The sequence below is a fragment of the Luteibacter sp. genome (assembly GCF_009912395.1).
In the GTDB taxonomy this organism is placed as follows: domain Bacteria; phylum Pseudomonadota; class Gammaproteobacteria; order Xanthomonadales; family Rhodanobacteraceae; genus Luteibacter.
Window position 1 is genome coordinate 1 of sequence record NZ_WNDO01000019.1, and the last position, 57,067, is coordinate 57,067.

The 57,067-nt window shown below is 65.9% G+C and carries 50 protein-coding genes and 1 riboswitch (1 of these 51 cut by a window edge); of the genes, 23 read left to right on the forward strand and 27 right to left on the reverse strand.

Annotated features, from left to right (window positions below; all coding sequences use genetic code 11):
- On the reverse strand, positions 1–252 hold a 252-nt coding region (locus GAK28_RS16525; RefSeq protein WP_291781585.1), incomplete at its 3' end, for a transposase.
- A 130-nt stretch (positions 253–382) separates the two neighbouring features.
- Between GAK28_RS16525 and GAK28_RS16530 the strand changes: the two genes are divergently transcribed.
- Positions 383–664, forward strand: coding sequence for a hypothetical protein (locus GAK28_RS16530; protein WP_291781588.1), 282 nt, complete (start codon positions 383–385; stop codon positions 662–664).
- Between the two features lie 147 nt (positions 665–811).
- Here the strand turns inward: GAK28_RS16530 and GAK28_RS16535 are convergent, their stop codons facing one another.
- The 6 genes from GAK28_RS16535 to GAK28_RS16560 form a co-directional block, all read right to left on the reverse strand.
- Complete coding sequence (locus GAK28_RS16535; RefSeq protein ID WP_291781590.1) at positions 812–1,120, reverse strand: hypothetical protein; 309 nt, start codon at positions 1,118–1,120, stop codon at positions 812–814.
- 1,339 nt (positions 1,121–2,459) lie between these two features.
- On the reverse strand, positions 2,460–3,899 hold the full coding sequence (locus tag GAK28_RS16540) for a sulfite reductase subunit alpha (RefSeq protein WP_291781594.1): 1,440 nt from the start codon (positions 3,897–3,899) through the stop codon (positions 2,460–2,462).
- Positions 3,896–4,891: an FAD:protein FMN transferase gene (locus GAK28_RS16545; protein WP_343161879.1), complete on the reverse strand. Its 996-nt coding sequence runs from the start codon at positions 4,889–4,891 to the stop codon at positions 3,896–3,898. The genes GAK28_RS16540 and GAK28_RS16545 overlap by 4 nt, the downstream gene beginning before the upstream one ends.
- Before the next feature lie 152 nt (positions 4,892–5,043).
- A complete protein-coding gene (locus GAK28_RS16550) occupies positions 5,044–5,853 on the reverse strand; it encodes a DUF4198 domain-containing protein (RefSeq protein ID WP_291781601.1) in 810 nt (269 codons plus the stop codon).
- Positions 5,854–5,865: 12 nt separating this feature from the next.
- A complete protein-coding gene (locus GAK28_RS16555; protein ID WP_291781604.1) occupies positions 5,866–6,375 on the reverse strand; it encodes a DUF2271 domain-containing protein in 510 nt (169 codons plus the stop codon).
- An 11-nt stretch (positions 6,376–6,386) separates the two neighbouring features.
- Positions 6,387–7,010 (reverse strand): PepSY-associated TM helix domain-containing protein, encoded by a 624-nt coding sequence (locus tag GAK28_RS16560; RefSeq protein ID WP_291781607.1) that lies wholly within the window; start codon positions 7,008–7,010, stop codon positions 6,387–6,389.
- A 158-nt stretch (positions 7,011–7,168) separates the two neighbouring features.
- On the opposite strand from GAK28_RS16560, the gene GAK28_RS16565 reads away from it, so the two are divergent.
- The 6 genes from GAK28_RS16565 to GAK28_RS16590 all read left to right on the forward strand — a co-directional run bounded on the left by GAK28_RS16565 (position 7,169) and on the right by GAK28_RS16590 (position 12,142).
- Positions 7,169–7,843, forward strand: a complete 675-nt coding sequence (locus tag GAK28_RS16565; RefSeq protein WP_291781610.1) for a response regulator transcription factor — start codon at positions 7,169–7,171, stop codon at positions 7,841–7,843.
- The gene (locus tag GAK28_RS16570; RefSeq protein ID WP_291781613.1) at positions 7,836–9,254 is read left to right on the forward strand and encodes a sensor histidine kinase; all 1,419 of its coding nucleotides are present in this window, start codon (positions 7,836–7,838) and stop codon (positions 9,252–9,254) included. The genes GAK28_RS16565 and GAK28_RS16570 overlap by 8 nt, the downstream gene beginning before the upstream one ends.
- Before the next feature lie 91 nt (positions 9,255–9,345).
- Complete coding sequence (locus GAK28_RS16575) at positions 9,346–10,188, forward strand: alpha/beta fold hydrolase (protein WP_291781616.1); 843 nt, start codon at positions 9,346–9,348, stop codon at positions 10,186–10,188.
- 4 nt (positions 10,189–10,192) lie between these two features.
- Entirely contained in the window at positions 10,193–10,552 is a 360-nt protein-coding gene (locus GAK28_RS16580; protein WP_291781618.1) for an EamA family transporter, read from the forward strand.
- A complete protein-coding gene (locus GAK28_RS16585; RefSeq protein ID WP_291781622.1) occupies positions 10,549–10,947 on the forward strand; it encodes an EamA family transporter in 399 nt (132 codons plus the stop codon). Before GAK28_RS16580 ends, GAK28_RS16585 begins: the two co-directional genes overlap by 4 nt.
- Positions 10,931–12,142, forward strand: a complete 1,212-nt coding sequence (locus GAK28_RS16590) for a DegT/DnrJ/EryC1/StrS family aminotransferase (RefSeq protein WP_291781625.1) — start codon at positions 10,931–10,933, stop codon at positions 12,140–12,142. Before GAK28_RS16585 ends, GAK28_RS16590 begins: the two co-directional genes overlap by 17 nt.
- Positions 12,143–12,618: 476 nt before the next feature.
- On the opposite strand, the gene tsaB is transcribed toward GAK28_RS16590, so the two are convergent.
- Together tsaB and creD are read right to left on the reverse strand one after the other, a co-directional pair.
- Positions 12,619–13,308 (reverse strand): tRNA (adenosine(37)-N6)-threonylcarbamoyltransferase complex dimerization subunit type 1 TsaB, encoded by a 690-nt coding sequence (gene tsaB, locus GAK28_RS16595; protein ID WP_291781628.1) that lies wholly within the window; start codon positions 13,306–13,308, stop codon positions 12,619–12,621.
- Positions 13,305–14,642, reverse strand: a complete 1,338-nt coding sequence (gene creD / locus GAK28_RS16600; protein WP_291781631.1) for a cell envelope integrity protein CreD — start codon at positions 14,640–14,642, stop codon at positions 13,305–13,307. Before creD ends, tsaB begins: the two co-directional genes overlap by 4 nt.
- Before the next feature lie 206 nt (positions 14,643–14,848).
- Here creD and GAK28_RS16605 point away from each other — a divergent pair, with 206 nt between their 5' ends.
- The gene (locus GAK28_RS16605; RefSeq protein ID WP_291781634.1) at positions 14,849–15,220 is read left to right on the forward strand and encodes a hypothetical protein; all 372 of its coding nucleotides are present in this window, start codon (positions 14,849–14,851) and stop codon (positions 15,218–15,220) included.
- 7 nt (positions 15,221–15,227) lie between these two features.
- On the opposite strand, the gene GAK28_RS16610 is transcribed toward GAK28_RS16605, so the two are convergent.
- A complete protein-coding gene (locus GAK28_RS16610) occupies positions 15,228–17,153 on the reverse strand; it encodes an ATP-dependent DNA helicase (RefSeq protein ID WP_291781637.1) in 1,926 nt (641 codons plus the stop codon).
- A gap of 79 nt (positions 17,154–17,232) precedes the next feature.
- On the opposite strand from GAK28_RS16610, the gene GAK28_RS16615 reads away from it, so the two are divergent.
- Positions 17,233–19,989, forward strand: a complete 2,757-nt coding sequence (locus tag GAK28_RS16615) for a valine--tRNA ligase (RefSeq protein ID WP_291781640.1) — start codon at positions 17,233–17,235, stop codon at positions 19,987–19,989.
- Between the two features lie 207 nt (positions 19,990–20,196).
- On the opposite strand, the gene GAK28_RS16620 is transcribed toward GAK28_RS16615, so the two are convergent.
- Together GAK28_RS16620 and GAK28_RS16625 are read right to left on the reverse strand one after the other, a co-directional pair.
- Positions 20,197–20,619 (reverse strand): DNA polymerase III subunit chi, encoded by a 423-nt coding sequence (locus tag GAK28_RS16620; protein WP_291781642.1) that lies wholly within the window; start codon positions 20,617–20,619, stop codon positions 20,197–20,199.
- A gap of 10 nt (positions 20,620–20,629) precedes the next feature.
- On the reverse strand, positions 20,630–22,120 hold the full coding sequence (locus GAK28_RS16625; protein WP_291781645.1) for a leucyl aminopeptidase: 1,491 nt from the start codon (positions 22,118–22,120) through the stop codon (positions 20,630–20,632).
- 97 nt (positions 22,121–22,217) lie between these two features.
- Between GAK28_RS16625 and lptF the strand changes: the two genes are divergently transcribed.
- Together lptF and lptG are read left to right on the forward strand one after the other, a co-directional pair.
- Entirely contained in the window at positions 22,218–23,318 is a 1,101-nt protein-coding gene (gene lptF, locus GAK28_RS16630; protein WP_291781649.1) for an LPS export ABC transporter permease LptF, read from the forward strand.
- Positions 23,318–24,415, forward strand: a complete 1,098-nt coding sequence (gene lptG, locus GAK28_RS16635) for an LPS export ABC transporter permease LptG (RefSeq protein WP_291781651.1) — start codon at positions 23,318–23,320, stop codon at positions 24,413–24,415. The genes lptF and lptG overlap by 1 nt, the downstream gene beginning before the upstream one ends.
- Before the next feature lie 27 nt (positions 24,416–24,442).
- Here the strand turns inward: lptG and GAK28_RS16640 are convergent, their stop codons facing one another.
- Positions 24,443–27,922, reverse strand: coding sequence for an ATP-binding protein (locus GAK28_RS16640; RefSeq protein WP_291781654.1), 3,480 nt, complete (start codon positions 27,920–27,922; stop codon positions 24,443–24,445).
- Between the two features lie 119 nt (positions 27,923–28,041).
- Here GAK28_RS16640 and GAK28_RS16645 point away from each other — a divergent pair, with 119 nt between their 5' ends.
- The 5 genes from GAK28_RS16645 to GAK28_RS16665 are packed head-to-tail and all read left to right on the forward strand — an operon-like array spanning position 28,042 to position 32,703.
- Positions 28,042–29,496, forward strand: a complete 1,455-nt coding sequence (locus GAK28_RS16645; RefSeq protein WP_291781657.1) for a GTPase — start codon at positions 28,042–28,044, stop codon at positions 29,494–29,496.
- A 1-nt stretch (position 29,497) separates the two neighbouring features.
- Positions 29,498–30,229: a YceI family protein gene (locus GAK28_RS16650; protein ID WP_291781660.1), complete on the forward strand. Its 732-nt coding sequence runs from the start codon at positions 29,498–29,500 to the stop codon at positions 30,227–30,229.
- Positions 30,213–30,797, forward strand: coding sequence for a cytochrome b (locus GAK28_RS16655; RefSeq protein WP_291781663.1), 585 nt, complete (start codon positions 30,213–30,215; stop codon positions 30,795–30,797). Before GAK28_RS16650 ends, GAK28_RS16655 begins: the two co-directional genes overlap by 17 nt.
- Positions 30,794–31,354 (forward strand): YceI family protein, encoded by a 561-nt coding sequence (locus tag GAK28_RS16660; RefSeq protein WP_291781666.1) that lies wholly within the window; start codon positions 30,794–30,796, stop codon positions 31,352–31,354. The genes GAK28_RS16655 and GAK28_RS16660 overlap by 4 nt, the downstream gene beginning before the upstream one ends.
- A gap of 8 nt (positions 31,355–31,362) precedes the next feature.
- The gene (locus tag GAK28_RS16665; protein ID WP_291781668.1) at positions 31,363–32,703 is read left to right on the forward strand and encodes a GTP-binding protein; all 1,341 of its coding nucleotides are present in this window, start codon (positions 31,363–31,365) and stop codon (positions 32,701–32,703) included.
- 91 nt (positions 32,704–32,794) lie between these two features.
- Here the strand turns inward: GAK28_RS16665 and GAK28_RS16670 are convergent, their stop codons facing one another.
- A complete protein-coding gene (locus GAK28_RS16670) occupies positions 32,795–33,019 on the reverse strand; it encodes a glutaredoxin family protein (RefSeq protein ID WP_291781788.1) in 225 nt (74 codons plus the stop codon).
- 76 nt (positions 33,020–33,095) lie between these two features.
- Between GAK28_RS16670 and GAK28_RS16675 the strand changes: the two genes are divergently transcribed.
- Positions 33,096–34,478: an L-serine ammonia-lyase gene (locus GAK28_RS16675; RefSeq protein ID WP_291781671.1), complete on the forward strand. Its 1,383-nt coding sequence runs from the start codon at positions 33,096–33,098 to the stop codon at positions 34,476–34,478.
- A 68-nt stretch (positions 34,479–34,546) separates the two neighbouring features.
- Here GAK28_RS16675 and GAK28_RS16680 read toward each other — a convergent pair whose 3' ends face one another.
- Positions 34,547–34,927 (reverse strand): hypothetical protein, encoded by a 381-nt coding sequence (locus tag GAK28_RS16680; protein ID WP_291781674.1) that lies wholly within the window; start codon positions 34,925–34,927, stop codon positions 34,547–34,549.
- A gap of 158 nt (positions 34,928–35,085) precedes the next feature.
- Here GAK28_RS16680 and GAK28_RS16685 point away from each other — a divergent pair, with 158 nt between their 5' ends.
- The gene (locus tag GAK28_RS16685) at positions 35,086–36,753 is read left to right on the forward strand and encodes an APC family permease (RefSeq protein ID WP_291781677.1); all 1,668 of its coding nucleotides are present in this window, start codon (positions 35,086–35,088) and stop codon (positions 36,751–36,753) included.
- Positions 36,754–37,173: 420 nt separating this feature from the next.
- On the opposite strand, the gene GAK28_RS16690 is transcribed toward GAK28_RS16685, so the two are convergent.
- Genes GAK28_RS16690 through GAK28_RS16700 form a run of 3 tightly spaced genes read right to left on the reverse strand, consistent with a single transcriptional unit; the run spans position 37,174 to position 40,472 of the window.
- The gene (locus GAK28_RS16690) at positions 37,174–38,241 is read right to left on the reverse strand and encodes a homoserine dehydrogenase (protein WP_291781680.1); all 1,068 of its coding nucleotides are present in this window, start codon (positions 38,239–38,241) and stop codon (positions 37,174–37,176) included.
- Positions 38,238–39,431 (reverse strand): cystathionine gamma-synthase, encoded by a 1,194-nt coding sequence (gene metB / locus GAK28_RS16695; RefSeq protein ID WP_291781684.1) that lies wholly within the window; start codon positions 39,429–39,431, stop codon positions 38,238–38,240. The genes GAK28_RS16690 and metB overlap by 4 nt, the downstream gene beginning before the upstream one ends.
- A gap of 3 nt (positions 39,432–39,434) precedes the next feature.
- Entirely contained in the window at positions 39,435–40,472 is a 1,038-nt protein-coding gene (locus GAK28_RS16700; protein ID WP_291781687.1) for a homoserine O-succinyltransferase, read from the reverse strand.
- A gap of 95 nt (positions 40,473–40,567) precedes the next feature.
- A riboswitch (SAM riboswitch) is annotated at positions 40,568–40,682 on the reverse strand.
- Between the two features lie 69 nt (positions 40,683–40,751).
- On the opposite strand from GAK28_RS16700, the gene GAK28_RS16705 reads away from it, so the two are divergent.
- Complete coding sequence (locus GAK28_RS16705; RefSeq protein ID WP_291781689.1) at positions 40,752–41,882, forward strand: cysteine synthase A; 1,131 nt, start codon at positions 40,752–40,754, stop codon at positions 41,880–41,882.
- A 65-nt stretch (positions 41,883–41,947) separates the two neighbouring features.
- Here GAK28_RS16705 and GAK28_RS16710 read toward each other — a convergent pair whose 3' ends face one another.
- From GAK28_RS16710 to GAK28_RS16725, 4 genes are read right to left on the reverse strand one after another with little or no spacing between them, the layout of a single operon-like run.
- Positions 41,948–42,538 carry a PqiC family protein gene (locus tag GAK28_RS16710; RefSeq protein WP_291781692.1) on the reverse strand — a complete coding sequence of 197 codons (591 nt, stop codon included), beginning with the start codon at positions 42,536–42,538 and terminating at the stop codon, positions 41,948–41,950.
- Positions 42,535–44,217, reverse strand: a complete 1,683-nt coding sequence (locus GAK28_RS16715) for an MlaD family protein (RefSeq protein WP_291781694.1) — start codon at positions 44,215–44,217, stop codon at positions 42,535–42,537. The genes GAK28_RS16710 and GAK28_RS16715 overlap by 4 nt, the downstream gene beginning before the upstream one ends.
- The gene (locus GAK28_RS16720; protein ID WP_291781696.1) at positions 44,214–44,834 is read right to left on the reverse strand and encodes a paraquat-inducible protein A; all 621 of its coding nucleotides are present in this window, start codon (positions 44,832–44,834) and stop codon (positions 44,214–44,216) included. The genes GAK28_RS16715 and GAK28_RS16720 overlap by 4 nt, the downstream gene beginning before the upstream one ends.
- Entirely contained in the window at positions 44,831–45,442 is a 612-nt protein-coding gene (locus tag GAK28_RS16725; protein ID WP_291781698.1) for a paraquat-inducible protein A, read from the reverse strand. Before GAK28_RS16725 ends, GAK28_RS16720 begins: the two co-directional genes overlap by 4 nt.
- Before the next feature lie 171 nt (positions 45,443–45,613).
- Between GAK28_RS16725 and trxA the strand changes: the two genes are divergently transcribed.
- On the forward strand, positions 45,614–46,486 hold the full coding sequence (gene trxA, locus GAK28_RS16730) for a thioredoxin (protein WP_291781701.1): 873 nt from the start codon (positions 45,614–45,616) through the stop codon (positions 46,484–46,486).
- A gap of 116 nt (positions 46,487–46,602) precedes the next feature.
- Here the strand turns inward: trxA and GAK28_RS16735 are convergent, their stop codons facing one another.
- Positions 46,603–47,046 carry a DUF4442 domain-containing protein gene (locus GAK28_RS16735; protein ID WP_291781791.1) on the reverse strand — a complete coding sequence of 148 codons (444 nt, stop codon included), beginning with the start codon at positions 47,044–47,046 and terminating at the stop codon, positions 46,603–46,605.
- A gap of 161 nt (positions 47,047–47,207) precedes the next feature.
- On the opposite strand from GAK28_RS16735, the gene GAK28_RS16740 reads away from it, so the two are divergent.
- Positions 47,208–49,079, forward strand: coding sequence for a M61 family peptidase (locus tag GAK28_RS16740; protein ID WP_291781704.1), 1,872 nt, complete (start codon positions 47,208–47,210; stop codon positions 49,077–49,079).
- 6 nt (positions 49,080–49,085) lie between these two features.
- Here the strand turns inward: GAK28_RS16740 and GAK28_RS16745 are convergent, their stop codons facing one another.
- Positions 49,086–50,489: an ATP-binding protein gene (locus GAK28_RS16745; RefSeq protein WP_291781707.1), complete on the reverse strand. Its 1,404-nt coding sequence runs from the start codon at positions 50,487–50,489 to the stop codon at positions 49,086–49,088.
- Positions 50,486–51,151: a response regulator gene (locus GAK28_RS16750; RefSeq protein WP_291781709.1), complete on the reverse strand. Its 666-nt coding sequence runs from the start codon at positions 51,149–51,151 to the stop codon at positions 50,486–50,488. The genes GAK28_RS16745 and GAK28_RS16750 overlap by 4 nt, the downstream gene beginning before the upstream one ends.
- Before the next feature lie 390 nt (positions 51,152–51,541).
- Here GAK28_RS16750 and GAK28_RS16755 point away from each other — a divergent pair, with 390 nt between their 5' ends.
- Positions 51,542–53,332 carry a M14 family metallopeptidase gene (locus tag GAK28_RS16755; RefSeq protein ID WP_291781710.1) on the forward strand — a complete coding sequence of 597 codons (1,791 nt, stop codon included), beginning with the start codon at positions 51,542–51,544 and terminating at the stop codon, positions 53,330–53,332.
- A gap of 58 nt (positions 53,333–53,390) precedes the next feature.
- Here GAK28_RS16755 and GAK28_RS16760 read toward each other — a convergent pair whose 3' ends face one another.
- Both GAK28_RS16760 and GAK28_RS16765 read right to left on the reverse strand, forming a co-directional pair.
- On the reverse strand, positions 53,391–55,010 hold the full coding sequence (locus tag GAK28_RS16760) for a multicopper oxidase domain-containing protein (RefSeq protein WP_291781713.1): 1,620 nt from the start codon (positions 55,008–55,010) through the stop codon (positions 53,391–53,393).
- Positions 55,003–56,688, reverse strand: coding sequence for an alkaline phosphatase family protein (locus tag GAK28_RS16765; RefSeq protein ID WP_291781716.1), 1,686 nt, complete (start codon positions 56,686–56,688; stop codon positions 55,003–55,005). The genes GAK28_RS16760 and GAK28_RS16765 overlap by 8 nt, the downstream gene beginning before the upstream one ends.
- A gap of 243 nt (positions 56,689–56,931) precedes the next feature.
- On the opposite strand from GAK28_RS16765, the gene GAK28_RS16770 reads away from it, so the two are divergent.
- Positions 56,932–57,067, forward strand: the start of a protein-coding gene (locus tag GAK28_RS16770) for a M13 family metallopeptidase (RefSeq protein ID WP_291781719.1). The gene runs 2,003 nt beyond the window's last position; only the first 136 of its 2,139 coding nucleotides appear in the window; it begins with the start codon at positions 56,932–56,934; its stop codon lies off the right edge, out of view.

Below are 57,067 nucleotides of genomic sequence, written 5' to 3' on the forward strand. Positions count from 1 at the left end.
GAAAGCGTTCTCCTCCTCCAGCCGCGCCACTTCACGTTTGAGCCGTGCATGTTCGGCCAACTCCAAGCGTTGTGCCTGATCGTCCTGGTCGTGCCGCCGCGCCTGGGCGCGCCAACTGTACAGCTGGGCAGGCTGCAACCCCAGATCACGAGCCACCGTGGTTACCCCTTCTGTGGCCGCTCGCAACAGTGCCTGCTGCCTGAACTCCAGGCTGAACTCCTGCCCCTTTCTGCCTGCCTTGCTCTTGGTCATCGTCCACCTCCTATTGCGATAGTTAATCGCTTATAGGGGTGTCCGTGAAACGGGGGCAAGATCACAATGCCGCCGGACCACCCTCTTGCCTGAATAGGTGAAGACACCCCCGCATTGGAGTTAAGCAGTCATGAAGATCAAATCAATTCATTGGTTAACAGCAGGATCAATTCTCAGCGCGCTTGGTTCCCTCTACTTCTTTCTATCGATATTTGCGGCAGCAAGCCTGGCATCGGGATACTGCAAAGGTAAGTTCTCGCTATTCGCGGAGGCAATGCGTTGTAGGCAAGTCCACTTTGCCATGATTCTTACCATACTATTTGCAGCGCTCTGCGCGTACTTGGGCTGGAAGGCGGCACGTGCCAGCCAGCGCAACTCGGACGCAACAGATCGAAATGCAGGATTGAAATGATCGACGCTGACCGCCCTTGCGTTATGGCTGATACGAACAAATAGAGCGGCCATATTTGGATGCGTGTTTTGTAGGAGCGCGCCCTGCGCACGACCAAATGTAGCGGTCGCGCGCAGGGCGCGCTCCTACAAGGGTGCCGTATTTCTTTTAGTAGACGTCGCGGCGGTAGTGGGTGGTGGTCATGAGGTTTTCTATCGTGGTGTTGCCGAGGATGTCGCGTAGGGCGGTGGCTACGCCGGGGGCCATGCCGTTGAGGCTGCCGCATACGTAGAGAGAGGCTCCTTCGGCGATGAAGCCTCGTATGTCGTCAGCTTGGGCGCGAAGGATGTCTTGTACGTAGCGGGTTTTCGACGACTGGCGCGACCAGGCGAAATCCACGCGCTCGATGTCGCTTACGCGGTGCCAGCGTTCCACGTCATAGCACTGTTCAAGGTGACGACGGTTCTGATCAATCATTTCTAAATAACGCATCTACCTTAGATACATCATTTACCGATGAAAACTATGCTTATATTGGCTATGACAATAGCTTCAATCCTGCTGCGGGGACGGGCAGCGCTGGGGGGGCTAGGGTATACCGGTAAGTTCAAGGTACCTAAGGGCGACACGAAGGCTATTTGCCATTCCCACCCGAAAAGCGATAAATACGGTCCTATCCCAGGTTTTGGTGATGCGGCTTCACTCGCGTCGGGTTACCCCAATTACATTGTGCGTGACGGCGTTGCAGGCGTTCTAGAGATGGTGGATGGGCAATATCAGTATCGACTACTTAAAGGAAGACTTGATACCACCCAAAGATGTTTGTTGCAGCAACAACTGAATAGGTATCAGCATCATTAAGGAGTACTGCGAAAGTGATGAAATTCTCCTTCCTAGTTGCATCGCTCTTAGTAAGCATTGGCGTTTTTAGCCCGGATTCGTCTGAGGCACGGTCAAGACCTACCCAGACGACGAATCCTATATTCGAGGACGCCACGCCGTTCGTAAATACCATCGTTCGGGTGAGGGGGGTGCTTTCTTGGACTTTCGAGAACCGCAACCTCTTTCCGTTGGGGACGAATTCCGAGAACATGTCTTTAAAGCATTGCCTTCCATTATTAATAAGTAATGGAAGTCGGGAACTGCTTGAATCAGTCGAGAAGAAGGATGGTCGTGTCGTGGAGCTGAGCGGGCGAATTGTTCAATTGGCGCCAGAGGGAATGATCTCAGTGACAACCTGTAAACAGGTGGGTCTCGACGTTATTTCGATCAACTAGCATCCTTCCACGCCACTACTTGAGACTATCGAAAATGAGATCTGTGTGGATGCCTCAGAGGCGCTCCTCATGTTGAAATACATAGCATTGATGATCGCCGCGATTCTTTCGTTTTTCTTTTTTTCCTCCTGGTTTATTCAAGAGGTATGGCTGACTAATTTTCGGCCGCAGCGACCGGATCTCACAACCACGCTATCTGTGCTAATTATCGCAGCACTAGCCTCAATCGCTGTAGCAGCGTGGTCTTTAGTTAAGGCGGTTAAGTCATCAAGAGCGTCCACGACACCGAAGGATGATGGCGCCTGAAATAGAATAATTGAGTTACCAATGGAGAGCGAACATGAAATCATCGTCGCGGATCCGAATTTTTTATCTTCGTGATCTAGTCGATGACCGCCACCGGACTGCCCCCTATGGCGTCGCTTTTGTAGGAGCGCGCCTTTGCGCGCGACAGCCGTTGGCGACGCTTTTTTCTTCGAGCGGTATCGCGGTGTCGGTCGCGCGCAAGGCGCGCTCCTACAAGGGCGGGTGTATCGCCGTCAGTAGACGTCGCGGCGGTAGTGGGTGGTGGTCATGAGGTCTTCTACCCTGGCGTCGCCAAGAATGTCGCGTAAGGCGGCGTCTACACCGGGGGCCATGCCGGTGAGGCTGCCGCATACGTAGAGGGATGCGCCTTCGGCGACGAAGCGTCGTATGTCGTCGGCGTGGGCGCGCAGGATGTCCTGTACGTAGCGAATCTTCGACGACTGGCGCGACCAGGCGAAATCCACGCGTTCGATGTCGCCTGCGCGGTGCCAGCGTTCCACGTCGTCCATGTGCAACCGATCCACGTCGACATGACGCTCGCCGTAGACGAGCCAGTTGCGGCGATGACCGCATGCGATGCGTGTTTTCAACAGCGCGCGCAATCCGGCGATGCCGGTACCGTTGCCGATGAGCAGCATTGGGCGGTCGTCGTCGGGGGCGTGGAAGCCGGGGTTGCTTCGGATGCGGAGGTCGATGGTGTCGCCTACGGCGGCGAGCGACGTGAGCCATCCGGAGCCGATGCCCAGGTGGCCGTTCTCCGAGACGGTCTGGCGTACGACGAGGTGGAGCGCGCCGTCTTCGGGGATCGAGGCGATGGAGTATTCGCGGTGAGGGAGAGGTGTCTCGTCGCCGCGGGCCTTGCGTGGGCCGATCTCCACGATGTCGCCCGCTTTCCATGAAAGTGCTGCGGCATTTTCCGGCACGAGCGCGAGATGGAAACAGGGCCGGCCCACGCTGCCGGGATTGAGCAAGGCGCGTTCGCTCAAGGTCCAGCGCCCGTAGGCGGGGCGCGACCAGTCGGGCGTGTCGCTCGCGCCGGCCGAGCGTGCGAGCTGGCCCTGCCAGTGGCGCAAGGCGCCTTCGTCGCCGTTGTCCACCTCGACCAGGTCGAACCATGACGTCGCACCGCTTTCGCGCAACCAGCGATCCAGCTCGTGGCCGAAGGCGCAGAAGTCCTCGTAGTCGCGGTCGCCCAGGGCCAGCACGGCGTAGGTCAGGCCGTCGAGTACCGGGCGGGATGCCATGAGATCTCGACGAAAGCCGGTGGCTACGTCGGGTGCGTCACCCTCGCCTGTCGTGCTGGCGACGAAGAGCGCATGCGTCGTTGCCTTCAGGCGCGCTGCATCCACTCCCCAGATAGGCAACAGGTCGACCATCTTCCCTGCGGCACGAAGGGTATCGGCCGTACGCTCCGCCAGTTCCGTCGCGAAGCCGGTCTGCGACGCATGCACGACGAGGATGGTATCGGCGCCGGGCGACGCCATCGGCGTGTCGGCGGCACGACGCGACGCTCGCCATGCGTGGACGATCCAGGCGGCCAACGCGACGCCCGCCAGCGCGACACGTCCCGTGGTCGCGAGGCGCGTCCCATGGAAATCGTGGAGCGATGCAAACCACAGCACCGCTGCGCCCAGCATCGCACCGATGGCCCACTGCCCCCACGCCGCCTTCATCGTTTCGTTCGCTTCAGTACCTGGGCGAAGGCCGGTGACATCCGCTCCTCGAAGTGACCGTTTTCTCCGTAGAGGATAAAGAGCACGGCCACGCCGTGTGCTTTCGCGTAACGCATGCCCTCTTCCGGGCCGAGCACCGTCATCGTGGTGCCCAGCGAGTCCGCGTGCATGCAATCGTCGGCGACGATGCTCACCGAGGCCACGCGATGGGCCACCGGGTAGCCGGTGCGCGGGTCGATATGGTGCGAGTAGTAGCGGCCGCCGCTTTCGAAAAAGTGCCGGTAGTCGCCGGAGGTGGCGATGGCCTGGTCGTTCAGGGAAACGATGCGCTCCACCTGGTCCGTGGCATCCACGGCACCCGCCGCGGCACCGGGCCGCTCGATGCCGACGTGCCAGGGGCTGCCGTCGGGCTTGCGGCCCTTGCCGCGCAATTCGCCGCCGACCTCGACGAGGTAGGCATGGATACCGGTGCGATCGAGGAAACGCGCCACCTGGTCCACGCCGAATCCCTTCGCGACGGACGACAGGTCGACGTAGACACCGCCCGGCTGGAAGGCGCGACGTCCTGCGTTGTCCAGGCGGATACGCGACCAACCGACACGCGCACGCGCCGCCTCGATCGCCTTCGCATCCGGCGCCTCGTGCGGTCGCTTGTCGGGACCAAAGCCCCAGAGATTCACCAACGGCCCCACGGTCGGGTCATAGGCACCGCCGGAGTCGCGAGCCAAAGACAACGCATAGCTCAGGACGGTGAAGAACTCCGGCGGCAACGTCTGCCAGGTACCCGCCGGTGCGCGATTGAACCGGCTGAGATCGGAGTCGGCCTCGTAGGTGCTCATTTGCGCGACGACGCGATCGACTTCGCCCTGGATGCCCTTGCGGATGGCGTCTTCGTCGGTGCCCGCCGGCAGCACGGCGTTTACCGACCAAGTGCTGCCCATGGTTTCGCCTTCGAAGCGGCGGACGTCGGTGGCCGCGCAGATCAAAGGCATAAGCAGGAGAAGCGCGAGGACCATGCGCCGCATCCAGCCCGCCGACCTCCCTCCTTCGCAGGGATCGCGGACACGGTCCGCTCCCACCCCTTCGGTAGGCTGGGAGTCGCTACCGGAGGGGTGGGAGCCGATCGCATCGGCGATGCGTTCCATCATTGGGGAAGCACTTCCAGGGTCGCCGTGTAGGACAGGCGACGCTGCTTGGCTTCCTTCGTCGAGGTCTTGGTGTCTTCGGCGGAGGCGTTGACCCAGTACATGCCGGCCTTCGGGAAGGTGAAGCCGAACTTGCCGTCGGCGTCCGTGGTGGTGTCCATCTCGTCCTGCGCGTCGCGATAGCGCGTGGCGCCGGCGATGGCCACCACCTTGAGGTTCGCGGCGGGCTTGCCGTCGAGCAGCAGCTGGAACGCGGCCTTCTCGCCGGACACCAGATCGTTCGGCTGCGTCACTGGTACCAGCTCCAGGCCTTTGCCGGTCGGCTTCAGCGCCGAACCACCGGGCTTGCCCTGGGTGACGAAGGTCTCGACGCGCGAGGCCATTTCGCTGACCTGCACGTTCTTCGCGTTGGCCGGGATGCCGGTCTTCAGTTCATCGGCCTTGCCGCGCCAGCGCTTCTTCTGGCCGTCCACTTCATAGCTGGCGAACAAGCCCTGGTTCACCAGCGCGATGCGGTACGTGCCCTTCTGCGGCACCGGCAGGTCGAAGGCGCTGCGGTACTTGCCCGTCCACGGGTTCTCCGGTTTCACCGTGGAGCCGTCCGGCGCGGTGATCGCCAGCTGGTCGAGCTGCGCGGGAAAATGATCGGGGTAGTAGAGATCGTTCGAGATCGCGGCATCGACCGTCACCCAGGCATCGTCGCTGGAGACCACGGTGGCCGAGGGAACCATCCACATCTTGTGCGCCTGCGCGGCGAACGGCAGGACGAGGGCTGCGCAGAGCGCGGCACGAACGAGGGTGTGCTTCATCGGACTCTCCCTTTACGGATTGATATCGAGGCTGATCTGGCCGAGTTCTTCCGAACCCTTGGCCGACAGATGGGCCGGGGCTTTCACGGGCCAGTCGAAAGCGATGCGCTGGGCTTCGCGACCACCGACCTCGCGCGCGGCCTCCACCACCAGTTCGTAATGTCCGGGTGCCAGCGTGCCGAGCGGCGGCTTGCCGTCGACGAAGTGCAGCTGATGCTGGCCGGCGGGGCGCGTGGCGCCCGACACGCCGTCGATCGGCATCGTCTGTTCGCGTCCGCTGCGGCGCCACCACTGGCGCATGTCCTTCAGCCACTTGGTGCCTTCGCCATCGGCCTTCTTCACGTCGTACCAGACGGCCAGGTTGGCGGCGACGCTGTGGTCTTCGCGCTCGATCCAGACGGCGACATAGGGGCGGTGATACTCCGCCACCTTCAACGTCGGGATCTCCACGGTGAGGTTCATGTCGGCGGCGAAAGCCGGGGCGGCGGCGAGGCCAAGGGCCAGGAACAGGAAACGGCGCATGGAAGGTCCCGTCAGTGGATGAAAAGAAGGGCGAGCAGGAGGGGCAGCACGAATCCCAGCGCCACCATCGGCCAGGTCATGCCACGCTGCCCGGCATGCATCTTGAGCAACAGCAGGCCGGTGATCGCGAAGAGCACGCAGGCCAGGGCGAACACATCGATGAACCAGCTCCACACCGGCCCCGTGTTGCGGCCCTTGTGAAGATCGTTGAGGTAGGCCAGCCAGCCGCGGTCGGTGACTTCGTAGTGCACGTCATCCGTTTCGCGGTCGATGCTCACCCAGCGATCGCCCCCGGGGCGCGGCAAGGAGACGTAGACCTCGTCGTCGCTCCAGTCACCCGGCTTGCCCGCGATCTCGGCACCCGTGTGTTCGGCCACAAAATCGGCAACGGCATCAGCCACCGGCGCGGTCTTCGTCGCCGGGGACGACAGCAAGCGCAGGAGATCGCGAGGCAGGCTGGCATCGTGCTTCTCGACCCGCGGCGCGGCTTCGATGCGGGCGGCGTGGTTGAGGGTGAATCCGGTCACCGAGAACATGAGCAGCAGCACGAGTGACACCGCGGAACTGATCCAGTGCCAACGGTGCAAGTGCTTGATCCAGAACGCGCGGCGTTGCCGGTCGACAGTGTCGCGCATAGGTGGTCGGGCCCCTGGAGAACGATTCGCTGAAACACGCGAATGTTAATTCAAACGCGAATCGTTCGCAATTGAACACTTGAAGGCGGCCTGAAGGAGCCTGCGAATTCTGCGCGGCAGCATGTCGCCATCCCTTGACCGGGCGTATCCTTCGCCGCATGCGTATTCTCCTCGCCGAAGACGACACCTCGATCGCCGCCGCCGTACGGTCCTCGCTCGAACAGAGCGGCCACGCGGTGGACCATGTCACCGACGGCGTCACCGCCGACAACGCCCTGCGCGACCACGAGTACGACCTGCTCGTGCTCGACCTGGGCATGCCCAAGCTCGACGGCAGCGATGTGCTCGCCCGCGCACGCAAGCGCGGCGACAGCCTGCCCGTGCTGGTCGTGACCGCCCGCGAAGGCCTGAAGGAGCGCGTCCGCGTGCTCGACCTCGGTGCGGACGACTACCTCCTCAAGCCCTTTGCCCTGGTGGAATTCGACGCGCGAGTGCGCGCCCTGCTCCGTCGGCGCACCAGCAACGGCACGCCCGAGTTCCGCATCGCCCGCCTGCGCCTGGACATCCCCGGTCATCGCGCCTGGGTCGGCGAGATGCCGCTCGACCTGACGGCCCGCGAGTTCGGCCTGATCGAAGCCCTGGCCACCCGCGTGGACAAGGTCACGAGCCGCGCCCAACTGGTCGAGGCGCTGTGCAACTGGGACGAGGACCTGACCGACAACGGCCTGGATATCGCCCTGCACCGGCTGCGCAAGAAGCTCCAGGGTTCGGGCACCAGCGTGCGCACGATCCGCGGCCTCGGCTACCTGCTTGAAGAGTCTGCGGATGCCTGATCGCCGCCACGCGGCCCAGAGGCCGCCGCGGCCCAGCCTTCGCCGCCGCCTGCTCACGTTCCTTCTTGTTCCGGTGCTGGTGGTGCTGGTGCTGGATACGGTCATCGGCTATTTCATCGCCCTGGCCTACTCCAACCACATCCACGACACCGACCTCTCCGACCAGGCGCTCACCCTGTCCGAGATGATCAGCAACGACGCGCTGAGCGGCGAGCTGTCCGAGCAGGCCCGCTTCCTGCTCGAATACGACCCCGACGGCCGCAACTACTACACCGTGGTCAGCGACCGTCACGGCCGGATCATCGGCAACGCCGAACTGGGTGGCCCGGAACGGACGGTGCGCACCGACGCCCCGCCTCGGCTCTACGACACCACGCTCGGTCATCGCCCCCTGCGCGCCGCGATCATGCGCGTGCCCAATCGCCATGAAGACGGCGACACGCTGACGATCACCGTCGCGGAGAACCTGCGCGATCGCCACATCCGCGCACGCGAGATCCTGTTCCTCACGCTGCCCATGCAGGCGCTGCTGATCTGCGCGGTGCTGTTGCTGGTGTGGTTCGGCGTCAGCCACGGCCTGGGCGTGCTCGAACCGCTGACCACCCGACTGGGGCGGCGCGGGCACGACCTGGGCCCTATCGGCGAGGAGGACGTGCCAGTGGAGATCCTGCCGCTGACCCGCACCATCGACGACCTGTTCGCCCGCATGCGCAACATGATCGGCCTGCAGGAGCGCTTCATCGCCGACGCCGCGCACCAGCTGCGCACGCCGCTGGCTGGCATCCAGATGCATGTCGAACGCTTCGAAGGCACCGAAGATGTCTCGCAGCGCACCGACGCATTGCGCCACGTCCATCGACTCGCGGCCCGCGCCGCGCGCACTTCTGCCCAGTTGCTGGCCCTTACCCGCACGCAGTCCCCCGACCTGCCCGACCACGACGGCATGGCGCTGATCGACCTGAGCCAGGTCGTGCCCGAGGCAGTGACGATGCGCGTGCACCAGGCCATCGCGCAGGGCGTGGACCTGGGCTACGAAGGTCTCGATCGCCCTTGCTTCATCCGCGGCGACGCGTTGCAGGTGCAGGAGACCATCGACAACCTCGTGGACAACGCCTTCCACTACGCCGGCCGAGGCCACAGCGTCACCGTCTCCGTGCAGGACGCCGTGGGCGACATCGTGCTGGCCGTGGAAGACGATGGCCCCGGCGTGCCGGATGCCTTCCTCGCCCAGTTGGGCGAGCGTTTCTTCCGGGTGCCGGGCAGCGACGAGGACGGCACGGGCCTTGGCCTGGCCATCGTGGAAAGCATCGCGGAACGCCATGCGGCCCGCGTGGAGTTCATGCACGGCGAGGCCGGCGGCCTGCGCGTCGAGATCCGTTTTCCGGCTCCGACGTCCCACCCGGTACCATGAGGAAATCCTCATAACATGAGGAAAGCCAAGTGAAACCGGACCCATGCCACCATGGCATCCTGAAAGAAACCCCGAAGGGTAGAGACCTCCAGTGAGCGACACGGCGGAATTCCAGTTCGAAGGCGGGCGCGATGGCGTCCTGCTCATCCATGGCCTGACCGGCACCCCCACCGAAATGCGCCTGGTCGGCAAGGGCCTGAACCGCGCGGGTTTCACGGTCGTGGGCGTCCAGCTGGCCGGCCATTGCGGCACGGAAGACGACCTCCTCGCCACCACCTGGCAAGACTGGTACGACAGCGTCGAGAAGGCCGCCGAGCAACTGCGCGGCAAGGTCGACCGCCTGTTCGTGGCCGGCCTGTCGATGGGCGCCGTGCTGGCGCTGCGTCTGGCGGCCGTCCGTCCGGAGTGGGTCTCCGGCGTCGGCGTCTTCGGTGCCACCTTCCGCTACGACGGCTGGTCCATGCCGTGGATCGAGCGTCGCTTCAATTTCCTGCTGCCCGTGCTCAAGTCCCTGGGCATCGGCAAGAAGGTCAGCTTCCAGGAACAGCCGCCCTACGGCATCCGCGACGAACGCCTGCGCGCCCAGGTCACCTCGGCCATGCATTCGGGCGACAGCAAGAGCGCCGGCCTGCCGGGCAATCCCTGGTTCGCCGTGGCCGAGATGATGGCGCTGGCGCGCGACACGCGTCGCCGCCTGCCGCAGGTCACCGCACCCTGCTTCATCGCCCACGCCGTGGACGACGACGTGGCGAGCGTGCGCAGCAACGCCGACCTGGTCGCGCGTCGCGTCAGCGGCCCCATCGAGATCCTGTTGCTCGGCGACAGCTACCACATGATCACGATCGACCGCGAACGTCGCCTGCTGATCGAGCGCACCGCCGACTTCTTCAGCCGCATCGCGCGCGACGCGCGTCCTACGCGCATGGCGGCCTGATCGCATGAGTGGTCTGGTCGTGGCGTTGTGGATCGCCAACCTCGTGCTCGATACCGGTGGACAACTGGCCTTCAAGGCGGCCGCTGGCGACGAGCGGGCGGGTGACGGTCTCGCACGCTGGAAGTACATGCTCGCCCGTCCCTGGATCTGGGTCGGTATCGGCTGCTATGTCGCCGAGTTCCTGGTGTGGATCGCGTTCCTGTCCCTCGTGCCGCTGTCCGAGGGCGTGCTGCTGGGCTCGATCAACATCGTGGCGATCATGGTCGCCGGGCGTTTCCTCTTTAAGGAAAAACTGACGCCGCTACGCGTCACCGGCATCCTGCTGGTGGCCGTCGGCGTGGCTGTCGTGGGTTTTGGCGCATGAAGCGTTTTTATCTGATCGGATTCGCCATGCTGATGGCGTTCGACACCCTCAACCTCATCTGCTTCAAGTTGGCGGGCAATCATGCCCTGCCGGTCGAGATGAGCGTCGAGTGGTTGGCACGCGTGTTCTCGCATCCGTGGATCTACGGCGCCATCGTCGGCTACATCGGCGCCTTCCTCACCTGGATGAGCCTGCTCAAGCACGCACCCATCGGGCCCGCGTTCGCCGCCTCGCACCTTGAGGTAATCAGCGTGATGGCGCTGTCCTGGTGGATGTTCTCCGAGCCGGTCACCGTCACCCAGATCATCGGCGCCGTGGCGATCATCGCCGGCATCGTCTGCCTGGCCTTCGCCGAAGGCGACGAAGAGGCCAGCACCGATGCGGTTACGGCCTGAGCCCGAGTCGCCGCCGACCGCCGGCCTGCCACTGGGGCTCGGCGATCTCGCCGGCCCCGTTCCCGCGCCACTCACGGCGCTGGCGGCGAACTGGCTCGGCGTGGACGAAGTGCAACTGGAGTGTTCCGGCACCGCCGCGCTGACCGTCGCCCTCAGTGCGCTGGCGGAACATTCGCCGTCCCGTCGTGAAGTCGCGATCCCGGCGTTCACCTGTCCGCTGGTGCCCCTGGCGGTGCGTCGTGCCGGCCTGGTGCCGCGCCTGGTCGATGTCATGCCAGGACACTTCGACATGGACCCGCAGCGCTTGGCGGACGCCTGCAGCGAGCAGACGCTTGCCGTGGTACCGACCCACCTCGGTGGCCGGCTCGCCGACGTGGCGACCGCGAACGCCATTGCGCATCCGGTCGGTGCTCTTACCATCGAGGACGCCGCGCAGGCATTGGGCGCTCGCCTCGACGGCGGCTTCGCCGGCACGCGCGGTGATATCGGCTTCTTCAGCCTCGCCGCTGGCAAGGGCTTGTCCATCTTCGAAGGCGGCCTGCTCGTAGCGCAGGACGAGGCATGGCGTGCACGGTTCCGTCGCGCGAGTCGGCGTATCGCGCGCTGGAGTCCCACGTGGGAACTGCGCCGCACGATCGAACTGATCGGTTACGCGACGCTGTACCGGCCGAAGGGTATGGCCCTCGCCTATGGGAACTCAATGCGTCGCTCGTTGCGCGATGGTGATTTGCTGGGTGCCGCTGGCGAGCATTTCAGTGCCGATTTTCCGCTGCATACGGTCGGTCGCTGGCGACGTGCCGTCGGTGCGCGTGCGTTTCCGCGCCTTGCCGCCTTCATCGAGGCCACCACCGCGCAGGCGCGTGCGCGCCTGCCGCGCCTCGACTCAATTCCCGGCATCCACGCGTTCACCGACGAGGGTGGCACGTGGCCTTATTTGATGCTGCGCATGCCCGATGAACGCACGCGCGACGCGGTGCTCACCCGCCTGTGGTCTTCGCGCCATGGCGTAGCCCGCATGTTCATCCACGCCCTGCCCGACTACGACTACCTCGGCACCATGCCCGGCGGCGACGACGTACCCAACGCACGCGATTTCGCCGCGCGCACGCTGACCATCACCAACAGCCCCTGGCTCGACGACGCGTCGTTCGAACACGTATGCGCGGTGATCGAGGCGACGGTGGCCATCGCCTAATCGGTGTTAAGAGCATTTGCGTAGGTGGCCGCGAGGCGATAACCGATCGCCCCGCACTGGGTTCCAGCGTTCGCTGGAACGACGGACTACCAGCCTCGTCGTTCCTGTGAAAACAGGAACCCAGCGCCCCGGTTCACCAGCACCGCGAGGGCGTCGCATCGGCTTTACGTAGGAGACCTCGACGCGACAACCGATCGCCTCGCACTGGGTTCCAGCGTTCGCTGGAACGACACATCACCTCACGTCGTTCCTGTGAAAACAGGAACCCAGCGCCCCGGTTCACCAGCACCGCGAGGGCGTCGCATCGGCTTTACGTAGGAGACCTCGACGCGACAACCGATCGCCTCGCACTGGGGTTCCAGCGTTCGCTGGAACGACACATCACCTCACGTCGTTCCTGTGAAAACAGGAACCCAGCACCCCGGTTCGCCAGCACCGCGAGGGCGCCGCATCCGCCTTGCGATGAATCGGTGGCGTCAGGCCTTGCCCTGCTCCACCAGCATCAGCGCGACCTTGTCGCGCAGGTACACGGGCAACGCGAGCTCCGGCGCCACCGCCAAGCCATCACGGAAGCGCTTCGCCGCGATCTCCGCGACATGGCGCGCCTGCGGATAGCGCAGGCCTTCGGCCGAGCGGATCGGCGTGCCGATCCGCTCGCGAAGCACGGCTTCGTACGTTGCCCAGCCCGTACCGACGACATGCCACGCGCGGGCTTCCGGCAAGACCAGCGCCGCCGCGGTATCCACGCGTTCGCGATCGAGCAGCGTCACGCTGCCATCGTCCTCGCGCTTCCACGACGCCACGTAGATTTCTCCCATCCGCGCGTCGATCACCGACAGGATGGCCGCGTCGTCTTCCGGCGCTTCCAGCGCCAGCGCCTCGAGCGAGGACACGGTGACGACGGGGATATCCAGCGCCATGGCCATGCCCTGTGCCAGCGACACGCCCAGGCGCACACCGGTGAACGCGCCGGGACCACGCCCCACGGCGACACCCTGCAAGGCCTCGCGCTTCAGTCCCGCCTCGGCCAGCAACTCGTCGGCCATGGGCAGCACCAGTTCGGCGTGCCGACGCGGCGCCACTTCGCTGCGTTCGATCACCTCATCGCCGTGGACAAGGGCGACCGAGCAGGCTTCGGTGGAGGTTTCGATGGCGAGGAAGTTCATGGCGTATCCGGCGTAGGGTTGAGCGGCACGCCATAGGCGTACCAATCGATGCGGCGGGTCAGGTACATCAACAGCGCGACCACCGCCACGAGCACGACCGAACCGATCAGCAGGGCGTACTGCTCCGCACCGATCAGGCCATACAGTATGGCGTAAACCAGGGCCAGGACGCCGCCCAGCGTCATGCCCGCCCCGCGGGCCCGCAGCACGGCGGTGGCATAGCCGCCCACGATCAGCACCACGGCCGCCGACGCCGCGACATAGGCCAGGCCAAAGCCGATCTGCTCCGACAAGGCCAGCAACAGCACGTAGAAGCTCGCCATCGCCGCGCCCACCAGGAGGTACTGCACCGGATGCAGGCGCAAGCCTTTGAGCACTTCGAAGAGGAAGAAGGCGACGAAGGTCAACGCGATGAACAGCAGGCCGTATTTCCCTGCCCGGTCGTTCTGTTGGTACACGCTGCCCGGCTGGTAGAGCGTCACGCCGAACGCCGACGAAGCGAGACGCTCCGACATGTCGTTGCTCGTGACCTCCCAGTGCTGTCCGTACGAGCGATTCAGGTCCAGCACCTTCCATTCGGCATCGAAGCCCTCCGCGGAGACGCTGTGCTTGCCTGGCAAGATGAACCCGGTGAAGCTCGGATCGGCCCACGCCGAGCGCAATCGCACGGTGTTCGTACGGGCCAACGGCAGCACCGAGAACGACTCGGTACCGGCGATGCGCAGGGTCAGGGCAAAGTCGACCGGGGTGTCCCGATCCGGATCGATCGGCATCGGCACCGACAGCACCGTGTACGTACCCAGGCGAGCCGTCGACGAGGCGAGGCGCTGCGAGTGGCCGTCTACCGTGAATGCCGTGATTCCCTGAAGGCCTCGCGTATCCTCGATCAGCAGCCGAAGCTCGGCCTTGCCCATCTGCCAGTTCGACGTGCTTCCCGCCGCGAAACGACGCAGGTCCTCGGGTAACAGGCGCCCCCGGATGGTCACCTCGCCCGTGTACACCGGCACCTCGTACATACCGACATGGCGCTTTTCGACACTCAGGTCGGCCACGGTGTTCAGCTCGTCGGCGAGCACGATCTCGGTGCCATCGCGCATGCCCAGCGACTTTCCGTCACTGTCGCGAACCTCGGTCCGCGTGGGCACCGCAAGTACCAGGCCACCCAGCGATTGCGGTCCACCCCACCCGTCGGCGACACGCGCCGCGGCCGTGGCGCGCATCTCCTGGCGCTCACGAACGAGGCCATCGGATTGAGACAACGGCACCAGCATGAGCAGGGCGAGTAGCCCGATGCCAAGTACCTTGGCGGTGATGGATTGCATCCAGCGCAGCATCGACAGTTTCCTTTTGTAGGTATTCGTCGCGGATGCTGTAGGGGATTCCTGTAGCCCAGCGGCGGCAAACGTGGCGAAGTGCGGGCATGGGAAGGCGAATTCCGGTGATCGCCTAAGCAATCCCTCAAAATTGCGTGAGAGTGTTCTCATGACGACCGCGCCATGCATGGGCAGCATCCCTGCCGTCCATCCCGCAAGGCCACGCCATGCCGCCAGCCCAGCTTGCGATTCCCTTGACCCTGCTCCTCGGCGCCCTGCTCGCGCTGGCGATGTCCCCGTCCTCTGGCGGCGCCTTGCGGCTACCGCCCCAGATGGTGTCCGCTCATCTGGATGATCACCCGCCGATGCGGATGCTGCGGATATCGATCGAACCGGGCGCGTCGCTCCCCTGGCGACGCGATGCCCTGCCCCATGCGGGCTACCTCGTCGAAGGCGAGTTGTGGGTGGTCGGCCGCGACGGCAGCGAAACCGTGATCCGCCCGGGCGATGCCCTGGCCGAGTGCATGGATGTCGCGCGACGAGGCTCCGCCGGTCCGACGGGCGCCACGGTGATCGTGTTCTACACCAGGGAGGCGTGAGCGCCGCTCAGGCGTCGGCAGGCCGCTCTTCGAGGAACGCCACCGCATCGGCCAGTTCGCGCGTTCGCGGCATCGGCGGCAGGCTGGCCAGGAAGAGGCGGCCATAGCCCTTGGTGGACAGGCGCGGATCGCACAGCACCAGCACGCCGCGATCATGCACGTCACGGATAAGGCGGCCGACGCCCTGCTTGAGCGCGATCACGGCGGTAGGCACCTGCCAGCCCATGAACGGATTGATGCCTGCGGCCTCCAGCGCCTCCAGGCGCGCCTGGAGCACAGGATCGTCGGGCATCGCGAAAGGCAGCTTGTCGATGACCACCACGCCCAGCGCATCGCCGGCCACGTCGACGCCTTCCCAGAAGCTCGCCGCGCCCAGCAGCACGCCGCGACCGCTTAGGCGAAATTCCTCCAGCAGGCGGTGACGCGGCGCCGTGCCCTGGACGAACAGCGGCCATGGCACGCGCCCCTCCAGCAGCTCGGCCGCACGACGTAGCGCACGGTGCGAGGTGAACAGCAGGAACGCCCGGCCATCCGAGGCGTCGAGGACGGGACGGATCGCCGCGATCACCTTGTCGGTGTAGTCGCGGGCCGACGGGTCGGGCAGATCCTTCGGCAGGTACGCGAGCGCCTGGCGACCATAGTCGAACGGGCTTTCGACATGCAGCGTGCGCGGGTCCTCGATGCCCAGCTGTCGTGCGAAATGCTGGAAATCGCCCGCGATCGACAGCGTGGCCGACGTGTGGATCCATGCCGCGTTGGTCGCCATCCGCATGGCGCGCAGCGGGGAGGACAGATCCAAGGGTGTCGCGTGCAGCGCGAAGCCGCGTGGCCAGGTCTCGTACCAGCGTACGTCCGCCGCCGAGTGTTCCTCGGCGATGCGATCCAGCCTGAGGCTGAGCATCTGCGCCCGCTCGTGGACATTGGCCAACCCCCGCGAACGCTCCGCCAGCCCCGCCAGCAGATCGGTCAGCGCGGCCATCACATCGCGCAGTTCCGTCAACGACTCGTGCGCCGTCTCCAGGCGATCCAGCGCGCCGAAGGGGCCACGCTCGGGGAGCGGATCCATCGCCAGGCGCAGGCGCCGGACCAGGTCCTGCACCGCCTCCACCGGCTCCAGGAGCTGGCTGGTGGCACCTGTCACGCCCTGCCCTTCGGCAAGAGCATCCTGGGCCAGTTCGGTGAGTTGGCGCGAGCTGACGCTCTGCGAGAAGAATTGCCCCGCCAGCTCGGGAATCTGGTGGGCCTCGTCGAGGATGAAGGCATCGGCACCGGGCAGGATCTCGCCGAATTCCTCCTGCTTGAGCGCCAGATCCGCCATCAGCAGGTGGTGGTTCACCACCACCAGGTCCGCGTCCATGGCCTCGCGACGGGCCTTCACGACGTGGCAGTCGTCGAAGAACGCGCATTCCACGCCGAGGCAGTTCTCCGGCGTGGAGGTGACACGGGGCCACAGCGGCGAATCCTCGGGCACCTCGACCATCTCGGCCTTGTCGCCATGGCGCGTACGCGCCGACCAGGCTCGGATCGCCGACAGCTGACCGGCCACGCGCCTGTCCGGATTGCCCTCGCGGACGGCCTGGTCGAGCCGGTGCAGGCACAGGTAGTTGGCCCGGCCCTTGAGCAGGCTCACCTTGGTACGGCTGCCCAGCACCGAGCGCACGCGCGGCAGGTCGCGGAAGAACAGCTGGTCCTGCAACGCCTTGGTGCCGGTGGAAACGATGACCTTGCGCCCCGACATCAAGGCAGGTACGAGGTAGGCGAAGGTCTTGCCGGTGCCCGTGCCCGCCTCGGCGATCAGGATGTCCCGCTCGTCGATGGCCTCGGCCACCGCCACGGCCATGCGCTGCTGGGCCTCGCGTGGCGCGAAACCGGGCACTTCACGGGCGAACGGGCCTTCCGCGCCAAGGATCGCGGCCACTTCGTGTTCAGTCATCCGGCCAGTATCGCCTACAATGGTCGTCTTTTCGTCTGTCATTGCGCGCCCTTATGCGGCGCGAACCGAGAGCCCACGCATGGACAAGAGTTTCGAGCCCAGCCAGATCGAGTCGAAGTGGTACGCCCAATGGGAGGCCAACGGCTACTTCAAGCCGTCAGGCAAGGGCACCCCCTACACGATCATGCTGCCGCCGCCCAACGTGACGGGCACGCTGCACATGGGCCATGCGTTCCAGCACACCATCATGGACACGCTGGTCCGCTACCACCGCATGCGCGGCTACGACACCCTGTGGCAGCTCGGCACCGACCACGCCGGCATCGCGACCGAGATGGTCGTCACCCGCCAGCTGAACGCCGAAGGCAAGCAGCGCTCCGACTTCGACCGTGAGTCCTTCATCGACCGCGTGTGGCAGTGGAAGAAGGAATCCGGCGGCACCATCGGCCGCCAGATGCGCCGTCTGGGCGTGTCGGGCGACTGGAGCCGCGAGGTCTTCACCATGGACGAAGGCCCGTCGAAGGCCGTCGTCGAGACCTTCGTCCGCCTGCATGAGGAAGGCCTGATCTACCGCGGTCAGAAGCTGGTCAACTGGGATCCGGTGCTGAAGACCGCGATCTCCGACCTCGAAGTCCTCAGCGAAGAGGAAGACGGCTCGCTGTGGTCCATCCGTTACCCGCTGGCCGATGGCTCGGGCGAACTGGTGGTGGCCACCACGCGTCCGGAAACCATGCTGGGCGACGTCGCCGTGGCCGTGCATCCGGAAGACGAGCGCTACACGCACCTCATCGGCCGCATGCTGAAGCTGCCGCTGTCCGATCGCGAGATTCCCATCATCGCCGACGACTACGTCGAGAAGGATTTCGGCACCGGCTGCGTCAAGATCACCCCGGCGCACGACTTCAACGACTACGCCATCGGCCAGCGCCACAACCTGCCGCTGATCAATATCCTCACCGACGACGCGCAGATCAACGACGCGGCGCCGGAGAAGTACCGCGGCATGGATCGCTACGTCGCGCGCAAGGCCGTGCTGGCCGATCTGGAAGCGCAGGAACTACTCGTCGAGACGAAGAAGCACAAGCTCCAGGTCCCGCGTGGCGATCGCACCGGCCAGGTCATCGAGCCCTACCTCACCTGGCAGTGGTTCGTGAAGATGGACACCCTCGCGCCCCGCGGCCTCGAACTGGTCGAGCAGGGCCACGTGAAGTTCGTGCCCGAGAACTGGATCAACACTTACCGCCACTGGCTCGGCAACATCCAGGACTGGTGCATCAGCCGCCAGCTCACCTGGGGCCACCAGATCCCGGCGTGGTACACCGACGACGGTCGCATCATCGTCGCGCATGACGACGCGGAAGCGGCGTCGCTGGCGGCGAAGCAGGGTTACACCGGCACGCTGCGCCGTGACGACGACGTGCTGGAGACCTGGTTCTCCTCGTCGCTGTGGAGCCACTCCACACTGGGCTGGCCGGATCCCGAGGCGCAGGCCGCGCGCGGCTTCGACCGCTACCTGCCCACCGACGTGCTGGTCACGGGCTTCGACATCATCTTCTTCTGGGTCGCCCGGATGATCATGATGACCGACCACTTCACCGGCCAGGTGCCCTTCAAGGACATCTACATGACGGGCCTGATCCGCGACAAGGACGGCCAGAAGATGTCCAAGTCGAAGGGCAACGTGCTCGACCCGCTCGATCTCATCGACGGCATCACGCTCGACGAACTGCTCGACAAGCGCACGCGCGGCCTGATGCAGCCGAAGATGGCCGAGAAGATCGAAAAAACCACGCGCAAGGAATTCGCCGAGGGCATCCCCGCCTTCGGTGCCGACGCGCTGCGCTTCACCTTCGCCTCGCTCGCCACGCACGGTCGCGACATCAAGTTCGACCTGGAGCGTTGCGGCGGCTACAAGGCTTTCGTCAACAAGCTCTGGAACGCCTCGCGCTTCGTGCTGATGAACCTCGGCGATGGCCCGGTCGAGAAGGTGGCGCCGTCCACCGAGGCCGAGCGCTGGATCCTCACCCGCCTGCACCACACGCTGGCCTCGGTGAAGGAACAGCTCGCCGCCTATCGCTTCGACCTCGCCGCCCAGGCGCTCTACGAGTTCACCTGGAACGAGTTCTGCGACTGGTTCCTCGAATTGTCCAAGCCCGCGCTCAACGGCGACGACGCCACGGCCATCGCGTCCACCCGCTACACGCTGGTGCACGTGCTGGAGACCCTGCTGCGCGCCCTGCACCCGATGATTCCCTTCGTCACCGAGGAGATCTGGCAGAACGTGCGCCCGGTGCTCGGCATCGAAGGCGAGACGATCATGCTGCGCCCCTACCCCGAGGCCGACGACGTGGTGGCGGATGCCGCCGCCACGGCCGAGATCGAATGGGTGAAGGACGTGCTGACCGGTGTGCGCCGCATTCGTGCCGAGATGAACATCGCGCCGGGCAAGGTCATCCCGCTGCTGTTCGCCGATGGCGACGCCGCCGATCGCGCCCGCACGGCGAAGTTCGCCGCGCAGATCGCCTTCCTGGGTCGCGTCGAATCGCCCGTGTGGGTCGAGGGCGAGGAGCCGGCCGCCGCCGTGGCGGTGGTGGGTGGCATGCGCGCCCTGATCCCGCTCGAAGGCCTGATCGACGTGGGCGCCGAGAAGACCCGCCTCGCCAAGGAGATCGCCCGCGTCGAAGGCGAGATCAAGAAGTGCGAAGGCAAGCTCGGCAACGCCAACTTCGTCGCCAACGCACCGGCCGAGGTGGTGGAACAGGAGCGCCAGCGCATCACCGACTGGACGCGCCAGGTCGACGCGCTGAAGGAACAGGCACGCAAGCTGGGCGGTTGATACCGCCCACACGCCTCCTGCTTTTGTAGGAGCGCGCTTGCGCGCGATGGGGCGAAGCGGTGAGCCGCAGGTCACAGAGCGCTCTGCGAATCGCAGGCCGCGCCAGCGGCCGACTCACCGCTTCGCCCCATCGCGCGCAAGCGCGCTCCTACAGGAAATCCGGTGCACCGCCGGAAACGAAAAGGCCGGCTTGCGCCGGCCTTTTCGTTACATGTCGTGCTTGTTTACCTCGAACCCGCCGCGCTTGTACTCCGTCCAGCGCGTTCGCGAGCCTTCGCGTTCGGCGGGATCGGCGGCCACCACCTCGAGCACGCGGTCGAAACGACCCGGGGCGCAGACATCGCGCAGGTTGATGACCATCGGGCGATCCGGGGTCTCGACGCCGGGCGGCACGATCAGCACCGCCGTGTTGGCATCGTCGTCATCTCCCGCCAGCTGGTGGGGGATGAAGTTGTCCTCGTCGAAGTCCCACAGGCGCTCGTCGATGGCCTCGGCCTGCTCGAAGTCGCGCGTGAGGATCAGGGTCGGCTGCTGGGCCGCGAACGCGCGCTTGGCGAGTTCGCAGACCAGCAGGATCGGATCCTCGCGGAACCGCGGCTTGTCGATCAGGTAGAAGTCGGCGCGCGGCATCGGGCGACGATCAACCAGCCGCCACGCGGTCGAGCAGCCACTGCGTCAGCAGCGGCACCGGGCGACCGGTGGCGAGACCCTTGCGGCCCTCGTCCCAGGCGGTACCGGCAATGTCCAGGTGCGCCCAGCGACGACCTTCCGTGAAGCGGGCCAGGAAGCAACCGGCCGTGATGGCACCGGCGTACTTGCCGCCGATGTTCGCCACGTCGGCGAACACCGAGTCGAGCTGGCTCTGGTAGTCGTCCCACAGCGGCAGGCGCCAGGCGCGGTCGAGCGTCGTCTCGCCGGCGGCGAGCAGTTCGGCCGAGAGCGTCTCGTCCTTGGTCATCAGGCCGCTGGCGTGCTTGCCCAGGGCGACGACGCAGGCACCGGTCAGGGTGGCGGCATCGATGATGGTGTGCGGATCGAAGCGCTTGCCGGTGTAGGTCAGCGCGTCGCAGAGGATCAGGCGGCCCTCGGCGTCGGTGTTGAGCACTTCGATGGTGATACCGGCGAGGCTGGTCAGCACGTCGCCCGGACGGTAGCTGTCGCCGTCCGGCATGTTCTCGACGGCCGGCACCACGCAGACCAGGTTCACCGGGAGCTTCAGGCGAACGGCCGAGACGAAGGCACCGAGCACGCCGGCGGCGCCGCCCATGTCGAACTTCATTTCCTCCATGCCCGGACCCGGCTTGAGGCTGATGCCACCGGTGTCGAAGGTGATGCCCTTGCCGACGAAGGCATAGGGACGATCGCCCTCCTTGCCGCCGTTCCACTGCAGGATGACCAGGTGCGGCGGGTTGGCCGAACCGCGACCCACGGCGAGCAGCGAGCCGAAGCCTTCGCGCTCCATGTCGTCGCGCTCCAGCACCTCGCAGGTAACGCCGTCGGTGGCGTCGGCGAAGGCGCGGGCCTGCTTGGCGATGTAGGCGGGGTTGCAGATATTCGGCGGCAGGTTGGCCAGCTCACGGGCGTAACGAACGCCCTCGGCGATGGCGCGAGCCTCGGCGAGGCCGGATTCGGCGTCGGCCGGAGCGACCAGGGTGACCGAGGTCAGCTCGGGCTGGGCCTTGTCGCGCGGCTTCACCGTGGCGGTGTAGCGGTAGGCGGCGTGGTCGATGGCAAGAGCGCCGACGCGGACGCGCCAGGCGGCGTCGCGGCCCGGGACCTCGACCTCGGCCAGCCAGCTCACGGCCTCGCTGACGGGCAGGCGGCCGATGGCACGCGCGGCTTCAAGGGTGACGCGCTGGTAGCGACCCGCGTCGAAGCCCTTCTGGGCGCCCAGGCCCACCACGAGCACGCGGGCGGCGGCGATGCCTGCCGGCTGCAGGAGGGTGACCACGTTGCCGACCTTGCCGGTCACGTCGCCGGCTTCCACCAGGCGCTTGATGGCGCCGTTGGCCGCCGTGTCGATGCGCGCGGCGGCGCTGGTGAGGATGCCGCTTTCGTAGACGCCGACCACGGCCACGGGGGTCGCGGTCGTTTCGGGAGCGTTGGAACCGAGGCTGAACTGAACCGTCATAGCAAACTGCCTTGCGAAAGCCCGCCGGGGCCCGGACAGGCTAGACTAAAGGATTGCCGGCCAGGACTGACGCGGCGCGAACCGCCAATTCTACCAAATGCTCAGCATCCTAGACCGCTATTTCCTGCGTGAACTTGCCTATGGCGTCATCGCCACGGCCATCGTGCTACTGGTGATCTTCGCCGGCGGCGCGTTTGCGACCGTGCTGCAGAAGGTCGCCAACGGCAGCATCCAGCCCAGCGTGATGTTCGAAGTGCTGGGTCTGCAGATGGTCGACCTGCTCTCCACCCTGCTCCCCATGTCGGCCTTCCTGGGCACCCTGATCGCCCTGGGCCGCATGTACCGCGAAAGCGAGATGCACGTGCTCGCCTCCTCCGGCATGGGCCCGAGCGGCATGCTCCGTCCGGTCACCCTGCTGACCGTGATCGCAACCATCGTCGTAGGCACCGTGTCGCTGTGGCTGGGCCCCCTATCGGCCCGCACCGCCGACCAGGTCATCGCCGTCGCCAACAAGTCGGTCATCGCCGCCGGCCTCGATGCCGGCCGCTTCACCGAGCTGCCGGGCAAGGGCGGCATCATCTTCGTGGATACCCTGAGCCGCGACGGTACGGTACTGGGCAAGACCTTCCTCGCCTCCGACCATGTCGACAGCCAGAACCGCACCTCGGTCCGCGTGGTCAACGCCAAGAGCGGCCGCATGTACCAGGAGAGCGACGGCCAGAACCGCTTCCTCGCCCTCTACGACGGCTGGCAGTACGAGATTCCGCTGGGCGCCGACAACTGGCGTCGCATGAAGTACGAGCGCAACGACGCCTCGCTCTCGAGCATCACCGACGACGACGACGAAGATCCCGCCCACGAGCTGGCCACCGCCGACCTCTTCAAGGCCCACGACGCCGACTCCCTCGGCGAGCTGGTCTCGCGCTTCGCCGCGCCGGTCAGCACCCTGGTGCTCATGATGATGGTGCTGCCGATGTCCCGGCAGGCGCCGCGTGACGCACGCTACGGACGCCTGCTGATCGCCGTGCTGGCCTACTTCATCTACGTGATCTGGCAGCTGATCGCCCGCGCCCAGATCATCAAGGAACGCCTGCACACCTCGATCCCGATCTGGATCCTGCACATCATCGTGTTCGCGATCGCCGCCTGGATCTTCTGGCGCCAGAACTCCCCGCGCCGCGTGAAGGGAGCCGCCTGATGAGCGCCCTCACGATCAAGCGTGCCGACCGTCTGATCGGCCTCAGCGTGCTGGGCACGCTGCTGCTGGTCTGGCTGGTGCTGACCGGCTTCGACGCCCTCACCCAGTTCGTGCGCCAGCTCGGCAACATCGGCAAGAACGGCTTCACGCTCTACGACGCCATCGCCTACATCATGCTGACGATTCCCCGTCGGCTCTACCAGATGTTCAGCAATGCCGCCCTCATCGGCGGCCTGCTCGGCCTGGGCAGCCTGGCCGCCACGGGCGAGCTGACCGCGTTGCGCGCGGCCGGCATGTCCAAGCTGCGCATCGCCACCTCGGCGGCGGGCGTCATCGCCGTGCTCACCCTCGGCGTCGTGATCATGGGCGAAACGGCCGCACCGTATGGCGACCAACACGCCCAGGCGATCCAGGTACGCATGCGCTCCAGCAACCTGGGCGCCACCAGTAGCGGCCTGTGGGCACGCGACGCCGGCAAGATCATCAACGCCAAGTCGGCCATCGCCGTGCAGGACGGCGACCGCACCACAGTGAAGCTGGTGGACGTGCGCGTCTTCACCTTCACGCCCGACGGCCAGGTGCAGGAGTTCTCGCACGGCGACAGCGCGATCCACGACGGCAACAAGTGGATCATGTCCAAGGTCCGCACCACGACGCTGGACGACAAGGGCACGCATGCCGTCGAACAGCCTAGCCAGACCTGGACTTCGCGTCTCAATCCGCATGTCCTCGAACAGTCGGTGATCCACCCCGAATACCTGTCCATGGCCGACCTGCGCCGGAACATGCGCTACCTCGAAGCCAACGGACAGAATCCCGGCGCCTACGCCGTGGCGTTCTGGGGTCGCGCACTGTTCGCGCTGAACACGCTCGTGCTGGTGCTCTGCGCCATGCCGTTCGCCTTCGGCTCACTGCGCTCCGGCGGCTTCGGCAAGCGTCTGTTCGTGGGTGTGCTCCTGGCCATCGGCTGGTACTTCCTGCAAGGCGCGATGGTCAACTTCGGTACCGTCTACGGCCTGCCGCCCCTGCTCGCGAACCTGCTGCCCACGTCGATCCTTATCGTGGGCGCCCTGGCCTACTTCAGACGATTCGGCTGACGCGCGGCCCCTGGGGGCCGCGCGTACTCAATGCGTCACGCTCTCCAGCACGGCATCCAGGTCGGCACCGGTCATGGGCTTGCGCACCAGCGCGTCCATGCCCGCGTCCCGGATCGCCGCGGTCTCGTCGCCCTCGGAACGGGCCGTCACGGCCACGATAGGCAGGGCCGACAGATGCTCCAGACGACGCACCATCCGGGCCACCTGGAAACCATCGACCAGCGGCAGGTCGAGGTCGAGCAAAAGCACGTCGAAGCGCGAGCTTGACAGCTCGGTCATCGCGCAAAGCCCATCCCCCACCACGGTGACCTCGTAGCCGCGCTGGCGCAGCAGCCCCAGCATGACGTCGGCGACCATCGGATCGTCCTCGACGACCAGCAGGCGCTGCTCGCGTATAGGCGCCGGATTCGCCGCCAGCAGCGGGGCGAAGTCCGAAGGGCATGCATCCAGCGGAAGACGCACGATAAACGTGCTGCCACGCCCCGGCTCGCTGTCGGCGGTGATACTGCCGCCCATGAGCACGCAGAGTTCGTGGCAGATCGCCAAGCCCAAACCCGAACCCTCGCCACGCTGCGGCGATCCACCTTGCGAGAAACGCGAAAACAGACGGCTGCGTAGTTCGCCGGACATGCCGGGGCCGGTGTCCTTCACCACGAGGACTAGCGACGCGCTCTCCCAGGCGATATGCACCGAGACACCGCCGCGCTCGGTGAACTTCACCGCGTTGTTGACCAGGTTCTGCAGGATCTGGCGTAAGCGCACGGGGTCACCACGGACGGCCTCCGGCACGTCGACATCCACGGCGGCGGACAACGACAACTGCTTGCGGCATGCATTTCCCGAGGCCAGGGCCACCACCTCCTCGGCCAGGGGACGGACCGGCACCGCTTCCGATTCCAGGATCAGCTGACGCGATTCGATACGACTGATATCCAGCGCATCGTTGATAAGGCGCAGCAAGGTGGTCCCCGAGCGCCTGACGGCTTCGACATAGGATCGCTGGACCTCGTCCAGTCGCGTCTGGGCCATCAGTTCGGCCATGCCGAGCACGCCGGTCATGGGCGTACGTATCTCGTGGCCCAGCGTCGCCATGAATTCCGTCTTCGCGGAGTTGGCCTGTTCGGCGAGTTGGCGCTCCTGTTCGGCAAGCTTCAGGCGGACTGTCTGGCTCACGCGGTGCCGGGTGCCATGGATGACCAGGCCCACGATCAGGCACAGCAGCATCGTATAGGCCAGCCACGCCCACCAACGTAGCCAGGGCGGCGCGTCCACATGCAGTTTCAAGGCAACCATGGAGGCGCCTCCGAACCGGTCACGCTCGGCCCCTGAAATAAGCAGTCGATACTGTCCGGGCGACAACGCGTCGAAGCGATAGATGCCGTCCTTGCCCGTAAAGAAACGGGCCGTGCCGTTTTCATGTTCGAGCCGTATTTCCAGGCGATTACGCTCAGGGTCCACGTAGGAGAGCGCACGGGCCTGGATGTCCAGCTCCCTGTCGTTCCAGTCGATGCGCAACACTGCGTCGGTAAGAGGCAACGCATGGCGAACGCCGCCGCGCATCACGCTCGCACCCAGCACCACAATGGATGGGCGATGCGAATGATCGCGCTGTCGATCCGGCCGGAAACCGACGATACCGCCCAGTGTCGCGCCGTACATCGTGCCGTCGGCCAGCTGCACCGTGACGGCGTTGGTGAATTCGCCGCTGGCCAGGCCGTCGGCCAACCCGAATCGACGAAAAACGCCCGGATCGGGATCGAAGCGCCATACCCCCGTCTGGCCGTAAAGCCACAATCGCCCCGCGATATCGCGACGAATGTTCAGGATATCGTGCGAGGGAAATCCTTCCGTGCCGCCAATACTGCGATCCAGCGTCGCGTGGCCATCCGCCCAGGTGTAATGCTCCATCACCTCGGGACGCACCACCCAGAACCCTTCATCTCCCGGCTCGAAGGCATTCACCCGGCCCGGAGCCACGCCTTCGACGGGACGCATCTTTACCGTGACCAGATCCCGCCGCGACAGGCCGGCGACGCTCGCCTGCCAGAGTTCGCCATCGACGACGTCCATCTGGCGTGTGTCCTGCGCATTGCGGCACGGCGCCTCGAAAGGCACCTCGACGGCACTTGCCGCATGGGGATCGACCAGGAACAACCCCTGTCCCATGGCCGCGACGTAGACCTTGCCGTCCGATGCGGCAGCCATGGCAACCACCGGCCGGTGGATCAAGGCCCTGAGCAGGGGGCGTACCCCGCCGGGACCGGCGATGGAAAGGCCTTCCACGGTGCCGATCATGAGATCGCCCGACGCGGTTTCATGCAATGCCTGGATGCGGGAGGGTCCGATGTCGAAGCCCGCCGAGGTCTTGCCGGTCGATGGGTCGAATGCGCGTATCCAGCCACGGTATCCGCCAACCCACAACGAGGATCCATGCCGCGCGGCGACCGCGGTGGCCGCGCGCGCAGGCAGGCTGTCGCTGTCGGTCGCCACATGGGTGAAACGGGTGAAGTCCTCCCAGCCAGGACCGAGATAGGAAAGGCCGGCATCCAGCAGGCCGAACCACAGGCCGTGTTCGTCGTCCTCCATCATGCTGCGGACGCTGCGCCCCGGCAGGCCGCCGGACGCCACCCAGGAGCCCCGGATGATGTTCATCCGGCCATGACGGTCGATCATGCTCAGGCCGTCGATCGTGGCCACCCAGATGTTTCCGTGACTGTCGGCCAGCGAGCCGTAGGTCAGCGTGGCGGGAAACCGGATATCCCGACGCAGGCTGCCATCGATGCCGGCGCGGTAGACGCCCTTGTCCGTGGAGAAGAACAAGTCACCCGGGCGCCCGTCGATATGCATCACCGTCGGCACGGAGTCGTCGGCGAAGTGGGCGCGCACGACGCGGCCTCGTGGATCGATGGCGTCCACGCCCGCGGCCCCGCCGATCCAGAGAAACCCATCGTCGGTGGCGTGCAGCGCATGGATCGATGACGACCGTAGCCCTCCCTGGGTGACACCGTGATGTTCGACGGCCCCATTGGGAAGGATGCGATCCAGCCCTTGGGCCGTGCCGACCCAGATCGCACCGTCGAGCGTCTGCGCGATGGCCCGGACATCGTCGTCCGCCAGCCCCTCTCGCCACTGGATGAATGCGTCACTGGCGGGGTCATAGCGACCCACACCCACGCCGCTGCCACCGATCCAGATGCGATCGTCGTGATCGATCATCATCGTCACGGCCCCGCCGAGCGCCAGCGAATGCTCGGCATCAGCGCCCAGCTTCGGCACGGTGAAATCCACGCCATCGAAACGCACCAGGCCGGCCGTCGTGGCGATCCAGACGAAGCCCTTCGAGTCCTGGGCCACGGCTTGGACGTGGCTTCCCGGCAACCCTTCAAGCAGGCCGTAATTGCGGAACTGCGGCGTGGGTACTGGGGGCAATGGCGGGTTGGCCATAACCCTTGCGGCAAACAATGCCGCGAATGCGAGAATCCATCTCGCCATGAGCGTGTGCTGCATTACGCCTCTTTCCCGTCGATCGACATCATCATCACACGCCGATACGGACGGCCAGAGTCAGGCATCGACGGGCTTGTGCGTAGGCGCAAGCCGACACGCTTGGCCTTAAGATGGCCGACATGTCCCGTCGATTCCGTCTCCTGATCGCCGCCATCGGCATCGCCGCCCTGGCCTGGCTCTTGCTGGCCACGTTGGAGCGCGCGCTTTCGATGGCCCAGCGGTTCATGACGTTGCCTCTCGGCATCCGCTGGCTGATCGGTATGGTGCTGGCGATTATCCTGCTTGGCAGTCTCACGGCGGGGGTTTACTGGCTTCGGCCGAGGAAAGCCCGGCCGCAGGCCAAGGCTCCCAACCGTTCCACGATCGAGGAACGAATCGAAGACCTGCGTGGCCGCGATGTGGATGTTGAGAGCCTTCTCACCGAGCTGAAGGAACTTGATCGACGTCAGATTTCAGGCCGCATCCATATCGCCGTTTTCGGCGAAATCTCCGTCGGCAAGTCGGCGCTCATCGCCGCACTGGTTCCTGGCATCCGCACGGTGAGCGACGCACGCGGCGGCACCACCCGCGACGTCGCCCTCTACGATGGTGAGTCGCCCGATGGACAAGCCTGGACGGTGGCCGACGTGCCCGGCTCGGCCGAAGCCGGCGGCGAGGCGCGCGAGCGCATGGCCCGTGACGAGGCGCTTCGCGCCCATGCCGTCGTCTACGTCTGCGCGGGGGACCTCACCCGCAGCCAGGCCACGGAACTGCACTGGCTGGGGTACTTCGGCAAGCCGCTCGTGGTCGCCGTGAACAAGGCCGACCAATGGACGACGCAGGAGCGTGACGCGATCCTTCTCCGCATCGCACAGCACGCCGATGGTATGCCCGACGCCATCGTGGCCACCCGCGCCGGCGGCGAGGAACGTTTCACCCGCAAGCTGCCCGACGGCACGGTGGAGGACGTACGCCGCCAGCGCAAACCCGACATCGACGACCTGCGCCAGGCGATCGTGCGCCTGGTGGCCCAGGGCGCCGATGGCCTGGAAGCCCAGCGTGCCAACGCCGTGCTGGCGTCCTTGCACGAACGTACCACCGAGAGCGAGGCAGCCTACCGCACCGCCGAAGCCGAGCGGATCGTCACGCGCTATTCGCGTCGGGCCATCGTCGGTGCCATGGCGGCGGTGGCACCGGGCACCGACCTGATCGTCCAGGGCGCCCTCGCGGCCGGCCTGGCTCGCGACCTCGCGACGCTCCATGGCGTCACGGTGGGCGACATCGAGATCGAGGCGCTGCTGCGCGAGGCGCGGATGACAGTGAGGACCGGGACCTCGGTGGTGCTTGCCGTCGCCGGCAATGCGCTCAAGGCCTTCCCCGGCCTGGGCACCCTGGGTGGCGGCGTGCTGCATGCCTTCGCCTATGCCCTCATCTTTGACAGCCTGGGGCATGCCCTGGCCGCCACCCTGGCCGAACGCGGCCACCTTGACGGCAAGGAGGCGGGCGAAAAGTTGCGTTCGCTGCTAGCGGACGGCAGCGCCTCGCGACTTCGCCGACTGACCGATCTCACCCGCGAGGTCTTGCGAGATCGCTGAGGTGAACGATCCGTTCGCCGTGAACGTGCTGACAAGGCATGCCCGGTCGGCGACACTGCCCAGCATCGGTCGCGTCGCGGCCCTTCCCGGAGCAGGCCCTCCCCGCATGCGTTACGCGCGATACCTCCTCCCCGCCCTGCTGGCGACGCTGCCCTGCGCTGCCTTCGCGGAGGCACAGACCTATCGCTTCGACCCGGTCCACAGCCAGGTCGTCTTCAACGTGGACCACAACGGCTACTCGCGTTCGTTCGGTCGCCTCCGCGTGAAGGAAGGCACGATCCGCTTCGATCCGGACAACTGGGCCGCGTCCTCCGTGGACGCCACCATCGACCTGTCCTCCGTGGACATGGGTGATGCCTCCTGGGACAAGGCGGTGCGCGGAAGCAGCCTGCTCGACGCCAGTCGCTCGCCCACCGCGCGCTTCGTCAGTGATTCCGTGGAGAAAAGCGGCGACAGCGAAGGTATCGCCCACGGCAAGCTCACCCTGCGCGGCGTCACCGTGCCCCTCGACATCCCGTTCTGGGTGAACCGCATCGGCCGCACGATCTACGGCCTGCATACCGTCGCGGGCTTCTCGGGCCGGGTAACCCTGGACCGCAAGGCCTATGGCATGACCTCCAACCTCAACTCGATCGGCACCGACGTCACCGTGTGGCTCGAAATCGAAGCCATCCGCGGCGGCGAAACCCGCTCCACCTCCGACAAGGAAACCTCCGATGCCCCTGCGCAGTGACCACCACCGCTGGAGCACCGTCGCCAAGACCTTCCACTGGGTCATGGCGCTGCTCATCCTCGGCAACGGCGCCTTCGCCTTCTGGATGGACGGCCTCAAGCCGTCGATGCGGAAGATCAACATGTTCGCCCTGCACAAGTCGATCGGCCTGACGGTGCTTGCGCTGTTCCTGTTGCGCCTGCTGTGGCGCAGCGTGGATCGCCGTCCGCCCGACGAACCCGCACCGCACTGGCAGAAGGTCGTCGCGCACATCGTGCACGGCGTGCTCTACCTGCTGATCGTCGCCATACCCCTGTCGGGCTGGGCGTTCAACTCCGCGCACGGTTTTCCGCTGCAGTATTTCAAGCAGTTCAACCTGCCCGCGCTGGTGGAGAAAAACGACGAGCTGTCGCAGGTGCTCGGCACCGCGCACGTCTACCTGTTTTGGTTCCTCCTGCTCGTCGTGGCCGCCCATGCCGGTGGTGCGCTGAAGCACCACTTCATCGATCGTGACGATACCCTTCGTCGCATGCTGCCCTTCGGCCGCGCCCGCCGTAACGCCCCCACCCCTCCCGGAGATACGCCATGAACCCGTCCATTCGCCGCTTCACCGCGCTCGCTCTTGCACTGGCGTTGCCGCTCGCCGCCTCCGCCGCGGACTACAAGCTCGGCACCGGCAGCGTGCTCGGCTTCAGCAGCAAGTTCCAGGGCCAGCAGTTCGACGGTTCGTTCGGCAAGTTCAATGCCGCCATCAGCTATGACGCCGCCAACCTCGCCGCATCGAAGTTCGACGTGACCGTGGATGTCGCCACGGCCAAGACCGGCGACAACGATCGTGACGGTGCGCTGCCTGGTCCGGATTTCTTCGATGCCAAGAAGTTCGCCACGGCCCATTACGTCACCACGGGCTTCAGCAAGGATGCCAAGGGCAACGTCGTCGCCAACGGCAACCTCACCCTGCACGGCGTGACCAAGCCGGTGCAGCTGAAGGTGGTATTCACGCCCGGCAATGGCAGCGCGAAGCTCGCCGTCTCCGGTACCGTGAAGCGCCTGGACTTCGGCGTCGGCAGCGGCGACTACAAGGACACCTCGGTGATTCCGAACGAGGTGGAAGTCAACGGCAACCTGAACCTCCTGCCGAAGTAAGCGACGGCATGGCGGGATTCCGCGACAGGCTGCGCGGCCTCACCGATCGTTTCCGTCGTCCGTCGCCTGAGAAGGCGACGGACGAGCGCGGCGGCGCGGTCGCCGCCAGCCTGCGTGGCCTGCTCGACGATCCCTCCATTCCCGCGGACGTCCGCGCGTCAATGGCGGGTGACTTCCAACGGGTCGAGCACATGCTCGACCGGCTGGAGAACGAAGAACTCCATGTGGCCGTGTTCGGCCGTGTATCCGCCGGCAAGTCGGCGCTGGGTAACGCGCTACTGGGACGCGACGCATTCACGGTCGGCGTGCTCCATGGCACCACCACCGAAGCCGACACGGCGCGCCTGGACGAAGCCAGCAATGCGGGCCTCGTGCTTATCGATACGCCCGGCATCAACGAACTGGGCGGTGAGGATCGCGAGAAACTCGCCTTCGAAGTGGCCGAGGTCAGCGACCTCATCGTCTTTGTCGCCGACGGTGATCTCACGCGTGAAGAACGCGACGCGCTGCGCACGCTCGCCACCACGCGACGCCCGCTGCTCCTCGTGCTCAACAAGGCTGACCGCTATTCGGACGATGAACGCGACGGTCTGGTCGAACGCCTGCGCGAACACGCGGAGGGCCTGGTACGTCGCGAAGACGTCATGGCGGTGGCCGCACGCCCCGCCGCGCGCGGTGTCGTTGAAGTGGACGTCCACGGCAACGAACGGCGTATGTCGGAAACCCCTCCCCCGGATGTCTGCGCGCTTCGGACACGACTTCTCGCCATCGCCGAACGCGAGGGCAAGACACTCTCCGCGATCAACGCGGGGCTTTTCGCCGGCCGCCTGACCGACCAGGTCACGGCACGCATCGCCGCCACCCGTCGCGATGTCGCCAGCGGCGTCATACGACAGTACTGCATCGCCAAGGCCGTGGCCGTGGCGCTCAATCCCGTACCGGTCGCCGACCTGCTGCTCGCCGGTGGCCTCGATGCGGCCATGGTGGTGCAGCTGAGCCGCGTCTACGGCTTGCCGCTCACCCGAAGCGAATCCGGCCGCCTCGTCGCCGTGATCAGCACGCAGCTCGCCGCGCTGATGGGCGCGGTCTGGGGCGTGCAGCTGGTGGCGTCGGCGCTGAAGGGCCTGAGCGGCGGCCTGTCGGTGGTCGTCACCGCTGCCGCGCAGGGTGCGCTGGGCTGGTACGCCACCGTCGTCATCGGTCGGGTGGCGGAGCATTACCTCGTCACGGGCAAATCCTGGGGCGAACAGGGCGCCAAGCGTGCCGTCGCCGACATCGTTGCCAGCCTCGACCGAGATTCAATCCTGCGCGAGGCGCGCGAGGAAATTCTGAAGCGCCTGAGGAAATGACCTTTCCATGGCACGCGAACGCCTTCATCTGTAGGAGCGCGCTTGCGCGCGATGGGGGTGCCGCGAGCACCCGTCGCGCGCACGCGCGCTCCTACAGGAGCAGTTCCCTTAGCGATCCCACATCGAAGGGCCAATCCAGCTCGACGCCGTCGCTGCGCTGCAACACGGGGACACGCGCACCGTAGCGCGCCTCCAGCGCCTCGTCGTCATCGATGAACACCGATGAAAAGTCGGGAAAATGTGCCGCCGCCAGCACATCCAGGGCCTGGTCGCAGAGGTGGCAGTCGTCGCGCTGGAACAAGGTGAAGTTGGACATGCGCAGGCGTATGGGGTTGGCGAGAGGCAAGGCGTAGAACAGCCGGCTATTCCCCGTAGCCAACATCCCCGCAGCCATGGCAGTCAGCGTCTTCGACCTCTTCAAGATCGGTATCGGTCCTTCCTCGTCGCACACCGTCGGCCCGATGCGCGCCGGTGCGCGTTTCGCCGAACACTGGCTGGAGGAAAAAGGCGTACTCGGCCGCGTGACCCGCGTACGCTGCGAACTATTCGGTTCGCTGGCGATGACCGGACGCGGCCACGGCACCGACAAGGCCGTGCTGCTCGGCTTCGAAGGCGAGTGGCCCGACAAGGTCGATCCGGACACCATCCCCGGCACGCTGGAACGCATCCGCACCAGCAAGCGCATCCGCATCCTCGGCCGCCACGAGATCGATTTCGACGAAAAGGCCGACCTCGTTTTCAACAAGCGCCAGAAACTACCGTTCCACACCAACGGCATGCGTTTCTCCGCCTACGACGCCGAAGGCAACGAACTGGCCACGCGCGATTATTACTCCGTCGGCGGCGGTTTCGTGGTGAACCCCGATGAAGCGGCCGAAGACCGCATCGTCGCCGACACCAGCGAACAGCCCTACCCGTTCTCCACGGGCGACCAGCTGCTGGCGCTGTGCAAGGAGCACAACCTCACCATCGCCCAGCTGATGATGCGCAACGAAGGCATCTGGCGCCCAGAAGAAGAAACCCGCGCGGGCCTGCTGAAGATCTGGAAAGCCATGCAGGACTGCGTCTCACGCGGTCTGCGCTCGCCCGGCGTGCTGCCCGGCGGCCTGAAGGTCAACCGCCGTGCCCCGGCCATGGCCGCCGAGTTGCGCTCGCAGCCCGAAGCCGCGCTGCGCGACCCGCTCACCATCCTCGACTGGGTCAACCTCTACGCCCTGGCGGTGAACGAGGAAAACGCGGCGGGTGGCAGCGTCGTGACGGCGCCCACCAACGGCGCCGCCGGCATCGTTCCCGCCGTGCTGCACTACTACAAGCATTTCTGCCCGGGTTCGTCCGAGAACGGCGTGATCGAATTCCTGCTCACGGCCGGCGCCATCGGCATTCTCTACAAGGAAAACGCCTCCATCTCGGGCGCCGAAGTCGGCTGCCAGGGCGAGGTCGGCGTCGCCTGCTCCATGGCCGCCGGCGGCCTCGCCGCCGCGCTGGGTGGCAGCGTCACCCAGGTGGAAAACGCCGCCGAGATCGGCATGGAACACAATCTCGGCCTCACCTGCGACCCGATCGGCGGTCTCGTGCAGATCCCCTGCATCGAGCGCAACGCCATGGGCTCCGTGAAAGCCATCAACGCCAGCCGCATGGCCCTGAAGAGCGACGGCAAGCACCACGTTTCGCTGGACAAGGTCATCGCCACCATGCGCGCCACGGGGCGCGACATGAAGGATAAGTACAAGGAAACCTCGCGCGGCGGCCTGGCCGTCAACGTGATCGAGTGCTGAGCGCGTGACACGTCACGTGTGAAAAGTGGGCTGCGGCCACGCCACGCCTCGCTCTTCACGCGAGATCATCAACGCCCCGGACACAGCCGGGGCAGTCGATCCACCGTTTCCACCCTCACCGGCTCGTCCTGACCCCACCAGTTGGCGACGGCGGTGTAGCAAATTCTCAGCTTGCCCTGGTAGGTGTCGAAGCGCTGTTTGCTGGTATAGGCAAAGCACGAGACCGAGGCCAGATGCCCCAGTTCGCGCATGGTTATGGCGCACCGCCGCACGGATTCCACCGGGTCTTCACCCGGGTGCAGCGTGAAGTAGAAACCCTTTGCGGTACGGTCATACGACTCGGAATCGACCGAGCGGCCTTTGTCGCTCCATTGCTCATCGGCTGCGGCACTGCCGCAAACCAAAATGGCAATGAGCAACACGCCACCGACGACCCTCTTTGAACGCATCCGAACCCCTTTAGCCCTACCGCGTCAGCCAGTGTATATCGTGGCGGCGTCCGTTTGCGTAGGGGGTGGACGGCTGACAGGCGAGCCCCGGGCTGTCATTATCCGGCCCTTGTGCCGCCCTGGGCCGGGTATCCCTGGCCCGTCCGACCGGAGTATCCATGTCCCACCACCATATCCGCCGCGACGTCGGCCCCTTCGCCCTGATGCTGACCGGCCTCGGCTCGATCATCGGCTCGGGCTGGCTGTTCGGCGCGTGGCATGCCGCCCAGCTCGCGGGCCCCGGCGCGATCTACGCCTGGATCATCGGCGCCGTCATCATCCTGTTCATCGCCCTCAGCTACGCCGAACTGGGCGCGATGTTCTCCGAGTCCGGCGGCATGGTCCGCTACGGCCACTACTCGCACGGCTCCCTGGTCGGCTTTATCGCCGGCTGGGCCAACTGGATCGCCATCGTCTCGGTGATTCCGGTCGAAGCCGAGGCCTCCGTGCAGTACATGGCCTCCTGGCCCTGGGAATGGGCGGCCTGGACGAAGGAGCTCTACGTCGTCACCAACGGCCACGGCGAACTTACCCCGCCCGGCCTCGCCATCGCGGTGGTGCTGGTGTTCGTGTACTTCTTCCTCAATTTCTGGAGCGTGAAGCTGTTCGCCAAGAGCAACACGGCGATCACCATCTTCAAGCTCGTGGTGCCGGCGGCTACCGCCATCGCCCTGATCTCGACCAGCTTCCATCCCGAGAACTTCCACATCGGTGCCCAGGGCGGCACGCACGCAGTGGATATCTCATCGATCCTCACAGCGGTGGCCATCTCCGGCATCGTCTTCAGCTTCAATGGCTTCCAGAGTCCGGTGAATCTTGCCGGCGAAGCGCGCAACCCGGGACGCAGCGTTCCTTTCGCGGTGATAGGTTCCATCCTGCTCGCCGCCGTGGTCTACGTGCTACTGCAGATCGCCTTCATCGGCTCCGTGCCGCCCGACCAGCTTGGCCAGGGTTGGGCAGGTCTACAGTACGCATCGCCATTCGCGCAGCTCGCCACCGCACTGATGATCAACTGGCTCGCGATCCTGCTCTACGCCGACGCCTTCGTCAGCCCGAGCGGCACCGGTGCCACCTACACGGCCACCACCGCGCGCATGATCTACGCGATGGAGCGCAACGGTCACCTGCCGAAGATCTTCGGCCACATCCACCCGCGCTTCGGTATCCCGCGCCCGGCGATGTGGCTCAACCTGGCGGTCAGCTTCGTCTTCCTGTTCTGCTTCCGCGGCTGGGGCACCCTCGCGGCAGTGATTTCCGTCTCGACGATCATCTCGTACCTGACCGGTCCGATCAGCGTGATGACGCTACGTCGCACCGCGCCGGAACTGAAGCGCCCGCTGCGCATCCCGGGCCTGCCGGTGCTCGCCGCCCTCGCCTTCATCTTCGCCACGGAACTGCTCTACTGGGCCAAGTGGCCGCTGACCGGCGAGATCATCCTGCTGATGGTCGTGGCGCTGCCGATCTACTTCTACTACACCGCCAAGAGTGGCTTCGAGGACTTCGGCCGTCACCTCAAGGGCGCGCTGTGGATGATCGTCTACCTGCCGGTCATCGCCTTCGTCTCCTGGGCGGGCAGCAAGACCTTCGGCGGTCACGACTACATCCCCTACGGCTACGACCTGGCCCTGATCGCCGTGATCGGCGCGGTGTTCTATTTCTGGGGCATCCGCACGGGTTGGCGCACGCCGATGGTCGAGGCCGCGCGCTTCCACCACGATGAAGACCACGACGGCCCGGACCTCCCGCCCAGCGCGGACGAGGCCGAGAAAGTCACCGGCCACCGGTAATAAAAAAGCCGCTCCTCGGAGCGGCTTTTTTTATGGGTAAAGCCGATGCGGCGCCCTAGCCATACTGGCCAACCGAGGCGCTGGGTTCCTGTTTTCACAGGAACGACGGGCTCGCGATCCGTCGTTCCAGCGAACGCTGGAACCCAGCGCGAGGCGATCAGTTATCGCCTCGCGGCCTCCTACGTAAAGCCGATGCAGCGCCCTCGCCCTACTCGCGAACCGAGGCGCTGGGTTCCTGTTTTCACAGGAACGACGAGCTCGCAAACCGTCGTTCCAGCGAACGCTGGAACCCAGCGCGGGGCAATCGGTTATCGCGTCGCGGTCTCCTACGCAAAACCAATGCGACGCCCTCGCCGTCCTGGCAAACCGGGGCGCTGGGTTCCTGTTTTCACAGGAACGACGAGAATCCGCAGCGATTCGTCAGATCGACAGCACGTCGCCCAGCAGAGCCTGGGCCGTAATCTCCGGGCCTGCGCCAGGTCCCTGGATGACCAGCGGCGTCGCGTGGTAACGGGTGGTGGTCAGCGCGAACTGGTTATCGGTGCCCGACAAGCGGGCCGCCGGGTGCGATGCCTCGACCTCCACCAGACCCACGCGAGCCCGCCCACGCTGGTTCAGACGGGCGAGGTAGCGCAACACCTTGCCCTTGGCCTTCGCATCGTCGTGGCGCGCCCGCAGCGGCGCGTCCAGTTCCTTGGCGCGTTCCAGGAAGGCCTTCGTGTCGACGCCACGCAATGCCTCGGGAACGAGGCTCTCGATCTCCACCTCGTCGCTGCCCAGCGAGAACCCCGCATTGCGCGCGATGATCAGCAGCTTGCGCGCGACATCCTCTCCCGACAGGTCCGAACGCGGATCGGGCTCCGTGAAGCCCAGACGCCGCGCATCGACCAACAGTTCGGAGAACGGACGAGAGCCATCGTACTGGTTGAACAACCAAGACAGCGAACCGGAGAACACACCTTCGAGGGTCAACAGGCTGTCACCGCATCGACGAAGACGACGCAGCGTGGACAGCACAGGCAAGCCCGCGCCAACGGTCGCCGCATCGCCATAGACGGCCCCGCTGGCCGATGCCGACTGCAGGGCACGCCAGCCGGACAAATGGCCACCGGCCAGCGCCTTGTTGGCCGTGACGACGTGATAGCCGGCCGCCAGCCACTCGGCATGTCGACTGGCCTCGATGGCACACGCCGTCGCGTCGATCACGACTTTGCGCGTGGCGCCGCTGCGATCGAGTTCCGCAAGCAGGGCCGCATTGTCGCGTCCGTCGCGATGGCCGGCGAGGCGCTGTGCCACCTCGGCCGGCGACACCCCCTCCGAAGACGCATGCTGACGCTTCGAATTGGCGGCACCTACCAGCCGGATGTCACGTGCGGCGCCACTTGCAAGCAACGTGAGCAACGCACGCCCCACCACGCCGGTGCCCAGGAGCACGGCCGCGGTATGCGGCGTCGCCGGGGCGACGGGAACGGCGACGACCGCGCTCATGCACCGACTTTCCGTTTGGTACCCGCCTTGGCGACCGCGGCGGCACGCTCCAGCGCGGCACCGATATCCTCCAGCAGGTCGTCGCCATCCTCGATACCGACCGACAGACGGAGCAGGCTGTCCGAAATGCCGGCGACGCGACGTGCCTCCGGCGCCATGGACGCGTGGGTCATCGTCGCCGGATGGGCGACCAGGCTCTCCACGCCTCCGAGCGATTCGGCCAGCGAGAAGTAACGCAAGCCGTCGACAAAGGCTTCGATCGCATCGGTACCGCCTGCGATCTCGAAGCTGAGCATTGCACCGAACCCCTTCTGCTGGCGTTGGGCCAGGGCATGACCCGGATGGGCAGCCAGACCCGGATAGTAGATCCGGCTGACGGCATCGTGGCTTTCAAGACGCTCCGCGATACGCCGCGCGTTTTCCTCGTGCGCACGCAGTCGTACCGCCAGCGTGCGAACGCCGCGCAAGGTGAGGAAGCTGTCGAACGGCGAACCGGTCTGGCCATTACAGTTGCCCCACCACTTCAGCTGTTCGGCTACCGCCGCGTCGGCGGCGATCACCGCGCCACCGACCACATCGCTGTGGCCGTTGATGTACTTGGTGGTGGAATGCACGACCACGTCCGCGCCGAGCGTGAGCGGCTGCTGCAACGCGGGCGACAGGAAGGTGTTGTCGACCACGACGAGCGCGCCGACCGAGTGCGCGGCCTGCGCGACGTGACGCACGTCGGTGATGCGCAACAGCGGATTGGAGGGTGTTTCCACCCAGACCAACGCCGGCTTCGCGGCAAGCCCATTGGCGAGCGCGGTTGGATCGGTGAAATCGACGAAACGAAGCTGGAAGCGACCCTTCTTGGCCCACGCATCGAGCAGGCGCCAGGTGCCGCCGTAGCAATCGTGCGCCGCGAGGATCAAGGCACCGGCCGGCACGAGTTCGAGTGCCAGCGCGACGGCGGACATGCCGGTGTTGGTGATGACGGCACCCGCGCCCTCTTCGAGCTCGGTAAGCGCTTCGGCAAGCAGGTCACGAGTGGGGTTGCCGCTACGCGAGTAATCGTAGGCGCGCTTGCGACCGAAACCCTCGAACGCGTAATTGGTGGACAGATGCAGCGGCGGGACGACGGCGCCATGCTGGGTATCGGATTCGATGCCCGCGCGCACGGCACGGGTACAAAGACGGGAATCGGTCATGGCTTAACAGTCTCCGCGACAGTCGTTGATGGCGTGACGCAGCACGGGAGCGAGCTGCGCGGTCTCTTTCAGGAAGGCGTCGTGGCCATAGGGCGAATCCACGACTTCGAGGGTGGCGGTGCCTCCAAGCCGACGCTGCAATTCGCAGAGGTCGGCCAGCGGCACCAGGCGATCGGAAGGGAAGCCCACCAGCGTCGTCGTGGCGGTGACGCGCTCGGGTGAGACATCGTGAAGATCGATCGACTCCGACAGGGCGAGAAAACGCTGCGCGTCGAAACGTTCGACAAAGCGACGGCCCGCATGCTCCAGGTAGTCTTCGACGGGAAAATGGAAGCGGCCTTCGCGCAACTCGGGACCTGCGGCGAAGCGGCGCGAGAATTCCTCGCTGCCACGATACGTGGTCATGGCAAGCTGGCGTGCAAGCGCGAGAGCTTCATCGGTGCGACCCGAATCGATGCCCATTCGCACGATGCTGCGCTGGATGGAACGTTGCGCGGTGGCGAGCGGATGCGGGCGATGCGCGCCGGCAAGCAATACGAGCGACTTCAGCTTGTCGGCGTGATTCGCGGCAAAGGCCAGGCCGGTCATCGCACCGTAGGACGAACCGACGAAGGCATGCACGCGGCCGATGCCGAGTTCGTCGACCAACGCCGCCAGTGCTGCGGCCTGGTCTTCGCTGGACACGGAAGCCACGTCGCCCAGATCGGACGGCACGAGCCAGTTGATCGACAGCACACGGCAATGCGCGAGATCGATCGCCGCACCTTCGGCCACCAGTTCCTGCCACCAGCCCGCGCGACGATCGCGACCGGCGCAGACATCGCGGTCGGCGGAAATGCCACCCTGCACGATCACCGTGGGCGCGTTGGGCGCGCCGCACCACAGGTAACGAACGTCCACGGACACGGCATCGCTACCGTACTTCGGAACGAAGGATACGCGGCGCGTGCCACGCTGCTCGGTGAGGTCGGCCGCGCAACGCGGTGCCGCGACGACGGTCGCTTCGGAGAGAGGGATCACGGTGACGGGCTCGGCTGACATGTCATGCGGTTCCTGCGAAAAGGGTCGAGCCCTGCGAGGAACCGGCATACGGACTGTCAGCGCGGCGGGTACGCGAATGCGCGCCCGTAACGGACATCCCATCTATCGGCTGACGTGAAGGACACGCCCCGCAGGAGTTGGCACCGTTGCGGATATCCGCAGGTTGCCCCGGCTTCAAAGGGCCTGTCCCTCAGCCGGTCTCGATGAGTGCGATCGACGATACGCCCGGATCGCATGCATGTCAACAGACGTTTAGACGTCTATACATCCAATTCATCCATGAGTACTCCTGCAAAGTCGGCGGGCCAGGGCGATCATGGCCGCCATACCGCGCCCCGGGCTGGCGTGGGGGGCTGCGGCGGCTCGCGCTACCATGCCCCCATGACCACCCACGCCACCTTCTCCGCCGGCATCGGCGACACGCCCCTCCTCCGCCTGCATCGCGCCTCGGAGGACACCGGCTGCGAGATCCTCGCCAAGGCCGAGTTCCTTAACCCGGGCGGCTCCGTGAAGGACCGCACCGCCTTGGGCCTGCTCGACGACGCCGAGCGCCAGGGCCTCATCCGGCCGGGCGGAACCATCGTCGAGGGCACGGCGGGCAACACTGGCATCGGCCTCGCCCTGCTGGGCAATAGCCGGGGCTATCGCACGATCATCGTGATGCCGGAAACCCAGAGCCGGGAGAAGATCGACGCCCTGCGGGTGACGGGCGCTGAGGTCCGGCTGGTCCCCGCGGCGGCGTACAAGGACCCCAACCACTACGTCCATATCGCCCGGGGGCTGGCGGAGGCGTTGAACGGCAGCGAGCCCGGCAGCGCCTGGTTCGCCAACCAGTTCGACAACACCGCCAACCGGGACTGGCACGAAGCCCATACGGGCCGGGAGATCTGGGAACAGACCGCCGGGCGCATCGACGGCTTCGTCTGCGCGGCGGGAACCGGAGGCACCCTGGCCGGCGTCGGGCGCGCACTGAAGGCGCGCAGGGCGGACGTACGCGTGGCTCTGGCCGACCCGGAGGGCTCGGCGCTGGCCAGTCATGTGCTTAACGGCGAACTGGTCGCCACGGGTTCCTCGATCAGCGAGGGCATCGGCAGCAGCCGCATCACGGCCAACTTCGCGAACGCGCCGGTGGACCTGGCCTGGTCGATCCCCGACAGCGAATCGGTGCCCCTGCTGCATGCGCTGCTGAGGGACGAGGGCTACTGCGTGGGCGGGTCCAGCGGTGTGAACCTGGCCGGGGCGATCCGGCTGGCCAGGGAGCTGGGGCCGGGGCACACGATCGTGACGGTGCTATGCGACGGCGGGATGCGCTACCAGGCCAAGCTGTTCAATCCGGCGTTCCTGCGCAGCAAGGGGATTCCCGTGCCGGCCTGGCTGGATAGCGCCTTCCCGGAAACGCCCTCGCTGTAGGAGTGCGCTTGCGCGCGATGGGGGGCTGAGGCGGCCCCATCGCGCGCAAGCGCGCTCCTACAGAATCATTGGCAGGCCGGGGACTGGCCGGCCGCCACGGCCCTTGCGGCGATGGCGATGCGGTCGGAGAGCTGGCCAAGGGCCCGCTGATGGGCGTCCACGATGCTGTCGTAGCTGTTGCCGGCCGGCTGGACGACCTGGGAGGAGCAGTTCGCGGACTGGTCCTTGCCGCGCACCGACCAAGCGGCTTCCAGGGTGGCGTCGCCGCCCAGTTCGGAATCGAAGCGGCGCACGTCGACCTGCACGCGAACCACGGCCGCGTCCTTGCCACGGGGCAGCCCGTGGACATCGTGCGTGCCCAGGCGGGCCGACAGATCGGCGGCAAGGGCCGAGCGGATCTCGTCACCCAGGGGCGAGGCCCAGCGCTCGCTATCCATCACGGCGATGTTGCTGGCGCCGTGACGAAGGACGAGGGCGGCCTGGTCGACTTGCGGCGGGACGTTGACGCCCTGCACGTCGATCACGAAGGGCGCCGCCGTACCGGCCGGAGAGACCGAGCGCGGTACCAGGGTATGGAAATGGGTCGGCGCCGAAGAGCACGCGGCCAAGGCGGCAAACAGGGTCGCGGCACCGGCGAGGCGGAGGATGGTGGTCATGGCTGTTCTTCCTTGCCCTGCTTGGAGTTCGACGGCGCGGGGAGCTTCGGTGCGGGCGCATCGGCACCGCGGCCGCGCAGCAGCGCTTCGGGATGACGGCCGAGGTAGTCGGTGAACACGCGGACCGAACGGATCGTGCGCTGGAGCTCCTCGAGCGTGTTGCCGATGTTCTGCTGCAGCGGGGAGTCTTCGGACAGCGCCTGGTTGGCCGTGCCCACCGTAGTGTTCACGCCTTCCAGGGTCTTCTTCGCTTCGGGCAGCAGATCGCTGTTGACCTGCTTCAGGGTGCCGTGAAGCTCCTTGAGGCTGCCATCGAGGTTCTTGCCGATGGAGTCGAACGGGATCTTCTCGACCTTGTCGATGATGCTCGACAGCTGCTCCTGCAGGTGATCGAAGTCACCCGGCGTGGTCGGGATCTCCACCGGCTTGCTGTTCGGGTCGAGCGTGGCCTTCGGCGCCTTGGGATCGAAGTCCAGCGCAATGTAGAGCTGGCCCGTGAGCAGGTTGCCGTTACGCGCCTGCGCACGCAGGCCATGGGCGACCAAGCCGCTCATGATCTTCGGGAAGGCCTGGTCCTCGTCGCCGCCGACGGCCTTGGCGAGCTTGTCCGCCGCCTGTCCGAGGCGCTGCGGGTAGATCACCGCACCGACGATGACGGGGAAAGTCTGCGTCTTCGGGTCGTAATCGAGGTTCACCGCCACGACGCGGCCGATCTTCATGCCGAGCAGTTCCACCGGCGCGTCGACGTTGAGCCCGCGCAACGAGTGCGCAAAACGCATGCGGATGTAGCGCGGCTTGCCGTCCGGCGGGGCCATCGCGGTGGCCTGGTCGCCGAATAGGGTGAACGAGTTCATTTCCGGAGCGGGCGCCTCGTCATGCGGCCCCATCGGGTTCTGGAAGGCCACGCCGCCAGCGATCACCGTGGCGAGCGACTGCGTGTTCATCTTCAGGCCGTCGGCGCCCAGGGAGACATCCACGCCGCTGGCGTTCCAGAAACGGGTTTCCTTGGTGACAAAGCGGTCGTTGGGACCATCGACGAACAACTGGAACGTGACGCCCTTGCCATCGTCGTCGAGCTGATACGACACGATGCGGCCCACCTGGATACGGCGGTAGTAGACCGGCGAACCGATATCCAGCGACCCCAGGTCGTTGGCATGCAGCGTGAAGCGTCGACCGGGCGCCCCGTGGGTGACCGCCGGCGGGGTCTCCAGGCCGGTGAAATCGCTCTGCTCGTCATCCGAGTTGCCTGCGTCGGCACCGATGAACGCGCCCGACAGCAGGGTATCGATGCCCGACACGCCGCTGGCACCGACACGCGGACGCACCACCCAGTAGCGCGTACCCTTGGTCGCGAAGCCGTGGGCGTCCTTCTCCAGGTCGATCATCACGGAGACGTGGGTGCGGTCCTTCGACAGGCGCATGTTGGTGACCTTGCCGATCACCACGTTCTTGTACTTGACCTGGGTCTTCCCCGCCTCGATGCCCTCGGCCGTGAGGAAGGTGACCGTGATGCGCGGTCCCGCCGACAGGTAGTAGTTCACCAGCAACGAGATGCCGACGAGGGCCGCCACGATGGGCACCAGCCAGATCAACGAGACGCCGACCCGGGAGCGGCGCACCTCCGGCTGTGGCAGATCGTCCTCGCGGGACGTATTTCCTTGGTTGGTGTCGCTCATTGCGATTTCCTGTTATCCCAGATAAGCCGGGGATCGAAACTCATGGCGGAAAGCATCGTCAGTACGACGACCATGCCGAAATACACCACGCCGGGCAGCGGCTCGACGCGGGAAAGCACCTTGAAATGCACGAGGGCGGAGAGGATGGCCACGACGAAGACGTCGAGCATCGACCAGTAACCCACCAGCTCCACGAAGCGGTAAAGCTTGGCCCGTTGCCGCGCCCCCCACTCGCTCGCCCTCTGCACGGATACCAGCAGGTAGCCGAGGATGATGAATTTGAGCATGGGTACCACGATGCTCGCCGTGAAGACGATGATGGCGAGGTCGGGTGACCCCGCCCGCCACAGCTCGATGATGCCGCTGAGGATGGTGTTGTCGTCTTTGCTGAAAAGGCTCTGCGTCCGCATGATCGGATATAGGTTGGCCGGCAGGTAGAAGATGGCGGCGGCAATGAGCAGGGCCCAGGCCCGGGCCAGGCTGCCGCGTTTGCGGATGTGAAGCGCGTTGCCGCAACGCGGGCAGCAGGCATGCGGGTCTGGGGAGTAGGTCGTCACCAGCCGGCAGACATGGCAGCTCATCATGCCCAGTTCACGGGCTCTCGGCAGCGCGCTCATGTTGCATCCCCCGCCGTGACGTCCCACAGGTTGCGCGGGTCGTGGCTGGCGAACACCGTGATCAGCACGGTGAGGAAGCCGAAGGCCCAGATCCCCGCGCCCGGAATCACGTCGAAATAGGTGTGCGCCTTCACCACGGCCACGAGCACGCCCAGCATGAAGACTTCGATCATGCTCCAGGGCTTGACCCTGACCAGGGCGGACATCGCCTCGCGGAACCCGGGCGCGCGACGCCCCTGACGGGCGAACCAGAGCACCCAGCCGAACAGCAGGATCTGCGAGAGGGGGAAGAAGAACAGGGTAAGCGCCGTCAGCACGGCCACCACCTGGGCACCGTCGCGCCACATGGCGATCACCGCGCCCCATAAGGTGGTGTCCGCCAACATGCCGGAAAGGCCCAGGGTAACGATGGGCGAGACGTTGGCGATGACGAACACGATGAAGGCGGCCAGGATCAAGGCGAACTGGCCATCCACGCCCAGCCATTGGTGGCGCTCGAGCACCGCGTCGCACACCGCGCAACGCGCCACCTCGCCACGGGCGAGCGGGCGCCGACGATAAACGGTATCGCAGTGTTCGCAGACGATCAGGGAGGGGGCCTTTTCCATGCGTTCCAGTGGCGCGAGGCCGCACTGGCCCGGTGGCATATGATCGCAAATCCGCGTAAACGGCGCATGACGGAGCCGCCAAACGGTTCGCTGAAGCCCTGTCCGGGGCTTGATATGCTTGGCGGCTTCCCCGATTTATCGCCAGATATCCACCGTATCCAGGAGTCCTCCGTGAGCAGCGCCCAGAGCACCAGCGAACACATCTTCGACGCAACCACGGCCGGCTTCGAGAACGACGTCGTCAATGCCTCCCTCGAAACCCCGATCCTGGTGGACCTGTGGGCCGAGTGGTGCGGCCCCTGCAAGTCCCTTGGCCCGATCCTCGAAAAGCTCGCGGTCGAATTCAACGGCGCCTTCCGCCTGGCGAAGATCGACGTGGACGCCGAGCAGGAGCTGGCCGCCATGTTCGGCGTGCGCAGCATCCCGACGGTGATCCTCATCAAGGGCGGCCAGATGGCCGATGGCTTCGCCGGCGCCCAGCCGGAAGGCCAGATCCGCGAATTCCTCGCCCGCCACGGCATCGTGGCCGGCGAACCCGGCGTCGCCGACGACGAGGCCCCGGCCGCCGTCGAATCCCCGGAAGACGCGATCAACCGCATCCAGCAGGACATCGCCGCCCAGCCGGACAACGCCGAGCTGAAGCTCGACCTCGCCCTGGCACTGATGCGCGCCGGCCGTGTCGAACCGGCCCAGGCCGAACTCGACGCCCTGCCCGCCAACCTCGCCACGGACGCCCGCGCCGTCCGCCTGCGCAGCCAGCTCGAACTGGCCCGCGCACTCGCCGGTGCGCCCTCGCTGCCCGAATTGAACCAGCGCATCGCGGCCAACGGCGACGACTGGGAAGCCCGCGACCTGCTCGGCGTGCGCCTGCTCATCGAAGGCGAGGAAGCCGCCGGCCTCGACCAGTTCCTCGACATCCTCAAGCGCCAGCGCGACTGGAACGACGGCCAGGCCAAGAAGCGCCTCCTCGCCGCCTTCGCCACGCTCGACGACACGGCCTTGGTAGGCACCTACCGCCGGAAGATGGCGTCGCTGGTGTTCTGATGTTGCCGGGGCTATCGATGAACCGCGGCTGCTGATGCTTTTGTAGGAGCGCGCTTGCGCGCGATGGGTGCTCGCGGCACCCCCATCGCGCGCAAGCGCGCTCCTACAAAAAATGATTAACGCTTCTTTCGACGCACGTAGAGCTGCTTGCGCACCGTGGCGACCAGTTCGCCCGACGCGGTGCGAATGTCGGTATCGAACCAGCGCAGGTACTTCTCACCGCCCTCGGTCCCCGCGCGGATCTCGTCCAGCAACGCATCGTCCACGTGGAACTCCGCGTAGACATCCTCGCGTCCCGGCGCCACGAAGCGGATCTCGCCCGCCTGGTCCCATACGATGTAGTCGTCGCCGAGACTCTTCAGCACCATGATCATCCAGAACGGATCGGTCATGGAGAACAGGTTGCCGCCGAACTGCGTGCGCACGTAGTTCCGGTTGTACCAGGCAAGCTTGAGCTTCACCCGCGCATGCCGGTAATCGTCGAACGTCACCACGCGCACGCCGGTGAACAGGAAGGGAGGCCAGGCGTTGAGGATGCGACGCAGGGTGGGCGCTTTCATGGGCGACGACGGGTCAATGGAGACGACGGCCATGCTAGCCATCCCCTCCGTCATGGCGAAGCCCCCCGTTTCAAACATGCCCGGCCCGTGACCTCTGGCACAGGCTAGCTGAACAGTCGTTCATGAAGATCGGGACTTCCCTTGTCGCCGGAATCCGCGCCATGCGCCATCCGCTTCGCCGAGCCCTGCTCGCCACGTCCCTCGCCCTGGCCTTCGCCGCTCCGGCCTTCGCCCAGGAACTTCCCGCTGCGGTCGACCAGCCCTACCCGGGCAACCTCAAGCTCACGGTGGACCTCACCGATGTCGGCCGCCGCATCTATCACGTACGCGAAAGCATCCCGGTCACGCCCGGCGCGGTCACGATCTACTACCCGAAATGGATCCCCGGCGAGCACGGTCCGACGGGACCGCTCGCCAACGTCGTCGGCCTCATCGCCACGGCGAACGGCCAGCGCGTGCCCTGGCGTCGCGACCTGAAGGAGATGTACGCGTTCCATCTCGACGTGCCGGCCGGCGTGGACACGCTCGACCTCCAGTTCGAATACCTGGCACCGACCATGCCGAACTACGTGCCGCTGTCCTTCAACGAAGTGGCGTTCTATCCGGCGGGCCACTACACCAGCCGCATCACGATCGAGCCCAGCGTGAAGCTACCAGCGGGATGGAAGTTCGCCAGCGCGCTGGAAACCGCCGCGCAGGATGGCGACACCGTGCGCTTCAAGCCGGTGAGTTTCGAGAACCTCGTGGACTCGCCAGTACTGGCCGGCAAGTACTTCACGCGCGTGGACCTCGCGCCCGGCCAGAAGGTACCCGTGCACCTGAACATCGTCGGCGACACCGCCGCCGGCGTAAAGCCCACCGACAAGCAGATCGAAGCGCAGCGCTCGCTCGTCGTACAGGCGAACAAGCTGTTCGGCGCCCACCACTACGAGCATTACGACTTTCTGCTGGTCACCTCCGAGCACACGCCGCACTTCGGCCTGGAGCATCACCAGTCCAGCGACGATCGCCTGCCCGCCGACTTCCTCACCGATGCCGACCTCAACGTCGCGGCGGGCTCGTTGCTGCCGCACGAATACATCCATTCGTGGAACGGCAAGTTCCGTCGCCCGGCGGACCTGTGGACACCGACCTTCATGGAGCCGATGCAGGACGACCTGCTGTGGGTTTATGAAGGCCTGACCGATTACTGGGCCGGCGTGCTCACCGCCCGCTCAGGCATCTGGACCACCGAGCAGTGGCGCGATTCGCTGGCCGGCTTCGCTGCCGACATGACGGCGCGCACGGGACGCTCGTGGCGTTCGCTGCAGGACACCGCCGACGGCATTCCGCTGACCTCGCGCGGCACGCCGGGCTGGGGCAACTATCGCCGCGGCTCCGACTACTACCCCGAAGGCCAGATGCTCTGGCTCGACGTCGACACGAAGATCCGCGAACTCTCCGGAGGCAAGCACACGCTCGACGAATTCGCGCGCTCGTTTTACGGGATGGACAACGGTAGCTACGTACCGAAGACCTATACCTTCGAGGACGTCGTGAACACCCTCAACGGCATCCAGCCCTACGACTGGAAGACCTTCCTGCGCCAGCGCCTCGACGACCATGGCAACGCGCTGCCCGAGCATGGTATCGAGGGCGGCGGCTGGAAGCTGGTCTACGACGACAAGCCCACTCCGTTCGCGAAGACGGTCGAAAAGAACCGCAAGATGGTCAACCTCAGCTACGGGCTGGGTATCTCGGTCAACGACAAGGGCGAGGTGAGAGATGCCCAATGGGAAGGCGTGGCGGCAAAGGCCGGCCTCGTACCCGGCGTGACCATCGTGGCCGTGAACGGCAAGGACTATTCCACCAAGGGATTGAAGGACGCCATCACCGACGCGAAGAACACCACCACGCCCATCGACTTCCTGATCAAGGACGTGGACGACTATCGCCACGTCACCGTGGACTACCACGGCGGCCTGAAGTATCCGCACCTCGTGCGTGGCGATGGCAAGGACCTGATCGGCGCGATCGCCACGCCGTTGAAGTAACCCGGCTCAGGCGATCGGGGCACGGGGAATGCGAACCACGACACGCAGTCCCGCGCCCCGCTCGCCATCGAGCAGTTCGATCGTCGCGCTGTGCAGTTCGGCGGCGCGCTGGACGATGGACAGGCCGAGTCCGTAGCCCTCGCCCTGTGTATCCAGTCCTCGCTGGAAACGCGTGAACATGCCCGCGCGACGTGCTTCGGGGATACCCGGGCCGTCGTCCACGACCTCGATGACGGCGGTGCCGTCGTCCGCGCGCGACATGGACAACGCAACATGACCACCGCGCGGCACATGGCGGAACGCGTTTTCCAACAGGTTGCGGAGCAAGGCGCCCAGGGCGACGGCATAGCCCTCCACCCACAGTTGCTCAGGCAGCTCACGTAGCTCCAGTTCGACGCCACCCGCGCCAATCACCGGCGAGAGCTCCTCGATCACGTCCAGCGCCAGCTCACCCAGGTCGACCCGTCCGCGCGGACCGGAGGCGGCCCCCACTTCAAGGCGTGCGAGCGCCAGCAACTGCTCGGTGCGCCGCGCGAGCGACACGAGGCATTCGCGGGCCGCTTCCAGCGCCAGCTGTGCTTCGTCGGGGCGCGCCGAAACCATGGCGCTCTCCAGGTTGATCATGGTGGACGCCAACGGCGTGCGCAGCTCGTGCGCGACGTCGGCGCTGAACCGCCGCTCACGCTCCAGCGCGCTCTCCAGGCGTCCGATCTGGTCGTTCAACGCGGCGAGCACGGGCGATAGCTCGGCGGGTGCGTCGTCGAGGTGGATCGGCGCCCGGCTTCCGGGCTCGCGATGGGCCAGCGCATCGGCCAGGGATTCAAGCGGACGCAGGCCGCGGCGGATCGCCCAGCCCACCAGCACCGCCAGCAACGGCAAGCCAAGCAGCGTCGGCAAGCCGTGCTCGATCCACAACGCGTGGGTGATCTCGTGACGGCTGTCGTATCGCTCGCCCGCACGGATCGTGATGCCCTTGTTCTCCATGATCAGCGTGAACACCCGCCATTTATAGCGTCCGCTGCTGATGTCCTCGAACTGGCCGTCAGGCGCATGCGTGCGCGGCACGCCGGAAAGGTTCTCCGTGGCGAGCAAAAGGCTGCCGTCGCTGTCGAACACCTGGAAGCCCACTTCCGATTCGTAAGTGCGCCCCTGGACGGTGACTTCCTGGGGGTGGTTCGAATAACTCGGCACCAGGGCGGGAATGGCGCGTTGCTCGCGCAACTGCTCGACGCCGATCCGGCCGACCAGTACTTCCAGCGTCCGTGCCGCCTGGGCCAGTCTGCCGTCGGAAAGCTCGTCAACCTCCTCCAGCGTACGCATCGCGCTGAGGATACCCAGCGGCAACAGCACGGCCGCCAGCACGAGCACGATCAAGGCCAGCAGGCGGGAACGCAGGCTGACTGCCTTCACTTCGGCTCCCGCGGCACCATGTAGCCGAAACCGCGTACCGTCTGAATGGCATCGTGGCTGAGCTTGCGGCGCAGCGAATGCACGAGCACCTCCAATGCGCTGGTGCTCATGGCGTTGTCCGGTCCGTACAGGGAGTTCTCCAGCGACTCGCGCCGCACGATCCGCCCTGCCCGCTCCATCAAGGCCTGGAGCAAGGCGAACTCGCGCCGTGTGAGGTCCACCTTGGCGCCGTGCCAAAACACCTCGAAGGTGCCCAGGTCGAGGCACAGCGCGCCGGCTTCGAGGCGATTCACCGCCGAACCACGCACCCGACGGGCCAGCGAGCGGATGCGCGCGGCCAGTTCGTCGAGGTGGAAGGGCTTCACCAGGTAGTCGTCCGCACCGCCGTCGAGGGCACGGATACGCGCGTCGAGCTGGTCGCGCGCGGACATCACGATCACGGGCGTCGTCACCTGCAGGCGGCGCGCCTCGGTCAGCACGTCGAAACCATCCTTGCCCGGCAGGCCCAGGTCGAGCAGCACCAGGTCCGCGTCGTGATCGCGCAGCGCGGACAAGGCCTCGTTGCCGTCACGGAACCAGCTGATCGTATAGGCGAGCCGCTCCAGCGCGCGGCGGATGGCGTCGCCAAGCTGGGCATCGTCTTCGACGAGAATGATGTGCAAGGGCTCTGGACCTGTGCTCTCGGCGCTCGGAATTATCTGCGGCCGCAGCTTAGCGCCTGCTTAGAATCCCGCCAAATCGCCGGCCTCGTCGTTCCTGTGAAAACAGGAACCCAGCGCCTCGGTTTGCCAGCACGGCGAGGGCGTCGCATCGGCTTTTGCGTAGGAGGCCGCGAGGCGACAACCCATTGCCCCGCGCTGGGTTCCAGCGTGCGCTGGAACGACGGATCGCGAGCTTGTCGTTCCTGTGAAAACAGGAACCCAGCGCCCCAGTTCACCAGCACCGCGAGGTCACTGCATCGGCTTTCGTGCAGCAATGCGCATGGGGACCAGCCATTCGCTCCGTGAGGCCAAAAGCCACACAATGGCCCGGTTTCCCTGCCGGATATCCCCATGACCGCAACGCTTTCCTCCCGTCTCCTGCTCGCCCTGCTCTGCGCTGCGCCCCTGGCGAGTCCGGCGAAAGACGCCTGGACCACGCCTGCGGAAGCCTCGGCGTTCCGGACCACACCCTCCTATGCGGACACCCTTGCGTGGCTGCATCGCCTGGCCGATGCCGCGCCCGGCACGATCCGCGTCGAGACCTTCGGTACCACGCCCGAGGGACGCCCCATGACCGTGGTGGTGGCCGCGAAGGACGGCGACCTCACGCCCGAGCGCGCGCGGGCCGCCGGCAAGCCGATCGTGCTGCTCCAGGCCGGCATCCATCCCGGCGAGATCGAAGGCAAGGACGCAGGCCTGATGCTCCTGCGCGACATCGCCGTCACCGGTCGCCTGCCTCACCTGCTCGACCACGCGGTGCTGGTCTTCATCCCCGTCTACAGCGTGGACGGCCACGAGAATTCCGGCCCCTACTTCCGCATCAACCAGAATGGCCCCGAAGAAATGGGCTTCCGCGGCCAGTCGCAGTACTTGAACCTCAACCGCGACTACGTCAAGGCAGACGCGCCGGAAACCCGCGCCTGGCTGTCGCTGTGGAACACCTGGCGCCCAGACCTCCTGATCGACATCCACACCACCGACGGCGCCGATTACCAGTACGACCTCACCTGGTACACCGAGGACGCGCACAAGCTGCCGCCCTCGATCGCCGCATGGCAGCGCGACGCCATCGCGAAGGACGCCATCGCACGCTACGAAGCTCTCGGCCATCTCGCCTCGCCGTACCTGGAGTTCCGCGACGGCCGCGACATCACCAAGGGCATCGCCAACTTCGGCTCGGGCCCGCGTTTCTCCACGGGCTATGCGGCCATCCGCAACCGCGCCGGCCTGCTCGTCGAAACGCATATGCTCAAGCCCTACGCCGTCCGCGTGCGCGCCACCTATGACATCGTCCGCAGCGTGCTGGAACGCATCGACCGCGATCCCGCCGCCTTGCTTCGTGCATCGAAGGATGCCGACGCCTGGGCCGCGTCGCTGGCGACGAAGCCCGACGCGTCCCTGCCGGTCACCTTCAAGGAAGACCCTACGCCAACACCCTTCACCCTCAAGGGCTTCGCATTCACCCAGACGCCCAGCGACATCTCCGGCGATACCTGGGTCCGCTACGACCCGTCGGTGAAGAAGAACTACGCCATCCAGAGCTGGCTGGGCCTGCTGCCCGACGTCTCGGCGCCGATCCCCGCCGCGTGGGCAATCCCGCCACAGTGGACGGGTGTGATCGAACGCCTGGATGCCCACGGCATCCCGTACACCCGCACCACTAAGGCAACGAAGATCGCCGTGACCCACGACCAGCTCACCCAGCCCTCGTGGTCGGAGAAGCCGTTCGAAGGTCATCACATGCTGAAGGACGTGACGATTACCGCCTCGGACGAGGACATCGAGCTTCCCGCCGGCACCGTGATCGTCCGCACGAACGATCCGCAGGTCGTTTTGGCCCTGAACCTGCTCGACGCCCGTGCGCCCGATTCCCCGCTGCGCTGGGGCTATCTCGACGCGATTTTCGAGCCGAAGGAATACGGCGAGCCTCGCGTGGTGGAAGCGCTGGCCCGGAAGATGATCGCGGAGCAACCCGCGCTCAAGGCCGAGTTCGACGCGAAAGTAAAAAGCGACTCGGCCTTCGCATCAAGCCCACGGGCCAGGCTGGCGTTCTTCTTCGAACGCAGCCCCTGGTACACGGCACAGAAGGTCGGAGACTATCCCGTGCTTCGCCTCGACGCCAAGGCCCTGAACCAGTTGTAGGAGCGCGCTTGCGCGCGATGGGTGCTCGCGGCAAGGTCCATCGCGCGCAAGCGCGCTCCTACACCACCTCGAACGGTCGCATCATCTCGTTCGCTTCGTGTTCCGCCAAATGGCAATGCCATGCGTAACGCCCCGCATAACCGTCGAAAGTGGCAACGATGCGGGTCACCATGCCGGGAAAAGCCTGCACCACGTCCTTCCAGCCGCGTTCGTGTGGCGGCGGAATCTGCGCGGGACCGACATAGCGGATCGTCTTCTTCTCCATGTACTCGTCCACGTCGTAAGGGCGCCGATCGAGGATCTGGAAACGCACCAGGTGCAGATGGATGGGATGCGTGTCCTCGGTGAGGTTCACCAGGTTCCACATTTCCGTGCTGCCCAGCGCCACCCGCTCGGTCACCGGCTCGTGCCAGCGTTTGCCGTTGAGCAACATCAGCATCGGCGTGGCGATGCAGTCACTGTACTCGTCCAGCGTCAACTCGCGGGTCTTCGATGCACTCGACTCGGTGAAACGAGCAATATCGCGTAGCGTGGTGGGTACGCGGCTATCGTCCTTGACCTCGCCCTTCCCCACCGCGAATCGCATCAGCGGCATCGCGTCGTTCATCAGCTCGATATCCGTGCCACGTGCCGCGGCAAACTCCACGATCACATCGGCACGCTCGCCCGGCGCCAGGAACAACGAACGCACCGTCGCCGGTGAGGCCAGCAGGCCCTGGTCGGAGCCGATGACCTGGAACGGCCGGCCATCGCGAAAACGCAGATGGTAGAACCGCCCGTTCGCCGCATTCAGCACACGCAGGCGATACCGTCGCGGCTGCACGTCCGCACGAGGCAGGATCGCCCCGTTGACGAGCGTGAGGTTGCCGAACACCTCCGGCACCCAGGGCGCCTTCGCGTCGCCGGAGTCGGGGTAGTAAAGGCGTCCATCCGCATGCAGCAGGCGATCGGCCAGCACCAGCGGCAGCTCGAACTCCCCCGCAGGCAGGCCCAGCGCTAGCTCCTGTTCGTCGCGAAGCAGGTACAGGCCCATCAGGCCGGCGTACATGTTCAGCCGATTGATGCCCATCGCGTGGTCGTGATACCAGAGCGTCGCGGCATCCTGCGCGTTCGGATAATGGTGGCGGCGCGACTTGCTGGGCACATACCAGTCCTCCGGATACCCATCATCCTTGTGCGGCACCTTCGCGCCATGCAGGTGCACGATCGCGCGTACTTCCGGCTTGTCCGCCTCGGCGCCGCAGATCGCATGATCCACAGGCAGGAAATGTCGTTCCGGTAACGCGTTTTCCCATACCACGTCGAACGGCACGCCCTTGTGCGCCTCGATGGTGGGGCCGGGGAAATGCCCGCCATACGTCCACAACTCCGTCGGCGGCAAATCGCGATGGAGCTTCTGCGCGCTGCGTGCCATGCGAACGTTCAATACCTGCCCCTTCCCCGGGCGCATCATCGCAGGCACGGGCAACGGATCGACAAAGGCCGCGAGTTTCGCGGGATCGACCAAACCCGGCATATGCGTCGTGTCGCCCATGGCGTGCATGCACAGCGTGTTGCCGACCTGGCCGGACTGAGCCGGCTTCATCGCGTGCATGTCATGCGCGAGCAGCCGCGACGGGATCCATCCCATCGCAGCTGCCCAACCCGCTACCGTCAGGAACCGGCGGCGATCAACCATGCCCACCGTTCCCGAATGGCCAGTACGGCCAATCCGGACGCTTCGGCTGACCGGTCGTTTCGTCGAGGATCAGCTTGCGGTCGAACAGGCGCGGCAGGAAGAAGTCGAACATGTTGTCGATACGACCGGCATTGGCGTCGCTGGAACCGCCACCGATGCGCTTGCCGTCGAGCCAGTTGTCTTCGATGAAGCGCGTGATCGAGCTCTGGTCGGTCAGCGTGTGGTCGACCATGTTTTCGCGGGCCCACGGCGACACGACCAGCAGCGGCAGGCGCGGGCCGAAGCCGCAACGTCCCTGCGCCGGCGTCTTGCCGTCGAGGCCGGGCAGCGTCGCGCGACCGTTGCACACGCCGGTGCCGTCGAGCGCATCGGTGTTGCCGGTGGAGGCGTTCACGCGCGGCGAGGCCTGGTGGTCATACCAGCCATCGGAGTCGTCGTACGCGATCACCACGGCGGTGTCCTTCCACTGGCCGCTGTGCTGCAAGGCGTTGATGACGTGCACCACGAAGGCCTGCTCATCCAGCGGATCAGAATATCCCGCGTGCCCATCCTGGTAGGCGGAGGCTTTAAGGAAGCTCACCGACGGCAGGTTGCCGGCATCGATGGCGTCGTAGAAGTCCTCGATGTCGTACTGGTGGTTGGCTTGGTCGGTCTTGCCGATCGAGGCCACCGAAGCAGGCCGCGCATGCGTCGGATTCGCGGTGGAGGGGTAGTACTGGAACGGCTGGTGGTGCGGGCTGTAGTCGTTGGACGTAGCGTTGGTCACCTTCGACAGCGTGCGACGCGTGCAACCGGTGCTGCCGTCCGGGTTGGTACGGGTCAGGTCGAAGCCGCCCTGGAACCAGCCCCAGGTGATGCCCTGCTCGTTGAGCAGGTCGCCGACGTTCTTGCCGCCCATGGTCACCTGGTTGGCGGTGGGCGACGAGCAGACGTCGCCGATGGGATCGGGGTCGCCGATCATCGTCAGGCCGCCGTTGCCGTCGTCGGTCTCCGCGCCGGTCCCGTTGAGCGTGTCGACCACGCCGGCGGTCTGGCCCGAGATGAAGTTGATCGCGCCCGGCGTGGACGGCCCGAACACCGTACCGAAGCTGTTGTCGTTAAGCGCGTAGTTCTGCGCGTAGTTCCAGAAAGCCGTGACGGTATTGCCGTCGTAATAGCCCATGACCTGGCCCTTGCCTTCCTGCGACGGATCGGCGCCCGGCAGGTCTTCGCCATGGCCGGTGTACTTCGGGAACAGGTCCATTTTCCCGCCGTTGAAGGCGCGCTGTTCCGAGGTATAGCCATGGTCCTGGTCGGCCGTGGCGGCCTGTGCGCGATCAAGGCGGAACGGGTTGATCGCACCGTCGCCGTTGCCAGCATTCTGCGCGTTCGGATTCTTCGTCAGCAGGCGACCGTCGAAACCGTTTACCGGCGGCGTGAAGGGACGCGGGTAGAACGCCGGCTCGCCCTTCGGGTTGCGGGCATACGGATAGGTGCCGAAGTAGTGATCGAAGGAGACGTTCTCCTGGAAGATCACCACCAGGTGGCGGATCGGCGTGGCCGTGTGTGGACCGCGACCGTGGCCGGGCCAGAAGCCCAGGGCGCTGGCCGATTCGGCCGGGGCGAGTTGCTGCGCCGCGATGGAGGCGGCGGACAGGGTGAGCACGCAGGCGATGCCCGCGGCCAGTAGCTTGCGCATGACTTGGCTCCTCGGAACAGAAAGTCGACCGAATAGCTGGCCCGCATCCCCTGTCATGCGGTGGGGGCGAGGCTAGGCCTGCGTTATGACAGGTGGAGGACAACGCTCGCGAAAACCTGCGATGTCCACCGATCCATGACTTTCGTCACGGATTCCCCTTCGCACGGCCCTCAGAGGCTATGCTCGGAGCCTGCCGGTGCCGGGGGGGCGCCGTTCAACCGCAATGAGAACAGAGGGATTTACATGACCAAGCAGTACCTGAAGCCGCTCGCGCTGGCCCTGAGCATCGCGCTCGCGGGCACCGCGTGCAGCAAGCAGAACGACGCCGATAACGCCCAGGCCGGCACCCAGCCCGCCGCCACGGGTAGCGCCGCTCCGG

Excerpts from the sequence above, each read along its gene's own strand:
- GAK28_RS16530 (WP_291781588.1), top strand. The coding sequence starts at position 383 with ATGAAGATCAAATCAATTCATTGGTTAACAGCAGGATCAATTCTCAGC.
- GAK28_RS16535 (WP_291781590.1), bottom strand. The coding sequence starts at position 1,120 with ATGATTGATCAGAACCGTCGTCACCTTGAACAGTGCTATGACGTGGAA.
- GAK28_RS16540 (WP_291781594.1), bottom strand. The coding sequence starts at position 3,899 with ATGAAGGCGGCGTGGGGGCAGTGGGCCATCGGTGCGATGCTGGGCGCA.
- GAK28_RS16545 (WP_343161879.1), bottom strand. The coding sequence starts at position 4,891 with ATGCCTTTGATCTGCGCGGCCACCGACGTCCGCCGCTTCGAAGGCGAA.
- GAK28_RS16550 (WP_291781601.1), bottom strand. The coding sequence starts at position 5,853 with ATGAAGCACACCCTCGTTCGTGCCGCGCTCTGCGCAGCCCTCGTCCTG.
- GAK28_RS16555 (WP_291781604.1), bottom strand. The coding sequence starts at position 6,375 with ATGCGCCGTTTCCTGTTCCTGGCCCTTGGCCTCGCCGCCGCCCCGGCT.
- GAK28_RS16560 (WP_291781607.1), bottom strand. The coding sequence starts at position 7,010 with ATGCGCGACACTGTCGACCGGCAACGCCGCGCGTTCTGGATCAAGCAC.
- GAK28_RS16565 (WP_291781610.1), top strand. The coding sequence starts at position 7,169 with ATGCGTATTCTCCTCGCCGAAGACGACACCTCGATCGCCGCCGCCGTA.
- GAK28_RS16570 (WP_291781613.1), top strand. The coding sequence starts at position 7,836 with ATGCCTGATCGCCGCCACGCGGCCCAGAGGCCGCCGCGGCCCAGCCTT.
- GAK28_RS16580 (WP_291781618.1), top strand. The coding sequence starts at position 10,193 with ATGAGTGGTCTGGTCGTGGCGTTGTGGATCGCCAACCTCGTGCTCGAT.
- GAK28_RS16585 (WP_291781622.1), top strand. The coding sequence starts at position 10,549 with ATGAAGCGTTTTTATCTGATCGGATTCGCCATGCTGATGGCGTTCGAC.
- GAK28_RS16590 (WP_291781625.1), top strand. The coding sequence starts at position 10,931 with ATGCGGTTACGGCCTGAGCCCGAGTCGCCGCCGACCGCCGGCCTGCCA.
- tsaB (WP_291781628.1), bottom strand. The coding sequence starts at position 13,308 with ATGAACTTCCTCGCCATCGAAACCTCCACCGAAGCCTGCTCGGTCGCC.
- creD (WP_291781631.1), bottom strand. The coding sequence starts at position 14,642 with ATGCTGCGCTGGATGCAATCCATCACCGCCAAGGTACTTGGCATCGGG.
- GAK28_RS16605 (WP_291781634.1), top strand. The coding sequence starts at position 14,849 with ATGCCGCCAGCCCAGCTTGCGATTCCCTTGACCCTGCTCCTCGGCGCC.
- GAK28_RS16610 (WP_291781637.1), bottom strand. The coding sequence starts at position 17,153 with ATGACTGAACACGAAGTGGCCGCGATCCTTGGCGCGGAAGGCCCGTTC.
- GAK28_RS16615 (WP_291781640.1), top strand. The coding sequence starts at position 17,233 with ATGGACAAGAGTTTCGAGCCCAGCCAGATCGAGTCGAAGTGGTACGCC.
- GAK28_RS16620 (WP_291781642.1), bottom strand. The coding sequence starts at position 20,619 with ATGCCGCGCGCCGACTTCTACCTGATCGACAAGCCGCGGTTCCGCGAG.
- GAK28_RS16625 (WP_291781645.1), bottom strand. The coding sequence starts at position 22,120 with ATGACGGTTCAGTTCAGCCTCGGTTCCAACGCTCCCGAAACGACCGCG.
- lptF (WP_291781649.1), top strand. The coding sequence starts at position 22,218 with ATGCTCAGCATCCTAGACCGCTATTTCCTGCGTGAACTTGCCTATGGC.
- lptG (WP_291781651.1), top strand. The coding sequence starts at position 23,318 with ATGAGCGCCCTCACGATCAAGCGTGCCGACCGTCTGATCGGCCTCAGC.
- GAK28_RS16640 (WP_291781654.1), bottom strand. The coding sequence starts at position 27,922 with ATGCAGCACACGCTCATGGCGAGATGGATTCTCGCATTCGCGGCATTG.
- GAK28_RS16645 (WP_291781657.1), top strand. The coding sequence starts at position 28,042 with ATGTCCCGTCGATTCCGTCTCCTGATCGCCGCCATCGGCATCGCCGCC.
- GAK28_RS16655 (WP_291781663.1), top strand. The coding sequence starts at position 30,213 with ATGCCCCTGCGCAGTGACCACCACCGCTGGAGCACCGTCGCCAAGACC.
- GAK28_RS16660 (WP_291781666.1), top strand. The coding sequence starts at position 30,794 with ATGAACCCGTCCATTCGCCGCTTCACCGCGCTCGCTCTTGCACTGGCG.
- GAK28_RS16665 (WP_291781668.1), top strand. The coding sequence starts at position 31,363 with ATGGCGGGATTCCGCGACAGGCTGCGCGGCCTCACCGATCGTTTCCGT.
- GAK28_RS16670 (WP_291781788.1), bottom strand. The coding sequence starts at position 33,019 with ATGTCCAACTTCACCTTGTTCCAGCGCGACGACTGCCACCTCTGCGAC.
- GAK28_RS16675 (WP_291781671.1), top strand. The coding sequence starts at position 33,096 with ATGGCAGTCAGCGTCTTCGACCTCTTCAAGATCGGTATCGGTCCTTCC.
- GAK28_RS16680 (WP_291781674.1), bottom strand. The coding sequence starts at position 34,927 with ATGCGTTCAAAGAGGGTCGTCGGTGGCGTGTTGCTCATTGCCATTTTG.
- GAK28_RS16685 (WP_291781677.1), top strand. The coding sequence starts at position 35,086 with ATGTCCCACCACCATATCCGCCGCGACGTCGGCCCCTTCGCCCTGATG.
- GAK28_RS16690 (WP_291781680.1), bottom strand. The coding sequence starts at position 38,241 with ATGAGCGCGGTCGTCGCCGTTCCCGTCGCCCCGGCGACGCCGCATACC.
- metB (WP_291781684.1), bottom strand. The coding sequence starts at position 39,431 with ATGACCGATTCCCGTCTTTGTACCCGTGCCGTGCGCGCGGGCATCGAA.
- GAK28_RS16700 (WP_291781687.1), bottom strand. The coding sequence starts at position 40,472 with ATGTCAGCCGAGCCCGTCACCGTGATCCCTCTCTCCGAAGCGACCGTC.
- GAK28_RS16705 (WP_291781689.1), top strand. The coding sequence starts at position 40,752 with ATGAGTACTCCTGCAAAGTCGGCGGGCCAGGGCGATCATGGCCGCCAT.
- GAK28_RS16710 (WP_291781692.1), bottom strand. The coding sequence starts at position 42,538 with ATGACCACCATCCTCCGCCTCGCCGGTGCCGCGACCCTGTTTGCCGCC.
- GAK28_RS16715 (WP_291781694.1), bottom strand. The coding sequence starts at position 44,217 with ATGAGCGACACCAACCAAGGAAATACGTCCCGCGAGGACGATCTGCCA.
- GAK28_RS16720 (WP_291781696.1), bottom strand. The coding sequence starts at position 44,834 with ATGAGCGCGCTGCCGAGAGCCCGTGAACTGGGCATGATGAGCTGCCAT.
- GAK28_RS16725 (WP_291781698.1), bottom strand. The coding sequence starts at position 45,442 with ATGGAAAAGGCCCCCTCCCTGATCGTCTGCGAACACTGCGATACCGTT.
- GAK28_RS16735 (WP_291781791.1), bottom strand. The coding sequence starts at position 47,046 with ATGAAAGCGCCCACCCTGCGTCGCATCCTCAACGCCTGGCCTCCCTTC.
- GAK28_RS16740 (WP_291781704.1), top strand. The coding sequence starts at position 47,208 with ATGCGCCATCCGCTTCGCCGAGCCCTGCTCGCCACGTCCCTCGCCCTG.
- GAK28_RS16755 (WP_291781710.1), top strand. The coding sequence starts at position 51,542 with ATGACCGCAACGCTTTCCTCCCGTCTCCTGCTCGCCCTGCTCTGCGCT.
- GAK28_RS16760 (WP_291781713.1), bottom strand. The coding sequence starts at position 55,010 with ATGGTTGATCGCCGCCGGTTCCTGACGGTAGCGGGTTGGGCAGCTGCG.
- GAK28_RS16765 (WP_291781716.1), bottom strand. The coding sequence starts at position 56,688 with ATGCGCAAGCTACTGGCCGCGGGCATCGCCTGCGTGCTCACCCTGTCC.